This is a genomic window from Salinisphaera sp. T5B8 (assembly GCF_040361255.1).
Classification (GTDB): Bacteria; Pseudomonadota; Gammaproteobacteria; order Nevskiales; family Salinisphaeraceae; genus Salinisphaera.
The window spans coordinates 230686-275372 of the sequence record NZ_APNG01000004.1 but is presented as its reverse complement, the minus strand read 5'-3'; the positions used below and the strand labels follow the sequence as shown (position 1 = coordinate 275372).

Annotated in this window: 39 protein-coding genes and 1 CRISPR repeat array (1 of these 40 running past the window's edge); of the genes, 28 read left to right on the top strand and 11 right to left on the bottom strand. The window is 63.4% G+C overall.

Going from position 1 to position 44687, the window contains the following annotated elements; all coding sequences use genetic code 11:
• Nucleotides 1-221 precede the first annotated feature (221 nt).
• Complete coding sequence (locus T5B8_RS05705; protein WP_293627772.1) at nt 222-851, bottom strand: phosphoadenosine phosphosulfate reductase domain-containing protein; 630 nt, start codon at nt 849-851, stop codon at nt 222-224.
• Nucleotides 852-1094: 243 nt separating this feature from the next.
• Here T5B8_RS05705 and ettA point away from each other — a divergent pair, with 243 nt between their 5' ends.
• A complete protein-coding gene (gene ettA, locus T5B8_RS05700) occupies nt 1095-2756 on the top strand; it encodes an energy-dependent translational throttle protein EttA (protein WP_293627770.1) in 1662 nt (553 codons plus the stop codon).
• 101 nt (nt 2757-2857) lie between these two features.
• On the opposite strand, the gene T5B8_RS05695 is transcribed toward ettA, so the two are convergent.
• On the bottom strand, nt 2858-3067 hold the full coding sequence (locus T5B8_RS05695) for a hypothetical protein (RefSeq protein WP_293627768.1): 210 nt from the start codon (nt 3065-3067) through the stop codon (nt 2858-2860).
• Nucleotides 3068-3298: 231 nt separating this feature from the next.
• Between T5B8_RS05695 and T5B8_RS05690 the strand changes: the two genes are divergently transcribed.
• From T5B8_RS05690 to T5B8_RS05635, 12 genes are all read left to right on the top strand, one after another.
• Nucleotides 3299-4054: an SRPBCC family protein gene (locus T5B8_RS05690; protein WP_353176976.1), complete on the top strand. Its 756-nt coding sequence runs from the start codon at nt 3299-3301 to the stop codon at nt 4052-4054.
• Nucleotides 4051-5232, top strand: coding sequence for a zinc-dependent alcohol dehydrogenase (locus tag T5B8_RS05685; RefSeq protein WP_353176974.1), 1182 nt, complete (start codon nt 4051-4053; stop codon nt 5230-5232). Before T5B8_RS05690 ends, T5B8_RS05685 begins: the two co-directional genes overlap by 4 nt.
• A 437-nt stretch (nt 5233-5669) precedes the next feature.
• Nucleotides 5670-5855, top strand: coding sequence for a hypothetical protein (locus T5B8_RS05680; protein WP_006915305.1), 186 nt, complete (start codon nt 5670-5672; stop codon nt 5853-5855).
• Nucleotides 5843-6154, top strand: coding sequence for a type II toxin-antitoxin system RelE/ParE family toxin (locus tag T5B8_RS05675; protein ID WP_353176972.1), 312 nt, complete (start codon nt 5843-5845; stop codon nt 6152-6154). The genes T5B8_RS05680 and T5B8_RS05675 overlap by 13 nt, the downstream gene beginning before the upstream one ends.
• Nucleotides 6155-6259: 105 nt before the next feature.
• Nucleotides 6260-8527, top strand: a complete 2268-nt coding sequence (locus tag T5B8_RS05670; RefSeq protein ID WP_353176971.1) for a CRISPR-associated endonuclease Cas3'' — start codon at nt 6260-6262, stop codon at nt 8525-8527.
• A gap of 28 nt (nt 8528-8555) precedes the next feature.
• Nucleotides 8556-9224 carry a type I-C CRISPR-associated protein Cas5c gene (cas5c, locus tag T5B8_RS05665; RefSeq protein WP_353176969.1) on the top strand — a complete coding sequence of 223 codons (669 nt, stop codon included), beginning with the start codon at nt 8556-8558 and terminating at the stop codon, nt 9222-9224.
• Nucleotides 9221-11029, top strand: a complete 1809-nt coding sequence (gene cas8c / locus T5B8_RS05660) for a type I-C CRISPR-associated protein Cas8c/Csd1 (protein WP_353176967.1) — start codon at nt 9221-9223, stop codon at nt 11027-11029. Before cas5c ends, cas8c begins: the two co-directional genes overlap by 4 nt.
• Nucleotides 11026-11895 (top strand): type I-C CRISPR-associated protein Cas7/Csd2, encoded by an 870-nt coding sequence (cas7c, locus tag T5B8_RS05655; RefSeq protein ID WP_353176965.1) that lies wholly within the window; start codon nt 11026-11028, stop codon nt 11893-11895. Before cas8c ends, cas7c begins: the two co-directional genes overlap by 4 nt.
• Before the next feature lie 7 nt (nt 11896-11902).
• Nucleotides 11903-12538, top strand: a complete 636-nt coding sequence (gene cas4, locus T5B8_RS05650; RefSeq protein WP_353176963.1) for a CRISPR-associated protein Cas4 — start codon at nt 11903-11905, stop codon at nt 12536-12538.
• Entirely contained in the window at nt 12535-13575 is a 1041-nt protein-coding gene (gene cas1c, locus T5B8_RS05645; protein WP_353176961.1) for a type I-C CRISPR-associated endonuclease Cas1c, read from the top strand. The genes cas4 and cas1c overlap by 4 nt, the downstream gene beginning before the upstream one ends.
• A gap of 15 nt (nt 13576-13590) precedes the next feature.
• Nucleotides 13591-13881 (top strand): CRISPR-associated endonuclease Cas2, encoded by a 291-nt coding sequence (gene cas2 / locus T5B8_RS05640; protein ID WP_006915296.1) that lies wholly within the window; start codon nt 13591-13593, stop codon nt 13879-13881.
• 194 nt (nt 13882-14075) lie between these two features.
• A CRISPR array of direct repeats spans nt 14076-16842; the repeat unit is 34 nt; unit sequence GTCGCGGCCCCGCGCGGGCCGCGCGGATAGAAAC.
• A gap of 182 nt (nt 16843-17024) precedes the next feature.
• Entirely contained in the window at nt 17025-17918 is an 894-nt protein-coding gene (locus tag T5B8_RS05635; RefSeq protein ID WP_353176959.1) for an ATP-binding protein, read from the top strand.
• Nucleotides 17919-18249: 331 nt separating this feature from the next.
• Here the strand turns inward: T5B8_RS05635 and T5B8_RS05630 are convergent, their stop codons facing one another.
• The 4 genes from T5B8_RS05630 to T5B8_RS05615 form a co-directional block, all read right to left on the bottom strand.
• Complete coding sequence (locus T5B8_RS05630) at nt 18250-18807, bottom strand: SprT family zinc-dependent metalloprotease (protein ID WP_353176957.1); 558 nt, start codon at nt 18805-18807, stop codon at nt 18250-18252.
• 33 nt (nt 18808-18840) lie between these two features.
• Nucleotides 18841-19518, bottom strand: a complete 678-nt coding sequence (locus T5B8_RS05625) for a hypothetical protein (protein WP_353176955.1) — start codon at nt 19516-19518, stop codon at nt 18841-18843.
• A 94-nt stretch (nt 19519-19612) separates the two neighbouring features.
• Nucleotides 19613-20599 carry a helix-turn-helix transcriptional regulator gene (locus T5B8_RS05620; protein ID WP_353176953.1) on the bottom strand — a complete coding sequence of 329 codons (987 nt, stop codon included), beginning with the start codon at nt 20597-20599 and terminating at the stop codon, nt 19613-19615.
• Nucleotides 20600-20981: 382 nt separating this feature from the next.
• Nucleotides 20982-23144, bottom strand: coding sequence for a bifunctional metallophosphatase/5'-nucleotidase (locus T5B8_RS05615; protein WP_353176951.1), 2163 nt, complete (start codon nt 23142-23144; stop codon nt 20982-20984).
• Nucleotides 23145-23303: 159 nt separating this feature from the next.
• Between T5B8_RS05615 and T5B8_RS05610 the strand changes: the two genes are divergently transcribed.
• The 8 genes from T5B8_RS05610 (at nt 23304) to T5B8_RS05575 (ending at nt 31063) form a co-directional block, all read left to right on the top strand.
• Complete coding sequence (locus tag T5B8_RS05610; RefSeq protein WP_353176949.1) at nt 23304-24719, top strand: SDR family NAD(P)-dependent oxidoreductase; 1416 nt, start codon at nt 23304-23306, stop codon at nt 24717-24719.
• Nucleotides 24709-25998, top strand: a complete 1290-nt coding sequence (locus T5B8_RS05605) for an ABC1 kinase family protein (protein ID WP_353176947.1) — start codon at nt 24709-24711, stop codon at nt 25996-25998. The genes T5B8_RS05610 and T5B8_RS05605 overlap by 11 nt, the downstream gene beginning before the upstream one ends.
• Nucleotides 25999-26063: 65 nt before the next feature.
• Nucleotides 26064-26765, top strand: coding sequence for a 7-cyano-7-deazaguanine/7-aminomethyl-7-deazaguanine transporter (locus tag T5B8_RS05600; RefSeq protein ID WP_353176945.1), 702 nt, complete (start codon nt 26064-26066; stop codon nt 26763-26765).
• Between the two features lie 103 nt (nt 26766-26868).
• Nucleotides 26869-27312 (top strand): hypothetical protein, encoded by a 444-nt coding sequence (locus tag T5B8_RS05595; RefSeq protein WP_353176943.1) that lies wholly within the window; start codon nt 26869-26871, stop codon nt 27310-27312.
• Nucleotides 27313-27487: 175 nt separating this feature from the next.
• The gene (locus tag T5B8_RS05590) at nt 27488-28819 is read left to right on the top strand and encodes an arylsulfotransferase family protein (protein ID WP_293623924.1); all 1332 of its coding nucleotides are present in this window, start codon (nt 27488-27490) and stop codon (nt 28817-28819) included.
• Between the two features lie 10 nt (nt 28820-28829).
• Nucleotides 28830-29129 (top strand): hypothetical protein, encoded by a 300-nt coding sequence (locus tag T5B8_RS05585; RefSeq protein WP_293623923.1) that lies wholly within the window; start codon nt 28830-28832, stop codon nt 29127-29129.
• Between the two features lie 60 nt (nt 29130-29189).
• Complete coding sequence (locus T5B8_RS05580; protein ID WP_293623922.1) at nt 29190-29906, top strand: hypothetical protein; 717 nt, start codon at nt 29190-29192, stop codon at nt 29904-29906.
• Nucleotides 29903-31063 carry a sulfotransferase gene (locus T5B8_RS05575; protein ID WP_293623921.1) on the top strand — a complete coding sequence of 387 codons (1161 nt, stop codon included), beginning with the start codon at nt 29903-29905 and terminating at the stop codon, nt 31061-31063. The genes T5B8_RS05580 and T5B8_RS05575 overlap by 4 nt, the downstream gene beginning before the upstream one ends.
• Nucleotides 31064-31142: 79 nt before the next feature.
• Here T5B8_RS05575 and T5B8_RS05570 read toward each other — a convergent pair whose 3' ends face one another.
• A complete protein-coding gene (locus tag T5B8_RS05570; protein ID WP_293623920.1) occupies nt 31143-31550 on the bottom strand; it encodes a GlcG/HbpS family heme-binding protein in 408 nt (135 codons plus the stop codon).
• A 133-nt stretch (nt 31551-31683) separates the two neighbouring features.
• Nucleotides 31684-33378 (bottom strand): L-lactate permease, encoded by a 1695-nt coding sequence (locus T5B8_RS05565; protein WP_293623919.1) that lies wholly within the window; start codon nt 33376-33378, stop codon nt 31684-31686.
• A gap of 433 nt (nt 33379-33811) precedes the next feature.
• Here T5B8_RS05565 and T5B8_RS05560 point away from each other — a divergent pair, with 433 nt between their 5' ends.
• From T5B8_RS05560 to T5B8_RS05540, 5 genes are all read left to right on the top strand, one after another.
• Nucleotides 33812-35020 carry a cyclic di-GMP phosphodiesterase gene (locus T5B8_RS05560; RefSeq protein ID WP_293623918.1) on the top strand — a complete coding sequence of 403 codons (1209 nt, stop codon included), beginning with the start codon at nt 33812-33814 and terminating at the stop codon, nt 35018-35020.
• Nucleotides 35021-35134: 114 nt separating this feature from the next.
• Nucleotides 35135-35935: an IclR family transcriptional regulator domain-containing protein gene (locus tag T5B8_RS05555; RefSeq protein WP_293623917.1), complete on the top strand. Its 801-nt coding sequence runs from the start codon at nt 35135-35137 to the stop codon at nt 35933-35935.
• A 520-nt stretch (nt 35936-36455) separates the two neighbouring features.
• Entirely contained in the window at nt 36456-37664 is a 1209-nt protein-coding gene (pcaF, locus tag T5B8_RS05550; RefSeq protein WP_293623916.1) for a 3-oxoadipyl-CoA thiolase, read from the top strand.
• A 17-nt stretch (nt 37665-37681) separates the two neighbouring features.
• Nucleotides 37682-38533 carry an alpha/beta fold hydrolase gene (locus tag T5B8_RS05545; protein WP_293623915.1) on the top strand — a complete coding sequence of 284 codons (852 nt, stop codon included), beginning with the start codon at nt 37682-37684 and terminating at the stop codon, nt 38531-38533.
• 42 nt (nt 38534-38575) lie between these two features.
• A complete protein-coding gene (locus tag T5B8_RS05540) occupies nt 38576-39511 on the top strand; it encodes a LysR substrate-binding domain-containing protein (RefSeq protein WP_293623914.1) in 936 nt (311 codons plus the stop codon).
• Nucleotides 39512-39567: 56 nt separating this feature from the next.
• Here T5B8_RS05540 and T5B8_RS05535 read toward each other — a convergent pair whose 3' ends face one another.
• From T5B8_RS05535 to T5B8_RS05525, 3 genes are all read right to left on the bottom strand, one after another.
• Nucleotides 39568-40572, bottom strand: a complete 1005-nt coding sequence (locus T5B8_RS05535; RefSeq protein WP_293623913.1) for an Ldh family oxidoreductase — start codon at nt 40570-40572, stop codon at nt 39568-39570.
• Between the two features lie 134 nt (nt 40573-40706).
• Nucleotides 40707-41534 carry an NAD(+) synthase gene (gene nadE, locus T5B8_RS05530; protein ID WP_293623912.1) on the bottom strand — a complete coding sequence of 276 codons (828 nt, stop codon included), beginning with the start codon at nt 41532-41534 and terminating at the stop codon, nt 40707-40709.
• A gap of 22 nt (nt 41535-41556) precedes the next feature.
• A complete protein-coding gene (locus T5B8_RS05525; protein WP_293623911.1) occupies nt 41557-42069 on the bottom strand; it encodes a CinA family protein in 513 nt (170 codons plus the stop codon).
• A 349-nt stretch (nt 42070-42418) separates the two neighbouring features.
• Here T5B8_RS05525 and T5B8_RS05520 point away from each other — a divergent pair, with 349 nt between their 5' ends.
• Together T5B8_RS05520 and T5B8_RS05515 are read left to right on the top strand one after the other, a co-directional pair.
• Nucleotides 42419-43723, top strand: a complete 1305-nt coding sequence (locus T5B8_RS05520) for an ATP-grasp domain-containing protein (protein WP_293623910.1) — start codon at nt 42419-42421, stop codon at nt 43721-43723.
• Nucleotides 43724-43751: 28 nt separating this feature from the next.
• On the top strand, nt 43752-44687 hold the 5' portion of the coding sequence (locus tag T5B8_RS05515; RefSeq protein ID WP_353176937.1) for a CocE/NonD family hydrolase. It continues 1080 nt past the right edge of the window; the window shows 936 of its 2016 coding nt (coding positions 1-936); its start codon is at nt 43752-43754; its stop codon lies off the right edge, out of view.

Here is a 44687-nt window from a genome sequence, read left to right as displayed (position 1 = left end):
AGCTGATGGGGAAAAGTACGCTAACTCACGCGTTTTCACACAGCCTGGGACGCGACGAAACGCGTAGACGCACGAAAGACGGATTAGCTGACGGAATCGGCGCGTCAACACACGTGCCGGTTCGTATCCCTGATCGAGTGCGCACAAAAAAGGCCGCAGGCGAAACGCCTGCGACCTTTTTCGTTGTACGCCGCTAGTACAGCGGCGCTTTAAAGACCCGACTATGCCGTAAAGCGGTTATGCAGGCCGCATTCGCGGTTACCCAGCACCTTGGTCGGATCGTAGTAGTTGGTTTCGTTGGGCAGGCCGTGCTTCTCGCGATAGGCCGCCATGTCGTCGGCGGTCCATTCAAGCACCGGCGCGACCTTGACCACGCCGCCCGGCTTGTCCTGGGAGACGATATCCATGTTCTTGCGGAATTCCGTCTGGTCGCGACGTACGGCGGTCAGCCACACGTCCGGCGCCATCGCTTCCATGGCCCGACCGAACGGCTCCAGCTTGACCTGACGGGTGAACTCTTCGTGCTGCGGATCGTCCACGTCCGGAATGCCCATGAGCGCATCGCGACGGGCCGCCGAGGACAGCGGGTTGAACACGTGAATGTTCAGCTTGAGGTCTTCGATGAGCTTTTCGGCGAACAGGTAGGTCTTGCGCGTGGCATAGCCGGAATCGATCCAGACTACGTCCATATCCGGCTGGACCTGGGTCGCCAGATGCAGGATCACCGCCTCGTCCGGGCCGAAGTTGGTGGTGACGATGGTCTTGCCACCGAGGCCCACCGCCCATTCGACGATTTCCTTGGGATGCTTGCCGGCGAGTTCGGCATTGGCTTTGGCGACATCGACTTGCATGCTGCTACCTCGTTTGAATTGGTTCGCGCGACTCACGCCACGAGCGACGCATCGCAGCGCGCGACTACGTATGGCGCTTATGATAAGCGTGATTGCGTTATTTTAAAGACGCTTTCTTAGACTGATCCGGAATAAGGATATTTGCCCGGACACATAATCCCCGCGCGATTGCGCTGATTCGGCATTCAGTCGCACCGCGTGTTGGCTTACACTGACGACCCTTTGACACAGGCCCGCGAAACCATGGCTCAGTACATCTACACGATGAACGGCGTCGGCAAGGTCGTGCCGCCGAAAAAACATATCCTTCGGGATATCTATCTGTCCTTCTACCCGGGCGCCAAGATCGGCGTGCTCGGCTACAACGGCGCCGGCAAGTCCACCCTGCTGCGCATCATGGCCGGTATCGATACCGAGATCGAAGGCGAGGCACGGCCGATGCCCGGCATCAATATCGGCTATCTGCCGCAGGAGCCGCAGCTGGACGAATCCAAGGACGTGCGCGGCAACGTCATGGAAGGCCTGGGCGATATCGCCGACAAGCTGGCCCGCTTCAACGAAATCAGCGAAGCCTTTGCCGACCCGGACGCCGACTTCGATGCCCTGCTGACCGAACAGGCCGAGCTCCAGGAAGCCATCGATGCCGCCGACGGCTGGGAAATCAACAACACGCTGGATCGTGCCGGCGAAGCGCTGAACCTGCCGCCGTGGGACGCCGACGTCTCCAAGCTCTCCGGCGGCGAGCGCCGTCGCGTGGCCCTGTGCCGGCTGTTGCTGTCCAAGCCGGACATGCTGTTGCTCGACGAGCCGACCAACCATCTGGACGCCGAATCCGTCGCCTGGCTGGAACGCTTTCTCAAGGATTTCTCCGGCACGGTCGTCGCGGTCACCCATGATCGCTACTTCCTCGACAACGTCGCCGGCTGGATTCTGGAACTCGACCGCGGCCACGGCATTCCCTACGAGGGCAACTATTCCTCCTGGCTGGAGCAGAAGGAAAAACGCCTCGAACAGGAACAGAAATCCGAGGACGCCCACCAGAAGGCCATCAAGGCCGAGCTGGAATGGGTACGCTCGAACGCCAAGGGCCGCCAGTCCAAGTCCAAGGCGCGCCTGAAGCAGTTCGAGGAATTGCAGTCCAAGGAATACCAGAAGCGCTCCGAGACCAACGAGATCTATATCCCGCCGGGCCCGCGCCTGGGCGATCTCGTGTTCGAAATGAACAACGTCACCAAATCTTATGGTGACCGCACGCTCTACGAAGACGTATCGCTCAAGGTGCCGCAGGGCGCGATCGTGGGCATCATCGGCCCCAACGGCGCCGGCAAGACCACGCTGTTTCGCATGCTCAACGGCGAGGAACAGCCGGACTCCGGCGAAATCCGCGTCGGCGATACCGTTGACCTGGCCTATGTGACCCAGTCGCGCGAAGAGCTGGATTCGTCCAAGACCGTGTGGGAAGAAGTCTCCAACGGTCAGGACATCCTGCAGATCGGCAACTACGAAATCCCGTCGCGTGCCTATATCGGGCGCTTCAACTTCAAGGGTTCCGATCAGCAGAAGCGTGTGTCGGAGCTCTCCGGCGGTGAACGCAATCGCCTGCAGCTGGCCAAGCTGTTGCAAAAAGGCGGCAACACCCTGCTGCTCGACGAACCCACCAACGATCTGGACGTGGAAACCCTGCGTGCGCTCGAAGAAGCGCTATTGCAGTTCCCGGGTGCTGTGCTGGTGATCTCGCATGATCGCTGGTTCCTCGACCGTATCGCCACGCATATTCTGGCGTTCGAGGACGACGACGTGGTGTTCCTGGAAGGCAACTATCAGGACTACGAAGCCGACCGCAAACGCCGTCTCGGCAATGCATCCGAAGGCTCGGCCAAGGCCAAGCACCGCAAGCTGGCCTGATTGCCCACTGCCTCAACGGCACGAAAAAGCCCCGGTCGATTATTCGGCCGGGGCTTTTTCGTTCTCGGCTTCAGCCGGACAGCACGAGCGGATCGCGTCAGTCAGTCGAACAGCGAGCGCAGCGAGGCGCGAACCCGGTCGAAAAGCGAGCGCCGTCTGCGCGGCGCCGGACCATAGTGCAGCAGCGCGCCGAGTACGACCGCCGTACCCACAACAGCCGCGCCGGTAATCACCGGATGCCGACAGACTTCATCCACGACACGCGATGCAGTCAGCGGCCGGCCGTTGCGGCGTTCGAGTCCCGTATCCATAACCTCTCCCAGAGCTCTACAGAGCCATTGCAAAATCGGCGGGCCCACCCGCCAGCCAGCGCCCGGCAAGCCGTGACCGCCCGTATTCGAGTGATTCGACCGACGCGTGAGCCAGTCGAACCCTAGCCGAGTGTAACCCCGGCCACGCCGAAATCATGTCAGGACTTCCACCGACGCGTTCTCACGCGCGGCGCGCTACATTGAGGCTCGCCAATCGCATGGAGCGCGCGCATGACCTCACAACGGCCGATCGACTATCGCAGCGACGACGATTCACATCTGGACAGTGCCAGAGAGCGCGAAAAACAGCGCGCACTGGCGCTTGCCGCAAGCGTGGGTTCGCTCATGGTGGGCATGCGTCGCGGCGGCCTTTCCGGGCTGGCGCTGGGCGCGTTCAGCGGCTATCTGGCCTATCGCGCCTCGACCGGGCGCGGGCTCAAGGGCACCGGCCGCTCGCTCATGCAAGGCGCCGAGCGCACGCTGACCGGCCATCGAGCCGGCCCGCTCGAACTTTCGGCGGCCGTCACTATCGCCCGCCCGGGCGAAGAGTTATATGCCTTCTGGCGCGACTTCACGCGCTTGCCTGCCATCATGAACTCGATTACCGCAGTCGAGAATCTGGCTGACGGCCGGTCGCGCTGGCAGGCGGAAACACCCTTGGGCGGCGCCTACGAATGGGAGGCGGAAATCGTCGAGGACGTGCCGGGCGAAAGGATCGTCTGGCGCAGCCTCGAAGGCTCGGACGTGCCCCAGACCGGCGAGATCCGGTTCGTCCCGGCGCCGGGCGGACGCGGCACCCAGGTCGAACTCAAGCTGCGCTACGAGCTGCCGCACGGCCTGCTGGCCGCCGCCCCGCTGGGTTTCGTCAACGCTCTGTCGCGTGAGGCGGTGCGCGAGGATCTGCGTCATTTCAAACAGGTGATGGAGGCCGGCGAAGTACCGACCGCCGCCATTCATACCACGCCGCGCGAAGGAGTCATCCGATGAAAGCGGTATGCTGGCATGGCGCGCAGGACATGCGCGTCGACAACGTGGCCGATCCGCAGATACTCAATCCGCGCGACGCCATCATCAAGGTGACCTCGACCGCCATCTGCGGTTCCGATCTGCATCTCTACGGTGGCTTCATGCCCGGCATGCAGGCCGGCGACATCGTCGGCCACGAGTTCATGGGCGAAGTCGTCGAACTCGGCTCGGCGGTCACCAACCTCACCGTCGGCAATCGTGTGGTCGTACCGTTCACGATCGCCTGCGGTCAGTGTTTCTTGTGCGACAGCGGCTATCACTCGCTGTGCGACAACTCCAACCCGAACGCCGGCGTGGCCGAGAAGATGTGGGGCCAGTCGCCTTCCGGGCTGTTCGGATATACCCATATCCTCGGCGGCTATGCGGGCGGCCAGGCGGAGTATGTGCGCGTGCCCTATGCCGATGTCGGCCCGATGGTCGTGCCGGAATCGGTGTCCGACGAACAGGCACTGTTTCTCACCGATATCTTTCCCACCGGCTATCAGGCCATCGCCCAGTGCGATATGCAGCCCGGGGATACCGTCGCCATCTGGGGCTGCGGGCCGGTGGGCCAGTTCGCCATCGCCAGTGCCAAAATGCTCGGCGCGGCCCGTGTGATCGCGATCGATACCGTCAACGAACGCCTCGACATGGCCGCCAGGCAACACGGGGCGGAAACGCTCAACCCACGCGACGTCGGCAACACGCTACAAATCGTCGAAGCCCTGCGGGACATGACCGCCGGGCGCGGCCCGGACATCTGCGTGGACGCGGTCGGCCTGGAAGCCCACGGCGTGGGCCTCGAATACTGGTACGACAACGTCAAGCAGAGCCTGCAGATGGAGACCGCGCGCCCGATCGTGCTGCGCCAGGCGATCATGGCCTGTCGCAAGGCCGGTACGGTATCCATTCCCGGCGTTTATGGCGGCATCGCCGACAAGATCCCGGTCGGCGCGCTGATGAACAAGGCGCTCACCATCAAGACCGGTCAGACCCATGTGCAGCACTATCTGCAGCCGTTGATGGATCACGTCGAACGCGGCGATATCGACCCGAGCTTCGTGATTACCCACCGCATGCGCCTGGACGAGGCACCCGAGGCCTACGACATGTTCCAGGCCCGGCGCGACAACTGCATCAAGGTGGTCATGCAGCCTTGAGCCCGATCAGCGGTCGCGGGCTCTGGTCGAGCGGCGACGCGGACTTTAATTTGGACGCCGCTTCGACAAAACCGGCCCGGCCACGTGATTTCACCCCATCAGTACGCGTTATGTTATCCGTTGCTAAGGCCTGTTGAGGTTTCATACGAGTCCGCGCCAAGCGCTGTTTTGCGCCAAGACGAGGCGTAGCGCGCGCCGCGCAGTGATTCTGCGCAAGCGTGCTAGAACGCTGGATTGCCGCAAAACAGCGCTTGTCCCGTAGGGTTGGGCCGCAAATCGCGCCCTGCGGCGTTGCGAGTCTTGATCGTGGCACGCCACGATGCTTCGACTCGCGCCTTGCAGGACACGATTTGTGGACACCAACGCGGCGCTCGTATGAAACCTCAACAGGCCCTAGGAGTTAAACTGCTCGTCGAGATTCAATACCGGAGTGTGCAATGGCCACCGCTAAAGAAGACCTAGAGCAATTCCTTGCAGCGCAACCGGCCGATACGTCTAAGGAAGAGCTGATACGCGAGCTTGCTTTCGAGTTGATGGTGCAGCGGGGAATAGCCGATTCCGATGACGGCAAAACGATATCGAACGATGAAATGCAGCATCGGATCAAGTTTTGGCAACAATAAACTGGACGCGCGAAGCCGGGCTTTGGCTACGTGATATCTACGACTACATATCGCAAGATAACCCATCGGCCGCAGCGTCGGTCGTCAATGGGATATATGAACGAGCGCAAGTGCTGATATCGCACCCAGAAATTGGGCATAGATACGAAAGAGTAGAAAACCGAGATATTCGGATTCTGCTGTACGGTCACTATCGAATCGTTTATTTGATCAAGCACAATGGCGATATCGACATATTAGGCGTCTTTCATGGCGCCATGCAGACCAGCCGGTATTTATTCGATGGGAATAGAACATAACGAGGCGCTGCAGTTGACCGCCCAAAGCGCTGCCGCGCTTCGGGTTCTCTGCGCGGCCTTCGGCTGCTCCGGCGGCAACTGAGCGTTGGCGATAAGGGGGCTGGCGTGTTCTATGCGCATTCCACGGAGTGCAGCGATGCCCGCGACTGGCAGAGACTGGCGGACCATCTACAGGCCGTAGCCGATCTGGCAGCCAAGCGCGCAGCACGCTTTGGCTGGGAGAATGCCGGGCGCGCGGCCGGACTTCTGCACGATCTAGGCAAATACAGCCCGGCTTTCCAGCGACGCCTGAGCGGCAGTGGCGAACGCGTCGACCATTCCACGGCCGGCGCACTCGAAGCAAAGACACGTTTCCCCGACGGCCTCGGTCATCTGCTGGCTTATGCGGTTGCAGGCCATCATGCGGGCCTGGCCAACGGCCGGGACGCGGGCACGCGCACCCCGCTGTCCGATCGCCTGGTCGCCGATCTACCCATCTTGAGTAGGCGTTGGCGCGAAGAACTCGTGCTACCAGACTCGTTACATCCAGACGGCGCCTTTCATCAACGGCGTGACCGCCCCTTTTTCCAGATGGCGTTTCTCACGCGCATGTTGTTTTCCTGCCTCGTGGACGCCGATTTCATCGAAACCGAGACGTTCTATACCGTCGTGGCGGGCGATGCACCGCCCGAACGCGGCAACCCGACGTCCTTGTCCACGTTGCGCGACGCTCTGAATACCCATCTGGACGAACTGGCGGTCAAAGCACGTAAAAGCCCGGTCAACGAGCGACGGGCCGACATCCTCCACCACGTACGCGCGGCGGCCCCCGAGCCGCCCGGCCACTTCAGCCTTACCGTACCCACGGGCGGTGGCAAAACACTGGCATCACTGGCCTTCGCTCTCGACCATGCCATCGCCCACGGCATGGATCGCGTGATCTATGTGATTCCGTTCACCAGCATCGTCGAACAGAACGCAGCCGTTTTTCGCGACGCCCTCGGCGCATTCGGCGAGGACGCCGTGCTCGAACACCATAGCGCCTTCGACGACGACAGCCGCCGCGGCCGCCAAGATCGCCACAGCCGGGACAAACTCAAGCGCGCCAGCGAGAACTGGGATGCGCCAATCGTTGTAACCACGGCGGTGCAATTCTTCGAAAGCCTGTTCGCCGCGAAAACATCGAAAGCACGCAAATTGCACAACATCGCAAACAGCGTCGTCATTCTCGATGAAGCACAGACGATGCCGCTTGCCTTGCTGCGGCCCAGCGTGGCCGCACTCGACGAGCTGGCGCTCAACTACCGCACCAGCATCGTACTGTGTACGGCCACCCAACCGGCGCTGGAAGAAACCGACAGCCCCGCACACAGTTTTACCGGCGGGCTACGTGATGTGCGCGAGCTGGCACCCGATCCCCACAGCCTCGCCCAGCAGTTCGAGCGCGTGACGGTTCGCCATATCGGTACGCTCGACGATGATGGCTTGACCGAAGAATTGCTCGATTGCGAACAAGCACTGTGTATCGTCAATAACCGTCGGCACGCGCGTGCGCTGTACGAATCCATCGGCGACTCCCCTGGCGCCTATCACCTGACCACGGCGATGTGTGCCGTACATCGACGCCAGATCCTGGCCGAAATCCGCGAGGTGCTTGCCTCCGGCTCGCCCTGTCGCGTGGTATCGACCTCGCTCATCGAAGCCGGTGTCGACATCGATTTTCCGCGTGTGCTGCGTGCCGAGGCCGGTCTGGACTCGATCGCCCAGGCCGCCGGTCGTTGCAACCGCGAAGGCCGATACAAACGTGACATAAGCGAAGTCCGTATTTTTGCGACGTCCAACGAAGACTGGGCGCCGCCGCCGGAACTCAAACAGTTCGCCCAGGCCACGCGCGAAGTCCTACGCGCCCATGGCGAAGCCCCGCTCGCGCCGGCCGCTATCACTGCCTATTTCCGGCTGCTCTACTGGCAGAAAGGCCCACAAGAACTCGACAAGCACGACCTACTCGGCCAGATCGAAACCGCCCAGCTGGACGGTTTGCCGTTCGACATGCTGGAACAGAAATACCGACTGATCGAAAACACGCAACGGTCGGTGATCATCCCCTACGACGACCGGGCCCGCCGCGCGATCGCTGGTCTGTCGCACGCCGAGCGCGTTGGCGGCATTGCGCGCGCGCTACAGCCCTACACGGTGCAGGTGCCGATCAAGGGCTTTCACGCACTCGAACAGGCCGGCGTTATCGCAGCCATCGAGCCGGACCGGTTCGGCGATCAATTCGTCGTACTGATTGACGAGCACCCGGGCGAACTCAACACAAATAGCTATGACCCGAATGTGGGCCTGAACTGGTCCGATCCGACCTATCGCTCGGCGGAGTCAAATCTCTGGTAGGGTCGATAAAAATGCTCGGGGGAGCACGATGAGCTTTGGAATACGGCTACATGTCTGGGGCGAGCGGGCCTGTTTCACCCGCCCGGAACTCAAGACCGAGCGTTTTTCCTATGACGTAATTACGCCCTCGGCGGCTCGCGGCATTCTGGAAGCGATTCACTGGAAACCGGCGATTCGCTGGTGCATCGACCGTATCCATGTGCTGAAGCCGATCCGCTTCGAGTCCATAAGACGCAACGAAGTCGCCGGCAAGACCCCGAAAGGTCATATCAGCAAGGCCATGAAAAATGGCCGCACCGACGAACTGCGCTACTACGTTGATACCAACCGCCAGCAGCGCGCCTCGACGATTCTGCGTGACGTCGGCTACGTCATCGAAGCGCACTTCGAATTCACGGCCCGCGCCGATAATAGCGACAGCGCCGGCAAGCATCTGGATATCTTCAACCGCCGCGCGCGGCAGGGCCAGTGCTTTCATATGCCGTGTCTCGGCACACGGGAATTTCCGGCCGCCTTCGAGTTGATCGAATCGGACGACGCCATGCCCGAAGTCGATGCTGCGCTGGCCGGCGAACGGCAATTCGGCCTCATGCTCCACGATATCGATTTTGCCAACGGCAAGACACCGCGCTTTTTTCGCGCAAGCATGGTCGATGGGGTGATCGAGGTGCCGCCGTTCGCCGAGGCGCTCGCATGATCCTGACCGCCCTCAACGACTATTACCAACGGCTGGCTGCACAGCAGCAGGTGCCTCAGCCGGGTTTCTCGGCTGAAAACATCAGCTTCGCACTGGTCTTTTCGGCCGCAGGTGAACCACTGCAAATCGACGACCTGCGCATCCAGGACGACAAAGGCAAGTTCCGCCCACGCCCGCTATACGTGCCAGTCGATAAACGGCGCACCTCCGGCATACATGCCTATGTCGGATGGGACAAGACAGCCTATGCCCTCGGCGTCACCGCCGGCGACGGCAAACGTCTTGCGGACGAACACGAAGCCTTTAAACAACGTCAGCGCAATCTGTTTGCTGACAGCGACGATCCGGAACTCCGCGCATTTCTTGCATTGCTCGACGCCTGGCAACCGCCCCGGTTTCATACGTTGCCCGGCTATCACGAGGACCTTTTGGACAAGAACCTCGTTTTCAGACTCGACGGCAAACAGCACTTTGTGCACGAGCATCCGCCCATGCGTGCGTCATGGAACGAAACATTTACCGTGCAAGACAGCGACCACGGCCCCTGTCTGGTCACCGGCGAACACGCACCGCTGGGCCTCGACCACCCGGCGATTCGCAACGTCAACGGTGCCCAGAGTTCGGGGGCTTCCCTTATCTCTTTCAACGCCGGCGCGTATGAATCCTACGGCCACAAGGGTCAGGCCAACGCCTCCATCTCGAAGCAAGCCATATTCGGCTATAGCACCGCACTCAACCATCTACTGCGTCGCGACAACGACAATCATCAGCGCCTGACCATCGGCGATGCGACGGTCGTATTCTGGGCCCAGGCCGCCGACACCTCCCGGGCCGAGGCAGCCGAAATGTTTTTCAAGGCGCTCAACGAGCCGCCGACCGACGCACAAGAAGCCGCGCGACTGGGTTCCGCGCTCGCGCAGGTTGCCAATGGGACGGCGCTGTCCGAAACCGATCTGGGTCTGGCCGGCGACACCCAGTTCTTTGTGCTCGGCCTGGCGCCCAATGCCGCGCGGTTGTCGGTGCGCTTCTGGTGCGTGAACACGTTGGAACAACTAACCCGTCACTTCGCTCGCCATCGCCAGGACCTCATGTTGGATCCGCTGCCCTGGAAAGGCGCCCTACCGCCGATCTGGCGTCTGCTGTATGCCGTTGCCCCCAGCCGTGAGGGGCGTGCCAAAGCCGAGGACATTCCACCGCATCTGGCTGGCGAGATCGCCCGGGCCATATTCACCGGACAGCGCTATCCGCAGTCGCTATTGTCCAATCTCGTCATGCGTTTTCGAAACGACGGCGATATCAGCGGCATCCGGATCGCACTATGCAAGGCCGTGCTCACACGAAACACGCGCCTGGCCGCCGGACAACAATCATCAATCGAGGAGATCCCCGTGAGTCTCGACCCGCATTCCACCCACCCCGGCTACCTGCTGGGACGGCTGTTCGCCGAACTGGAAAATGCCCAGGCACGGGCGGTCCCGAACACCAACGCCACAATTGCCGACCGCTACTACGGTGCAGCCTCGGCAACGCCGGCCAGCGTATTCCCGCTGCTATTGCGCAACGTCAAGAATCATCTGGCCAAGCTGCGCAAGGGCAATGAAAAAGACCAGGCGATCGCCGGCGCCATCTCGCGCAGTATCCGCGAGATCGTCGATGGTCTCGACGAGCGACTACCAAAGAGCCTGAAGATCGAGGATCAAGGCCGGTTCGCCATCGGCTACTACCATCAGACCCAGGCACGCTTTAACAAGAAGAAACAGGGCGAAAATACTGAGACGCCAGAGGACCAGGGAGACGCACAATGACCGCCATCGCCAACCGCTATGAATTCGTGCTGCTGTTCGACGTCACTAACGGCAATCCCAACGGCGACCCCGACGCCGGCAACATGCCGCGGCTCGACCCCGAAACCAATCAAGGGCTGGTCACCGACGTCTGCCTCAAACGCAAGATCCGTAACTACGTGGAGCTCGAGCAGGAGGACGCGCCCGGTTACGCGATCTATATGCAGGAAAAATCGGTCCTCAACGACCAGCACAAGAAGGCCTACAACGCGCTCGACATCAAACCTGAGCCGAAGAAGCTCCCAAAGGACGTTGCCAAGGCGCGCGAACTGACGGCCTGGATGTGTGGCAATTTCTTCGACGTGCGGACATTCGGTGCCGTCATGACCACCGAGGTCAACTCGGGCCAGGTCCGCGGGCCCGTGCAGATGGCCTTTGCCAATTCCATTGACCCGGTCGTACCTATGGAAGTGTCAATCACCCGAATGGCCGTCACGAATGAAAAGGATCTCGAGAAAGAACGCACCATGGGCCGTAAACATATCGTGCCCTATGGCCTCTATCGCGCGCATGGCTATGTATCGGCCAAGCTAGCCGAGCGTACCGGGTTTTCCGAGGACGACCTGCGCCTGCTCTGGCGTGCGCTGATCAACATGTTCGAGCATGATCGTTCGGCCGCCCGAGGCGAAATGTCGGCACGCAAACTCATCGTGTTCAAGCACGACAATGCCCTCGGTAACGCCCCCGCGCATACGCTCTTTGATCGCGTTCACGTCGGTCGCGTTGAAGGCGAGGCCAATACGCCGGCTCGTCACTACGCCGATTACACCGTGACAATCGATCGCGACAATCTGCCCGAAGGCGTTACAGTCGAGGAAATGCTCTAGGTGATCCATGAGCGAAACGGGCATCACGGTGCCGATCTCGGCGCTGCAGCACTATCTGTACTGTGACCGCCAGTGTGCGCTCATCCATATCGAGCGCATCTGGCAGGAAAACCGTCATACCGCCGAGGGCCGGCTACTGCATGAACGCGCAGATCGCTACGGCCACGAACAACGCCGCGGCGTGCATACCGCCATGGCGTTGCCGCTGGCGCACGAAACATTGGGCCTGATCGGCTATGCCGATGTCGTCGAGTTCGATGACACGAGCGAACAGCCTATCGTCCGACCGATCGAGTACAAACGCGGTCGGCCCAAGGCCCACCGCGCCGACGAAGTACAGTTGTGCGCCCAGGCACTCTGTCTGGAAGAAATGCTCGGGGTCACGATCGAAAACGGCGCGCTTTTCTATGGCCAGACCAAGCGCCGCAAGGACATCGTCTTCGACTCCGCGCTACGCACGCTTACCGAAAACACTGCCCACGAAACGGCCCAATTGCTTGCCCAAGGCAAAACACCTCGCGCGATCTACGACGCAAAAAAATGCGATCGCTGCTCGCTGATCGACGATTGCCGGCCAAGGGCCATGTCGGCCCACCAAAGCGTCGCACATTGGCTATCCGAGCAGATAACGCCGCGCCCATGAGAAAGCTACTCAACACGCTGTACGTAACGAGCGAAGGCGCCTGGCTCAAGAAGGACGGCGCCAATATCGTCATGATGATCGAAGGCCAAGAGCGCGGCCGCCTGCCCGCCCATATGCTCGAATCCCTGGTCTGTTTTGGGCGCACGCTGGTGTCCCCGCCGCTCATGGCGTACTGCTGCGAACAAGGCATCGCGATCAGCTACTTCACGCCGAACGGTCGATTCCAGGCACGTGTCGAAGGTCCGGTCTCCGGTAACGTGCTGTTGCGACGCGCCCAGTATCGCGCAACCGATGACCCAGCCACCTGCGTTCCCGTCATCCGCAATCTGTTGATAGGCAAGATTCACAACCAGCGTGCCGTCGCGCACCGACAACGACGCGACCGAGCCAAACAATTGGGCGACGATCATCGCAGGGCGCTCGACACAACGATCCGTACGCTTGAGCGCATCAGAGACAAACTGCTCGATACCCACGATGCCGACGTATTGCGGGGATTCGAAGGTGAAGCCGCCCAGCGCTACTTCGCCAGCTTTCCAGCGCTAATCAATCGCGACGATCCCGCGTTCGAATTTTCCGGGCGCAATCGGCGACCGCCGCGTGATCGGGTGAATGCCGCGCTCTCGTTCGTCTACACCCTACTCACGCACGACTGTCGCTCCGCACTGGAACAGACCGGCCTGGATACGGCAGTCGGCTTTCTGCACCGCGACCGACCCGGCCGTCCCAGCCTGGCGCTCGATCTCGCCGAAGAGTTTCGCCCGCTGATTGCCGACCGCCTCGTGCTCACGCTGATCAACCGGCGCCAACTCAAGGCGCGCGACTTCTCCGTTTCGGAAAGCGGCGCGGTGCTACTGACTGAGGACGGACGTAAAACCGTGCTCACGGCCTACCAGGAACGCAAACGCGAAGAACTCGTCCATCCGTTTCTAGACGAGCGCGTACCGCTCGGACTCGTACCCAGCATCCAGGCGCAGTTGCTCGCACGCCACCTACGCGGCGACCTCGACGCCTACCCTCCCTTCATCCGCGGGTAAAGGAGCAATCTTCAGATGATGGTACTCGTGAGCTACGACGTCGCCGTAACCAGCAGCGACGGCCCGCGGCGATTGCGCCGCGTCGGCAAAGCCTGCCTGGATTACGGCCAGCGCGTACAGTACTCAGTGTTCGAAATTGAAGTCGAACCCGATCAATGGGTCAAACTCAAAAGCCGTCTGTGCGATATCATCGACGAAGAGACAGACAGCCTGCGCTTCTACTTCCTGGGGCGCGAATGGCAGCGCCGTGTCGAACATGTCGGCGCCAAACCGGTACGCGATCTTAACGCGCCCCTCATCCTCTGATCCTGCACCTGAATCGTGCGCGCGAACCCCAAGCGTACCCAGTAACCCCGGCAGGTTCGCCGATCTTTAACAAGCTGGAAAACAATTCGTTATGCGACCAGCTGTCGCATAACCGGCGAAATTCGTTCAATATCGCCGCGGTTCGCACCAAGGCAGGTTCTAACGTATTAGAAACAGTCGATTGGACGGACCGAGTCGCGGCCCCGCGCGGGCCGCGCGGATAGAAACACCCCGTCGCGTCTGCGCGATATGGGCCTGTTCGTCGCGGCCCCGCGCGGGCCGCGCGGATAGAAACCAGCTATCCACCGAACTGGATCAGCAGGGCAAGGTCGCGGCCCCGCGCGGGCCGCGCGGATAGAAACCCGGCTTTCGTCAGGCCGTGGAGGATGGCCACTGGGTCGCGGCCCCGCGCGGGCCGCGCGGATAGAAACCAAACCGTCAACAGCGATATCGCCAGCCGCGCGAGTCGCGGCCCCGCGCGGGCCGCGCGGATAGAAACCTGTGCATCGTGTCAGCCGTCTCGATGCAGCCTAGTCGCGGCCCCGCGCGGGCCGCGCGGATAGAAACCCCAATTGGCGGGACGATGATGCATGTCAAGCGCGTCGCGGCCCCGCGCGGGCCGCGCGGATAGAAACAGTCACGCGGAAAGCCGGGTCAGAGCGCAGCTCGTGTCGCGGCCCCGCGCGGGCCGCGCGGATAGAAACGACACGACCGGCAATGATGTCGTCGAGCGCCCGCGTCGCGGCCCCGCGCGGGCCGCGCGGATAGAAACCAGCCACGGTGGGCAGGCGCGTCTGGCGCTGAGCGTCGCGGCCCCGCGCGGGCCGCGCGGATAGAAACCCAGGCGGTGGCGTCGTCGATCTGGTCGATACGAGGTCGCGGCCCCGCGCGGGCCGCGCGGATAGAAACCACGCCAACACCGGCTCGCCGGCGCCTTCGGCCGGTCGCGGCCCCGCGCGGGCCGCGCGGATAGAAACCGGGTCTGGGTCCGCGCCATCGTCGAGATGCTTGCGTCGCGGCCCCGCGCGGGCCGCGCGGATAGAAACACTACAAAGGCGGGTCGTGGCGCAGTCCGGATACGTCGCGGCCCCGCGCGGGCCGCGCGGATAGAAACGTGATCATGGCGGCCGTGGGCGAGGCGACGCCCGGCGGTCGCGGCCCCGCGCGGGCCGCGCGGATAGAAACAAGATGGATCGTAAAATGAAGTGGGTGCTGGGGGTCGCGGCCCCGCGCGGGCCGCGCGGATAGAAACCAGATGACTACGCGCAAACCGTCAACCGCGTATCCGTCGCGGCCCCGCGCGGGCCGCGCGGATAGAAACAAAATCATGAGGCAAGCTGTCTGGAGCAAATCAGGTCGCGGCCCCGCGCGGGCCGCGCGGATAGAAACATCGCGCGCCGTTGGCGGAACGCGGTACGCCGGCGTCGCGGCCCCGCGCGGGCCGCGCGGATAGAAACTTCTCGTCCGTCACAGGTCCGCTCAGGCTAGGCGGTCGCGGCCCCGCGCGGGCCGCGCGGATAGAAACGCCTCTGATGGCGCGATTGGCCTGGACGGCGTTACACGTCGCGGCCCCGCGCGGGCCGCGCGGATAGAAACGCCTGCGGCACTTGTCGCTTGCCGCCTTTCGGCGTCGCGGCCCCGCGCGGGCCGCGCGGATAGAAACGTTAGCGGTCGGTATCACAAATACTGGTTCGACGGTCGCGGCCCCGCGCGGGCCGCGCGGATAGAAACGGCTTTACGGGCAACGTCCGTACTGGCAGACGGGTCGCGGCCCCGCGCGGGCCGCGCGGATAGAAACTACAAATGGCTGATATCGAAATAATCGAATGTCGTCGCGGCCCCGCGCGGGCCGCGCGGATAGAAACGTTTACGACCATTTTTGAGTCCGAAGGCGGCACGTCGCGGCCCCGCGCGGGCCGCGCGGATAGAAACTGGTGCAGGCACGGCTGGCGCCACTGGCGTGTATTTGTCGCGGCCCCGCGCGGGCCGCGCGGATAGAAACCTCGCAGCCGACGTTCGCCTCCCACTGCAAACGCGTCGCGGCCCCGCGCGGGCCGCGCGGATAGAAACGCGAGTTTGCCAACACGCTAATGGATGAAGACGTGTCGCGGCCCCGCGCGGGCCGCGCGGATAGAAACTCCCCGAATCCGTTGAGCCGCATGGCCTCGTTGCTGGTCGCGGCCCCGCGCGGGCCGCGCGGATAGAAACGCCGTGGTGGGTGTGCGCAACAACGCGCCCGGCGGTCGCGGCCCCGCGCGGGCCGCGCGGATAGAAACCGGCACGGGCATGATGTCGGCCGGCAGCTGCAGCGTGTCGCGGCCCCGCGCGGGCCGCGCGGATAGAAACGCCATGAGCCGCGCCGGCCGGAACACTTCCCAGGCGTCGCGGCCCCGCGCGGGCCGCGCGGATAGAAACGTTCAACCATTCTTGGCGCTGGATGCGCTCGGCGTCGCGGCCCCGCGCGGGCCGCGCGGATAGAAACTCCCATGAGCTGCTGACGCATGAAGTCGCCGTAGTCGCGGCCCCGCGCGGGCCGCGCGGATAGAAACGAGATCGCCTACGCCCCGGCGGACTACATCGCCAGTCGCGGCCCCGCGCGGGCCGCGCGGATAGAAACCGCATCGAATGGCCGAGGATCAAGGAGAGCTGCCGTCGCGGCCCCGCGCGGGCCGCGCGGATAGAAACACGATGACCGGCTACTACAACCACCCGACCAACCGTCGCGGCCCCGCGCGGGCCGCGCGGATAGAAACGACGGCATCAGCACCGACTTGCAGACTGACGAAGAGTCGCGGCCCCGCGCGGGCCGCGCGGATAGAAACCGGATGTCCGCTGTATCGCCCACTGGAATACCTCAGGTCGCGGCCCCGCGCGGGCCGCGCGGATAGAAACACGTCCAGGTGGACCTGCTTAGTCGAGCTCTCCGAGTCGTGGCCCCGCGCGGGCCGCGCGGATAGAAACTGCGCCAGCGTCGCGGACGTGTTTGACAACGACGTGTCGCGGGCCGGGGCGGACAGAAACGTCGTCAGCGGCTCGTCTATTGCGTAGTCACGGCCCCGTGTGGGTCGTGCGGATAGAAACCTGTCGCGCCCCTTTCGCGTCGATGCTTCACGAAACCCGGCTGCTTGCATAAACTCCTGCGCATGCCAGATACAGACACCCTCGGCCGGATCGCGGCCCAGCTCGAACGTATTGCCGATGTTCAGGAAGCGCGGCTTGCCGATGCGCGCCGTGCCGTCGGTGCCGAGATCGACTGGACGGCGAGCGCGTTTCGCTGGCGTGACGATGGTCGCCTGCAGGCCATCGACGCACCGCAGGCACTGCCGCTGGAGCTTCTGCACGGAATCGAGACCCAGAAACAGCGGCTGCTCGCCAACACCCGCCAGTTCGTGGCCGGCCTGTCGGCCAACAACGCCCTGCTCTGGGGGTCGCGCGGTTCGGGCAAGTCGTCGCTGGTCAAGGCATTGTTGCCCGCCTTCGTGGACGACGGCCTGCGTATTGTCGAAGTGCCGGCGCACCGTCTGGTCGACCTGCCCGATCTGGTGGCCACGCTGGCCGAGCGGCCGGAGAAATTCATCGTCTTCTCGGACGATCTGTCGTTCGAAGCCGGTGACGGCAGCTACAAGGCGCTCAAGGCCGTGCTCGACGGTTCGCTCGCCGCCGCGCCGGATAACGTGCTGATCTATGCCACGTCGAACCGGCGCCATCTGCTGCCCGAATTCCAGTCCGAGAATCAGGCCGCCCAGCACGTGGATGGCGAGATTCATCACGGTGAAGCCGTCGAGGAGAAAATCTCGCTGTCGGAACGCTTTGGCCTCTGGCTGTCGTTCTACCCGTTCGATCAGGCGAATTATCTGGCCATCGCGGTCAAGCATCTGGCCGCGCACGGCATCGATGCCGAAATCGGCGTGGACGCGCCCTGGGAACGCGCGGCTCTGCAGTGGGCGCTGGCGCGTGGCACCCGTAGCGGGCGTACCGCCGAGCAGTTCGCCCGCGACTGGGCGGGGCGCCAGTCCTTGGCGCAGGCGGGCGATTAACCACAGACGCGACCTTGAGCGAGCGCAGCGAGCTTGTGTGTATTCGGGTCCCTTGGGCGTAGCGCCGAGCAGCACGAATCGTGAGCGGAATAAGACGGCCGGATGTTTGAGCGCAGCGAGTTTCCGGCCGTCCCGCTCGCGATTCGTGATGGGAGGGAACCGATGCGCAGCATCGGCGCAACACAGGGTGTCCTTTGCTTTGGTTACTTACCTGGACAAGCAAATGAAAGTCACTTGCACATCAGTGCGAAACCCCAAGCCGCAAGTACCCGCGTCGTTGATTCAGAAAACGAAAGGTTCGAGTTAAAGCCTACGCGCAATCCACCAACCGCTACGAACCCGCCCCCTCGTCGGCAAACCGCAATTTCTCCCCACAAACACGACAGACATAATCGGTGCCCTTCTGGGCACGCTTGTGGCGGATGCTGGTGAGATACGCGGGTTCTTCGCAGCCGCATGCATAGCGAAAGCGTTTGAGCTGGCGTACGGGTTCGGTGGGCAGCGTATGACACGGTGCCGGATCGACGCCGAAGGCGCGCATCAGCGCTTTCCATTCCTTGCCGTGCGGACGGGCACGGCGGCCGTAGAGCCGGTAGATCACCACGTGGGCCACTTCGTGGGGCACGGTTTCGGCGATCATTTCTTGCGGATGCGAGGCTAACAACGCGGCGTTGATCCGAATGCGGCAGTCGCGGCTGCGACGGGCGAAGATCGCCTGGCCGGCGGCCCGGCCCCGCAGATCGAAGGCGACGGCGGGTACCGGCAGCCGCCGCGCGCTGGCGCCGGTGATCTCGCGTGCACGCTCGATCCAGTACACCGTATCTTCGACAACGCGGGTTTGCAGGTCTTCGCCGTCGAGATCGAGACGATGCTGTTGGGCCTGGGCCATACGGCCACCCTCGATGACTGTTGCGAAAGCGGCTCAGGATACCTGTTGGCGGTCGCCCTGCGCAGAACGGCGGCGTGGCGGCGCCACGAATTCGAGCACCTGGCGCAGCCCCAGACGCTGGCGGCGTACCCAGTCGGCGTCGTCGAGTCGATCGCGCAGATTGAAGGGAAAGCTCTGGCTCAGTTCGGCCAGACGGCGATCCACCGCCGCGCGTGCGCCGACCAGGCGATCATGTTCGCTTCGAAGCGCGACGATGCCGTCCGGTAGCCGCGCCGCTGCGGCGTTGGGCTGTGCCCGCGCCAGCAGCTCGCGCAGACGCGCCGCGTCGCCACCCCGATAGGCCCGCACCGCAAGCGACCAAAGCCCCTCGGTATCCGCCGCCGCGGCACGCGGGGCCACTTGGGGATGCAAGGCGGCCAGCAGGGCCCGAAAAATGGCTCGAGCCTGGTCGGATTCCACCGGCGCCAGCGGCGACCAGCCACTGCGGGGCGCCAGCGCGGCGCCCAGGCGCAGTTCCGGCGCACTGTCCACGTCGCGACGCAGATCACCGAAAGCAGCCCAGTAGCGCGCCGCCCATTCGGGGCCGTCGTGGAAACGCCAGTCGGCTTCGATGGCCAGTGCCCGTACGAGCGCACGGCGCTCGGCGCGTGCAGCCTGCACCAGCTGGGCATGGGCCGGATGAATCAGTCGTTGGGCCATTGTTTCGCTCATGGGTCGCTCCCCTTGTCCACGTGATGTCGTCAACGTGGGAGAGCTTGCCGGTGGCGGTGGGTCAAACAACGACCCTGGGCTGTATGAATTTACATTAAATATATTCGGCGTAGTGCGCTGCCGCCGCACGCAGGCGCTCGGCAGCGGCCCGGCGCAGAGATTCCGGGGCGATGATTTCGGCCTCCGGCCCGTAGGCGAGCACGTCGGCCAACAATTCGGCGCTGGCCGAATACGGCACCTGCAGCTCGTAGCCGCCGTCGTCGAGCGCATGGCCCTGTTGATCGGGATGCCATTGCTCGTCGGCTACCCAGCGTGCGGCCTGGGGCGAAAAACGAATCACGGCGGTGTGCGCCGCCGCCCCCGAGAAGATGCCGTAGCCACTGCCCAGCTCGGCCTCAAGGGCGTCGCTGTCCATATCGAGCGCTTCGTCGTCGAGTGTTTCGGCAGCGCGAATCCGGTCGAGCGAAAAGCTGCGCAACCCGTTAGCGTCGTGACACCAGCCGTCGAGATACCAATTGTCGCGGTAATAGACCAGCCGCTGCGGCGAGATGGTACGCTGGCTTTCGGTATCGCGGGCACGCCCGTGATAGCGAATCCGCAGCCGTCGACGCATGGCCATGGCCCCGGCGACCTCGGCAAAGGCCGGGCCCGGCCGGCGCGCGCTGGCGCGCAGGATACGCGTGCGCCGGGCCAGCTCACCGGTGCCCATCGCCCGACTCTCCAGGATGCGTTCCAGGCGTTTGCGTACCGGCGCGAGGTCCACCGCCAACAGGCCCGGTTGGACTGTTTCCAGTAGCTGATCCATGGCCAGCAGCGAGATCAGCTCCGAGGCGTTGAACCAGAGTCCGGGCAATTCGAACTGGGCGTCGGGCGTGCTGCCATCGGCGCTGGCGTAGTAGTAGCCGTTGTATTCGCGGTCGTATTCGATGGGCGCATCGAGATAGAGCCGCATATCGCGAATGATGCGCTTGACCGTCGCCGGTGAGCATTCCAGTCGTGCTTCCAGCGTGGCCTTGGGAATGGGCCGGCGCGCGCCAGCCAGCTGCTTGTGCAGGGCGTAGATTCGGTCGAAGACGTTCATGCGACGAGTTTAGGAAGCTCCGCACAACCTGTCACGGTCGCGCCGGGTCCTTTGCGTGCGATTGACAGACAAGTGAGCGGGTAGCGTGTCCAAGCCATTACAAGTTGCACGGTCGCGAACACTGACGCCGATCAAACGCGCGCAAAGCCCCGGCCCGCAGGGGATTCGGCCTCACAGACGCCGCGGCCCCGTTGCCAGGCTTGACCTGCCAAAAAGGCAGGCGCTGCGTCTGCACGCCTTGCCGCGCCGTCTGTGAGGACTCGAACACGATCCGCGAGCGGTTATGCAGAGCATCCCTGGCGCCTCGTTTCAAACCCGCCCACGAAAAAGGCCGCGCTGAACCCCAGCGCGGCCCCCTTTCCTGCATGTTGCGATCAGTGAATCAACGCGCGGCGCGGCGTGCCTCGAGATTGACGATACGCGTGTCCTGCGCGGCCGGTGTTTCGGCGATATCGAATGCCGTGCCCCCGTTGTCGGGGTTGTAGCGCGATTGCAGATATTCGGCAAAGGCATCCTGCTCGGTGCCGGTGGCTGCGAACATCGCCAGGCCCGGATCGTAGTCGGTGCCGATCTGCGAAGCATCGATCACGCCGTCGGTGGTCGGGTCGATATCGACACGCTGCGGATCGGCCAGATTCTTCAACGGATAGGCATCGCCGCAATCATTGTTGCCGGCATCGTAGTTGTCGCCCGGCACACAGGCGGCAGTGAAGGCGAGCAGCACCATACGAATCTCGCGACTGGCGTCGCCCTGGAGGACGCCGTTGGTCACCAGCGTATCGCTGGTATCGCCGTTAGCATCGATGAGCTCGAGGCTGCGGATACGGTTACCGGTGGTGGCCGTACCCAGATTCATCTGCCCGCCGGTACGCGCGGTTTCGTCCACATCGAAGGCGATACGCATGCCGCCAATCTGCGGAAACTGGCCGGGCGTGGCCCCATCGGTGGTGGCGGCCACGGCATGTTCCATGATGTCGCGCAGCTCGGCCGCGGTCACGCTGATGATCGTCAGGCTGTTGTTGAAACGCAGCGCGCCGGCGATATCGAACTGCGACACGCCCCCTTCCGGCTTGCCGATGGATTCATTGGCCTGCGGCGGGCGCAGTTCGGCCTCACCGGTACCGCCCGGCGGGACAACCGACTGGCCGATGGCGTCGCGGATACCGCCGCCATTCTTGAGCGACACCTGCACGCCCGGCTCGACGAGGCGCGCGTAGTACAAATTGGCATCGGCGGTGAGGTCGCCAAGGTTCGTCTCCTCGGTACGCACCTGGGTGCGGCGCCCGTCGAGATAGACATCGGTAATGCCCTGGACATTGCCGTCCTGCTCGGCGAGTACGTTCTGCAGCGCGGACTGTACGGCCAGTACATCCGAGTCGGCCTCGGTATTCAGGCCCCGGGTGGCCAGTTGCTCGACGATGGCATCGGTGCTGGCCCAGGCGCCGTTGGCGACCGGGTCCAGCGAATCGGTCAACAGCACGCCATTGGCATCGAAATCGACCACGAGACGGCCGAGATATTTGTAATCGCCGTCGACGTTGACCACCAGCGTGGGCGTCTCATCCGGGTCCTCGAAGGCCAGCGGATAGGTGTCGGCCGCGCTGTCGCCGTCGCGCAAGACGTCGTTGCTGTCGGCCAGCAGCGTGTTCGAGCCGCCGGCGATGATGATATCGACATCGTTCAAACGGGTGGCCAGGGCTTTTTCGATTGCGATCTGCTGCATATGGGAAACCAGCACGATCTTGTCGATGCCCTGGGCGACGAGCGCGTCCACGCCGGGCTGAATCGCTGCCGCCAACGCGTCGTAGCCGGCATCGTCCATGGCAAACCCGTCCGGCGACATATCGATTCCGCCGGTCGAGGTGATGCTCGCCAGAAGCGGCGTGGTCGCACCGACCACGCCGATAGTTTCGCCGCCGACCTTCACCGTGGTCGAGCCAGCTACGCGGCCAGCCACCTCGGCTGACGGCCGGCCATTCTCGGCCACCAGAGCCGACAGATTGCTGTCGCCCGAAAAATCGGCATTGAAGGACAGATACGGGAAGGCGGCGCCGGCATAGCCATCGCTGTCGCCGTCACCCGCGATCAAACCGGCAAAGGCCGACGTGCCGGCGTCCAGATCATGATTGCCCAGTGCCGAGGCGGACGTGCCGAAACGATTCACGAACACGATATCCGCGCGGCCGTTGCCGGCGGCGCCGAGCGCTTCGGGCACATCGTCGTCGGCCAGCGCGCCGGCGGCGAAAAACCGCGGTCCGGGGATGAAATTGTCGCCCGAGGAGAGCACGAGCGTATTGTTCGACAGCGTATCGACGCTGGCGAACGCGTTGACCAGGCTGGAAAAGTTGGAGACGTAATCCAGCGCCGCGGTGGAGCCGTCCATATCCGCGAAATGCAGTAGCTGAAGACGATAGGCGGCCGTTTGCTGCCCATCGCCGTTATTGTCGTCGTTATCGCTGGAATCGCTGTCGGAACAGCCGGCCATCGCCGCGGTCAGACAGAGTGTCAGCAGCAGTCGTCGCCAGACGGATCGCGTCTTGTTCATGGGTCCCCCGGAAGTGTCGGTTAAAGTCGACGCGCAGGCTAGCGGGGGCATAAGGCGGCACGATGACAATTCACTGACAGACCCGTGACGGTTGCAACGCCTCAACCGCCACGGCCAGACTGGCGTATAACTCGACTTTGGTCGCAGCTTAAAGATTCCATGATCCGACTCCATGAAACCGTCCGTGTCGCGCGCAGCCCCGCCGACTGCTATCGCTACCTGGCTGATTTCTCGACCTGCGAGCAGTGGGACCCGGGTGTCTATCGCGCCCGCAAACGCACGCCCGGCGCGCCCGCCGTGGGCAGCGAATTCGACGTGACCGTGCAGATGTTCGGCCGGCGTACCACGCTGACCTACCGGATAACCGAACTCGCCCCCGACCAACATATCGCGCTGGAAATGCGGGGCCCGGGTATTACCTCGGTCGAATCCATTCGTTTCGAAGAGAGCCCCGTCGGCGATACGACGATCGATTATCGCGCGGATTTTTCGCTCTCGGGCGTGCTCCGGGCCAGCGAACTCGCGCTCAAGCCCGTGTTCAAGCGCATGGGGCGCAAGGCGGTTGCCGGGCTGGCCAGTGCGCTGACGATTGATACCGAAGCCCCGCGCCAGGGCTGGGTGAGCTATGCGGCCGATCGCAGCCTGTTACTGGCCGCTCCGGCGTTTACCGAACGCGGTTATCTCGCGCTCGACGACAAGGCCCATAGCGAATTCATGGACGAACGCGTGGCCGTGGTCACCGGTGCGACCAGCGGCATCGGCGAAGCGATCGCTGCCGAATATGCACGCCTGGGCGCGACGGTGGTACTGGTCGGGCGCGATACCGGCAAGCTCGCGGCGTCGCGCAAGCACGTACACGACTTCGCCGGCCAGACGATGGAACGTATTCATACCGAACAGGCCGACCTGCTCGATGTCGACGCCACGCGCGCGCTCGGCGAGCGGCTCATCGCGCGTTTTCCGAAAATCGATGTCCTGGTCAATAACGCCGGCGCCCTATTCCACGAACATGCACTAACCGGCGACGGCTTCGAGCGCAGCCTGGCGATCAACCTGGTCGCCCCGTTTGTGCTGACCGAAACGCTGTTGCCCGCGCTGGCCGCGGCCAAGGCGCGGGTGATCAATATGTCCAGCGGTGGCATGTATCTGCAGCCGCTGGTACTCGACGACCTGAACTTTGAAAACGAATCGTTCAGCGGTAACAAGGCCTATGCCCGCGCCAAACGCGGCCTCGTCGCCCTGACCCGCCACTGGGCACGCCGCTACGGCGATGCCGGCCTGCACTTCAATGCGATGCACCCGGGCTGGGTAGCCACGCCCGGGGTGACCGAATCCCTGCCGGGCTTCGACAAGGTCATGCGGCGCGTGCTGCGCGATGCGCGCATGGGCGCCGATACCGCCGTCTGGCTGGGCTCGGCCCGGGCGGCGCGCAATTGCCAGGGCCAGTTCTTTCTCGATCGCACACCTCATCCCACCGCTGTGCTGCCGAATACGGCCGTACGCCCGAGCGATGCGCAAACGCTTTACGGCTGGCTGCGCAACGAAACGGGCATCGAGGTTCACGGTGTCGGATAAGCGCGAACAACGTACCCGGCGTCGGCGCATTCTCGGCGCCGGCATGCGCAGCCTGGGTCGTGGCGTGCTCCAGACCATGCCCGGCTACGATCGCGCCAAGAGCTGGCAGAAGACCGGCCAGGACTGGTTCGACACCCTCGGCGGGCTCAAGGGCGCGGCCATGAAACTGGGTCAGATCGCGTCCCAATACCGCGATTTTCTGCCCGAGCCGCTGGTCGAACAGCTTTCGCGCCTGCAACGCAACGCCGAACCCTGGGCGTTCGAACGGCTCGAACCCGTGCTCGATGAAGCCTGGAACGACGAACAACGCGCGCTGATCGCCGACATCGATGAACAAGCCATGGCTGCGGCCTCCATCGGCCAGGTGCATCGCGCACGACTGGTGGACGGGCGCGACGTGGTGGTCAAGATTCGCTACCCCGGCGTGGCGGATGCGGTGGACGCGGATATCGACAACCTTGGCCGCCTGCTCAAGCTGTCGCGTTTTCTGCCGATCCGCGGCAGCGATATCGATGCGGTGCTCGATGAACTGCGTGAGCGCTTTATCGAGGAAACCAACTACGTACAGGAGCTGGCCCACCTGCAGACGTTACGGGCAATCGAGCTGCCCGGCTTCGTACTGCCCGAGCCGGTGCCCGAGCTATGTACCGATGCGGTATTGGTGACGACCTATGTCGATGCACGCCCCGTCGACGAGGCCGCGCCCGAACGCGGTCATGCCATCGTTCAGGCGATCAACCTGCAGGTATTCACCCACGGCATTCTGCATGCCGATCCGCACCCCGGTAATTTCGGGGTGACCGAGGACGGCTCGATTGCCCTGTTCGATTTTGGCTGTACAAAAACGCTCGATATCGAAACCCGTCACGGGTTGCGGGATGTGGTGGCCGCCGCCCTCGACGGCCGCTGGCAGGATCTGCATCACGCGCTGGAACGCCTGGGCGTGGTGCCGCCCGACAGCTGGGCACAGCACGGCGAAACCTATGCCCAGATCTATGCCAGCCACGCCACGGCTTCGCTGGAACCCATTCGCCATCAATCGCCCTATGTGTTTACCGACGACGGGTTGATCGAATCCATACGCGGCGAAGTGCGCGCATCGCTGCGCCACTGGAAGCTGTTCAATGCCGCCCCGCAGCTGGTGTTCTTGATGCGCACGCTCAGCGGGCTGTACTGGATATTGCGTAATATCCGCGCAGAAGCCGATCTGCATGCCGAGTTGCAAAAGATCGCGGCGGGCGACTACGATCCGCCGCCTGTCAACGAGCCGCCGGCCTGAGCCATTCAGGCGGTTCGATCACGCCACGGGTTCCCTCACCCCGTCACGAAAAAGGAAAAGCAGGCATGTCGTTATCGTTATCAGCGGCGCAGTGGCGCCGGATCGTGATCGTACTCGCGGGGCTGCATGTGCTGGTCATCGCCGCGAGCAACTATCTGGTGCAGTTGCCGTTCACCCTGCTGGGCTGGCATACGACCTGGGGCGCGTTCAGTTTTCCGTTCATCTTCCTGGCCAGCGATCTGACCGTACGTTTGCTCGGCGCGGCCACCGCGCGGCGCGTGGTGGCCGCGGCCATGGGCCCGGCGCTGGTCGTGTCGTATCTGTTGTCCGTGCTCTATGTCGACGGGCGATTTGCCGGTGTCAACGCGCTCGGCGAATTCAATACGCTGGTCGCGCGCATCGCACTGGCGAGCTTTTGTGCCTATCTGTTCGGCCAGTTGCTGGATATCGGCGTGTTTCAGCGCCTGCGGGCGCTACGGCAATGGTGGGTCGCACCCGCGGCCTCGACCGTATTCGGCAACGCGCTGGATACGCTGCTGTTTTTCTCGATTGCCTTTGCTGGTTCGTCGAATGCGTTCATGGCCGAGCACTGGCTGGAGATCGCCTGTGTGGATTATGCGTTCAAGCTGCTGATCAGCCTGTGTCTGTTTCTGCCGCTCTACGGCGCATTACTGGCCGTGCTGTCACGTTATCTGCTCACGGCAACGGCCGACGCCACGCCGGGGCGTATCGATTCTCGCGCTGACAGACCCGGTTATAGCCGGTAATGCCGCGCTGCGTGCCCGGCACGCGGCGTGCTATAACTCGAGCTGATGCCAATAAGCCCGGCAGCGGGCACACAACAACACGATTTAGCGAGGGAGATACGCCATGGTCAATCGCAACTTGGCGCTCTGGCTGTATATGTTTGCGGGGGCACTATTGCTGGCTGGTGTTGCCGTCGCCGCCCGTGCCCAGTCGGCGATCGTGAACACGCACAAACCGTTCACGCTCAAACTTCGCTACGGCAATAACGCCGATCCGGCCGCCACCGCCACGGCTGGATCCAAGCCACGACGTATCGAGACCACCGTGGCCGAACTCGATAGCGGGCATATCGAAACCCGCGACGCCGTGCTCGAATACTGGTTCGACGCGACCGGCGATTCGGGTGATATGGCCCTGTCGGTCGACTTCACCTATGCCATCGCCCAGGGCCAGCTTCATGCCCAGACACGACTGCTCATGCGCGCGGGCGAGTGGAAGCGCGTCGCCGTGAATACCGACTCGGCGACCGGCACCGACGCCGTATTCGTACGCGTGGATCGCAATTAATCGAACCGGTCAGGGCCTGCGCGTTCAGAGACTTAGTGCCCCGCCTGCGAAAATGAAAATAATTTAATACCGTCCTGACGGAAACTTCAGGAAAGTGCTACGGTCTTAGTCAGGCCGAGGGCGGATGCTTCGAGGGTCGAAGCGTTCGTATGGGACCCTTAGCTAGGGTTCAACAATGGATAAAGCGGATCGCGTCGGTTTTGCGGCGTTTTTCGTGGCCTGTCTCTTTCTCGCCTTTCTCGGCGGTACGCTGGTCGTGCTCGCCAAGGTGTTTCCGTACGAATGGCTCAATGACGCCTACAAGGCCGGTCATGCGCTCATCGTTCAGGACTCGATCCACGACCGGTACACACAGACCGACCAGTGGCGTAGCGCACGCACCGACAAGCGCGGCGTCACCATCAACGACCCCGCGCGTGCCTATAACGGCTATACGCTGTATACCTCGGGCGGCGCGCCCTATGCGTCGCTGGTGGATATGGACGGCAACGAAGTCCATCGCTGGCAGCTGGACTACAGCAAGCTCTGGGACACCGCGCCGGACGGGCGCGGCGCGCGCGACGACGCGCTCATGTACTGGCGCAAGGCCATCATGTACCCCAATGGCGATCTGCTGGCGATCTATATCGCTGCCGGCGATACGCCCTGGGGCTATGGCCTGGTCAAGCTCGATGCCGATTCCAATGTCCTGTGGAAATACCACGGCGCCACCCATCACGATATCGATATCGCCCCGGACGGGCGTGTGCTCGTGCTCACCCACGCCTTCAGCGAAAAGCGCTTCGAGAATTTCCCGGCGCTCGCAAAGCCGTTTCTCGACGATTACGTGGTGGTGCTCGACGGCAATACGGGCGAAGAACAGGCCAAGATCCCGCTGTTCGAGGCCTTTTACGAGTCGCGCTATCAGCCGCTGCTGACCAATATCGCCCATTTCGCCCTCGAAGACCCGCTGCATACCAATAGCGTGCAGTTCATCGATGACGAACTGGCGAAGAACTTCGCCCCGGCCAAGGGCCGTGGCAATCAAGTGCTGGTGTCGTTTCGACACCCCGGCACGCCGGCGCTCATCGACCTGAATACCGGGCAGATGACCTGGGCGATGGCCGGCTCCTGGCTGGGTCAGCATTTCGCCCGCGCACTGCCCAACGGCCACTTCACCCTGTTCGACAACTACGGTCATTTCCAGGCCGACAACATGACCCGCGCGCTCGAAGTCGATCCGGAAAACGAACAGATCGTATGGCGCTACGAGGGCAGCGCCGAGCATCCCTTCGCCAGCCGCCTGCGCGGTGCGATGACGACCCTGCCCAACGGCAATCGTCTGATCACCGAGTCCGACGGCGGCCGACTGTTCGAAGTCGCGCCCAACGGCGACATCGTGTGGGAGTTCATCAATCCGGTACGCGGGGGCGACCAGAACCAGTACATCCCGGTCGTCTCCTCCGGTCAGCGGCTGCGCGCCGAAGATCTGGAGCCGGCTTTTCGCGAAAGCATCCAAACGCCCTAGGAGGTCTGTCATGGATAAGCACGAAACCCGTACCCCAACCGCACCGCTGCTGCGCTCGAGCCTGGCGATCGCACTCATGCTCGCCCCGTTCGCCGCCGCCCAGGCCTATGTCGGGCCCGGCGCGGGCCTGAGTCTACTGGGCGCGCTCTGGGGCGTGGTGGCCGCCATCGGTGCCGCGTTGCTGTTCGTCGTGTTGTGGCCAATACGGCGCATGCGCCGTCGCAAGAAAGCCGAGGCCGCGGCCCGCAGCGAACAACCCACCGCGTCGACGCACGGCAACGAAGCCGGCAACGGCCCGAGCCGCTCTTAGCCATCGCGATGGCCCGGCCGCGCGAAGGCGGTCGGGCCACGACGAAAAGGACAGCACAGGATGGGTCTATTCGATCTACCGGCACCGTTGTTCAACGGCCTGGATGCCGCCATGGCGAGCTTTATGCCCGCCGCCCTGCGTCTGGCGGTCTGGGCCGTTCTGGGCTCGGTGCTGACCATGTTTTTATACAAGCTGTGTTCGCCGCAGGCACGTATCGGCCAGGCCAAGCGCGATGCCAAGGCCGCACGCCAGCGCCTGAACGCATTCGATGGTGATTTCGCCGATGCCGGGCCGTTGATCAAGAAGCAGTTCACGACCGCGTTCCGCCATGTCGGGCTCGTCGTGCCGGGCACGCTACTGGCGATTCTGCCGTTACTGGCCCTGTTGCTCTGGGCCGAAACCCATTACGGCCATACGCTGCCCGCGCCTGGCCAGGCACCGGCGATCACGACCGTTCCCGAAGGCGTGGCCACGCACTGGGACGATCGGACCCAGCCGGCAAAAATCAGCGTCGGCGACGCGGGCGCGCCGATCGCGCAATTCGATATGACCGCGCCGGTGGGCATCGTCACCAAACAGCCCTGGTGGCACTGGCTGGCCGAGAACCCGCTTGGCTATCTGCCCGAGGACGCGCCGGTCGAACAGATTCGTATCGATCTGCCCGTATTGGAGGTCATCCCCTTCGGCCCGGCCTGGATGCATTCCTGGCTGTTCGTATTCATTCCGGTGATGTTCATCGTCTCACTCGCGATCTACAAATGGGCGAAAATCGAATGAGCACGATCCCACAGACAAACGACACGGCGCGCACCGCGCGCTCGCAGCCCAGCGAAGCCGCCATTGCCGGCTTTGCCGTGCCCACCTGGATGCACCGCGTGGGCGGCTGGCAGCATCGGCATCCGCGTGCTGCCATCAAGCTGGGCAATTTCGATACCCGCATGGCCGCCGAGGCGATCGAGGACATCTCGATCGTGGCCCCGATCTATGTCGCCGGGCTCGCGCGTTCGGGTACGACCATCCTGCTCGAACTGCTGGCCGAGCACCCGCAGGTGGCGACCCACCGCTATCGGGATTTTCCGCCGGTTTTCACGCCCTGGCTGTGGGATCGCTGGCTGGCGCGGGTACCGCAGAACGCCGAAACCGCCACCGAACGCGCGCATGGCGACGGCATCGCGGTGACCTCACAAAGCCCGGAAGCCTTCGAGGAAGTGCTTTGGATGGCGTTTTTCGAGCATATCCACGATAGCGCGCATAGCAGCGTGCTCGATGCCGATACCCGCAATCCCGAGTTCGAACAGTTCTATCGCGACCATATTCGCAAGCTGCTGGCGATTCGCGGGCGTGCGCGTTATGCCGCCAAGGGCAATTACAACCTGATGCGGCTGCAATATCTGCAATCGATTTTTGCCGATGCACGGTTTGTGCTGCCGGTACGCGATCCGGTCTGGCATATCGCCTCGCTGATGAAACAGCAGACCCTGTTCGAAGCCGGCGAGACCGCGCATCCGCGTGCGCTGGAACATATGCGCCGTGTCGGCCATTTCGAGTTCGGCCTCGACCGACGCCCGATCCATACCGGCGACGACGACACGATCGACCATATCCGTCAGCTCTGGGCCGACGGTGAGGAAGTCGAGGGCTGGGCGCGCTACTGGGCGATGATCTATGCCGATGTCGATGCACGCCTTGCCCGCGATCCACAACTCGCAGACGCGGCGCTGATCATTCGCTATGAAGATTTATGTGGCGATTCGCGCGCCGTGCTCGAACGCTTCTATGCGCATTGCGGGCTGAATATCGACGCCCACGCCCTCGAACGCGCGGCCGAGCGCCTGCGCCTGCCGGGCTATTACAAACCGGCCTTCAGCGATGCCGAATTACGCCTGATCCACGATATAACCGGGCCGGTGGCGGCACGGTATGGCTATCGCTGACCCGCGCGGGCACCAACCGCGGGCATAAAAAAGGCGCGGGCCGCAGCCCACGCCTTGTATCGTAGCGCGTCCCGCGTGATCAGCCGGTGACCGAGGCCACACCCGCCTTGGCGGTCTGTGCGTCCTGATCGGGCTTGACGCCGGATACGCCGACCGCGCCAGCAAGCTGGCCGTCGACCATGACCGGCACGCCGCCCGTCATCGTCGCCTTGAGTTCCGGCACCGATAGAAACGCCGCACGGCCGCCGTTGATCATGTCTTCGAATGCCTGGGTTTCCTTGCCACCCAGTGCCGCGCTGCGCGCTTTTTCGGTCGCCACATAGCTGCCCATCGGCGCACAGCCATCAAGGCGGCGCAGTGCCACAAGATGGCCGCCGTCGTCGACGACCGCGATCGCCACGTTCCAGCCCTGGCTCTCGGCTTCCTTCTGAGCCGCATCGAGAATGGCGTGGGCATCGTCGAGGGTGATAACGGATTTCTGTTTCATGGGCATATCCCGATAATTAAATGGATGTTGTTACGGCCACTACTATAAACGCTGTATTCAAGCGCTCGGCGAACGGCGTGACAAACGAAAACGGCCCGCCGGAGCGGGCCGTTCTCTCTCGCCGGTCGACGATCTAGTTCATCAAGCCGTCGACCACGCCGATGCCATAGAACGCGATCAGACCGATCACGCCACTGAGCAGGCAGTAGTAGAGCGTGGGCAACAGCGTCTTGCGCAGGGTCGTGCCTTCACGCCCGAGCAGCCCGACCGTAGCCGAAGCCGCGACCACGTTGTGGATCGCGATCATGTTGCCGGCAGCCGCACCGACGGCCTGCAGCGCCACCATCATCGCGGTCGACAGTCCCAGCGTGGCGGCCACGTTGAACTGGAAGTCGCTAAGCATGAGGTTCGACACCGTATTCGAACCGGCGATGAAGGCACCCAGGGCACCCACGGCCGGCGCGAACAACGGATAGATATGACCCACGCCGTCGGCCACCAGTTGGGCCATGGCCACCGGCATCGACACCAGATCCGAACCGTTCACGCCCGAGTTGATGAGAATACGCACCATCGGAATCGTGAAGATGAGCACGAAACCAGCGCCGAGAATCGTGTTGGTGGATTCCTTGAACGCCGCGCCCATGGCGCCACCACGCATGCGGTGCAGGAAGAATGTGATCAGCACGGCCATACAGATGATGCCACCGGGCAGATACAACGGCTGAATCGAACCCGAAATACCCGCCTGACCGAGGATATCGCTCCAGCTGATCGCCACGGCCTTGAGCGCGTTGGTGATCGGCTCCACGGTGCGCGAAATCACCAGCAGAATCGCCAGCAATACATACGGCGCCCAGCCCATCGTGGGCGTGAGCGGCGTGCGCCCGGCCACGTGATCGGCCTTGATCTCCATGTTGCCGACCCATTCGGCCGGCCACTGGCTCTCATTCGGAAAATCCCAGGGCTGGGACGGAATCAGAAAACCGCGGCGGGCCGCCGGTACCACGATCGCCAGGCCCACCATGGCACCGATCATGGACGGAAACTCAGGTCCCAGAAAGATGCCGGCCAGCGCATAGGGCACGACGAAGCTCACCCCGGCGAATAGCGCGAACGGCGCGACTTCCAGACCGTCGCTCCAGGACTTGCGCTCACCGAAGAAACGGGCCATGACCGTCACCATGATCAACGGCATGAGAATGCCGCAGATCGCATGGGTGATGGACACTTCGGAGGTAATCAGCTGGAAATAGCTGGCCCAGTCCGAGCCGTTGGCCGTCAGCTGCTCGGAAATCTGATCCTTGTGCAGCCCGCCAGCCACGCCGACGATGATCGGCGTGCCCACCGCGCCAAAGGAGACCGGCGTGGACTGAATCATCATGCCCACAACCACCGCCGCCAGCGCCGGGAAACCCAACGCCACCATCAGCGGCGCGGCGACCGCGGCCGGGGTACCAAAACCCGAAGCGCCTTCGATAAAGCAGCCGAACAGCCAGGCGACGATGATCGCCTGAATACGCCGATCCGGACTGATGCCGGAAAAGCCATTACGAATCGCCGCGATACCGCCGGAATGCTTGAGCGTATTGAGCAGCAGGATCGCGCCGAAGATGATCCACAGAATTGAGATCGTGAGCATCAGCCCCTGCAGGCTGGAGGCCACCACCCGGGTGACACTCATATCCCAGGCCAGCAAGGCGATGAGCACGGTCACGATGAACACCACCGGCATCGCGGTGCGCGCCTGAAACCTGAAACCAATCAACAACACGCCGGCCAGCACCAGCGGGACGAACGCGAGCAGCGACATCGTCAAAGAAACCATGCACCTATCCCCTGCAAAAGTAATACGAGATGCACGCGCCGGCCGACTGTTCACCCCCGGCGCGAGACAGCTGCCAAGCTAATCATGTTGTTCGTGAAACGACAATTCATTATCGCCGAGCACCGCCATCGCATAGCCCGCCCCGCGAGCGGCTTGGGATCGTCATGCCCGCCGGGCCGCTTTCCGGCTGGGCTTTTGGCGTGTTCGGCCGCAACACGCAGACCGCACAATCGTTCGGCACATAAGACCAATTGACGATTCAGCCTCGCCCTGTCGCGAGCCAAACCTGCGCAGACCAGCCGGATACCCGGCCAAGCTGCCGGGTCACCGGCGCAAAGTGCTTTCACCACGGCAAGATAGGCCGATACAGCGTCGCAAGAAGGCTTGCGAGCGCCTAGAATGGCGTGATCGCCGATCGAGGTTTCGTCCCTGCATGCTGCGTTATGCCAAAAAGATACCGGTCACGGAGCTGGAACCCGGCATGTACGTGGAGGCACTGGATCGTCCCTGGCTGGAAACGGACTATCCGCTCGAAGGTGTGCATATCAAATCGCGCGCCGATATCGAACGCCTGAGCCGTCAGGTCGAATATGTCTATATCTCGGCGCCACCGAAGCCCAATCGCATCCCGCTGCCGGCACGCCCTGAGCCGGCCGGCTTCTCCCGGCGCGGGCTCGCGCCGGCCGCGGTCTACAGCCGGTCGCCCCAGAGTTTCAGCGCCGAGCTCGCCCAGGCACGACTCATTCGCGAACAGGCCCGGGATTTCGTGCGCTCGATCCAGGCCGATGCCCGCGCCGGTCATGCCGTGGACGAAGGCGATGCACGCGAACTCGTGGTGCAGATGATGGCCAGCGTATCGCGCAATCCGGATGCATTGGTGTGGTTCACCAATCTCAAGAATCGCGACGAGTACACGGCGCTGCACAGCATGAACGTGTGCATGCTCTCGGTTGCGCTGGCCACGACCATGGGCGAGCCCGAAACCGAGGTCGAGGAAATGGGCGTGGGCGCTCTCTTGCACGATATCGGCAAGATGAAGGTGCCGATGGACATCCTCCATAAGCCCGCGCGTCTGTCGACCGCGGAATTCGAGGTGATCAAGCAGCACCCGCAATATGGTGTGCAACTGCTCGAACAGGGCTCACAGCTGTCGCGCGATAGCCTGCGCATCGTACTCGAGCACCACGAGCGCATGAACGGTCGTGGCTATCCCGGCGGTCTGAAAGGCGACGAGATTTCGTACTACGCCCAGATCGTGGCGATCGCCGATGTGTACGACGCCATGACCAGCGACCGTGTCTATCAGCAAAGCCGTTCGCCCGGCGAAGTGATGAAGCTCATGAGCCGCAGCCAGGGTGACTTCAACCCGGCGCTGCTGGACCGATTCGTACACACGCTCGGCGCCTATCCGGTCGGCAGCCTGATCGAACTCAACACCGGCGAAGTCGGCTTTGTCGTGCCCGGCGATCCCGGCCAGAAACGGCCGCTGATGCTGGTGGTGCTCGACCACCGAAAGCGCCGTTATTTCCCACAGCGCGTGCGCGATCTCAATCGCTTCCCCAATTTCCGTATCGTGCGCACGCTGGCCAATGGCGCGTACGGTGTGGATATCGACGACTACGCCTCGGCCTGGAGCGGATAAGCCCCGACCCGTACCTGCGCCAAATAATTGACACAATAGGCCATGTTCGCGATGCGAACAGGTGTTTTCGTTGCTACACTCGGATCATCTATTCCCGAGCGACCGACCTGACACGTGCCAGCCGATTCCAGTGACGACAACCCGACCGGGCTCGCCCCCGACCACCGCGACTTCGTAACCGCGCTGGCCACCGGCCTGGAGGTGATTCGCGCATTCGATACCGATCACCCGCGCATGACGCTCAGCGAAGTCGCCACGCGCACCGGCATGAACCGCGCCAAAGCACGCCGCTTTCTGCTCACCTTGCATGGGCTTGGCTATGTCCGACGCCAGGCGCGTTATTTCGAGCTGGCGCCGAAAACGCTCGAACTCGGCTATGCGTTTCTTTCGGCCAATAATTACCAGCACGTGATCCGCCAGCACCTGGAACACGTCACGCAAGAAACGGGCGAATCCTCGTCGATGGGCGTGCTCCAGGGCGCGAACGTGATCTATGTTGCCCGTTCGGCGGCCCCGCATCGGTTGATGACGATCGCCCTTGCGGTAGGCACCCAGCTCCCGGCCGCCGCAACCTCCATGGGGCGCATGCTGCTGGCGACACTCGATCGCCCGCAACTGGAGGCCGTGCTCGCCGATCTCGAACTCACCGCCTATACGCCGTGTACGATCACCGATATCGACGCGCTACGCGTCGAAGTCGACACGGCACGGGAACAGGGGTTCTGTATCGTCGATCAAGAGCTCGAATCCGGGCTGCGTTCGCTGGCCGTGCCGGTCTACAACATGCACGGCCTGTTACTGGGCGCGATCAATATCAGCACCAATGCAGCGCGCGTGGAACGCAAGACGCTCGAGGAACGCTTTCTGCCGTTACTCCAGCACACCTGCGAGCAAATCGCCCGCCAGGTCAGCTAGCCCACCGAAAACGGCGCAATCAGCGCCGCGGCGTTCGAAGCCGCGGCGCTCGCGATAGGTTCGATCGGGCGCGGCACTGCCGCTGACACCGGCAAGCGGGCTGTCCCTTTCCTCACCCAGGCGCGCCAACGACCGCCGCGCCTTATCAGACATCCATGTTGGCACGCCCGCGCTTGCCGCCGACAAGGCGCGTCACAGCCAAGCATGCTCGGGGCGAACACTTACGCCCCTCAGCCGGACGCGATGTGAACATAGGGCGCGTGCCGCCTGAACGGGCGGCGAAGCTCTCCCGCGTTGACGCCGGCACAGCACAACGATTAGGTTATTCGCAATGCAAACGCACGTTCGCAAAGCGAACCACAGGTCTGATTGAGCCTGCGGTCGCGCGAGCGCCCTCGTGCGCGTGGCACGTCGACAGCCTGCCGTTGCGCCTGGATGCGGCGCGGGCCGGCGTACCACTGCCCGCGCGGTGCTTGCGCGCGTACGTCTTTATTCGAATAGATCACAACGAGAATCGAACATGTCCAACGCCGTCTATCTCTGTCATCCCGCGCGTACCGCCGTCGGCCGCTTTGGCGGCACCCTGGCCAGCGTACGTCCGGACGATATGCTCGCGCATATCATCAAGGCCGTGATCGCCCAGACGCCGAGTCTCGACCCGGCCGCGATCGACGATGTTCTCATCGGCTGCGCCAACCAGGCCGGCGAAGACAACCGCAATGTCGCGCGCATGAGCAGCCTGCTGGCCGGGCTACCCACCAGCGTGCCCGGTTCGACCATCAATCGTCTGTGTGGCTCGAGCATGGATGCGATCGGCACCGCGGCCCGCGCCATCCGTGCCGGCGAAACGAAACTGATGCTCGCCGGCGGCGTGGAATCCATGTCGCGCGCGCCGTACGTGCTGGCCAAGGCCGAATCCGCCTACAGCCGTCAGCAGATTCTCGAAGACACCACCATCGGCTGGCGCTTCGTCAATCCGCTCATGAAGCAGTGGTACGGCATCGACTCGATGCCCGAAACCGGCGAGAACGTCTCCGAGCAGTACAAGGTCTCCCGCGAGGATCAGGACGCCTTTGCCCTGCGTTCACAGCAAAAAGCCGAAGCCGCGCGCCAGGCGGGGCGTCTGGCCGAGGAAATCACGCCGATCGAGATCCCGCAGCGCAAGGCCGACCCGATCGTGTTCGATACCGACGAACACCCGCGTGCCAGCACCACCCTGGAAAAACTGGCCAAGCTGCCGACCCCGTTTCGTAACAACGGCACCGTAACCGCAGGCAACGCTTCGGGCGTGAACGACGGCGCCGGCGCACTGCTGGTGGCCGGCGAGGATGCGATCAAGCAGTTCGACCTGCAGCCCAAGGCCCGTATTCTGGGCATGGCCACGGCCGGGGTTGAGCCACGCATCATGGGCATGGGCCCCGTCCATGCCTCGCGCAAGCTTCTCGATCGTCTCGGTCTGTCGATCGACCAAATGGACATCATCGAGCTCAACGAAGCCTTTGCCAGCCAATCGCTGGCCTGCCTGCGCGAACTGGGCGTACCCGACGATGCCCCGCATGTGAACCCCAACGGCGGCGCGATCGCCATCGGCCATCCGCTGGGCATGTCCGGCGTACGTATCGTCAGTGCCGCGCTGCATGAAATGGCGCGTACCGATGCCCGCTATGCGTTGTGCACGATGTGTATCGGTGTCGGTCAGGGCATCGCCACCGTCATCGAACGGGTATAACCATAGCGAGGCCCGACATGGCATTTGTCGAATGCAACGGCCGCACCATCGGCTACGACGATAGCGGCGAAGCCGACCTGCCGGCGATGCTGTTTGCCCACCCGCTGGGCATGTCGCGTCAGGTCTGGACCGAGGTGACGACACGGCTACGCGGTCGCTGGCGCTGTATCGCCTGGGATCTGCCCGGTCACGGCAATAGCGCGCCCGTTGCCCACGCGCTCAGCGCGCATGATCTGGCCGCCGATGCACAGGCCGTGCTGGCGCATCTGCACATCGAGCGCTGTACCTTCGTGGGCACTTCGATTGGCGGGGTGATCGGCCAAGCCCTGCTGCTCGATGCCCCGACGCTATTGTCTTGCATGGTGCTTACCAACACCGGTGCGATCATCGGCCAGCCCGAGGCCTGGCATACACGCGCTGCGCGCGTTCGCGACGAAGGGCTCGCACAGATCGCGCCCGAACTCTCGCAGCGCTGGTTCGCCGACACCTACAAGCAGGCCCGACCCGCCGGTCTGGCGGGCTGGACCATCCAGCTCGCACGTACCGACAATGAAAGCTATGCACGGCTATGCGAACTACTCGCGGAAACCGATTTTCGCGGCCAACTCGCGGGCGTCGAGGCCCCGGTACAACTCATCGCCGGCGCCGAAGACCCCGCCACCCCGGTTACCACCCTGCGGGCACTGGCCGAAGAACTGGACGGCGCGCCCCTGATCACACTCGATCACGTCGCCCATGTGCCGTCGATCGAAGATGGCGCGGCGTTTACCGAGGCTCTGTACAGCGCCTGTCAGGGCGAGGCATTCCCTACGCCGCCGCGATCCAAGCGGGCCCGCGAAACCGGCTCGGGCGTGGCCGACCCGCGCTAAGCGTATCGTGTATCGATAACCGCCGATCGAGGGCAAGCCATCATGATTCATTCACCGATCAAGCTGCGTCACCTGGTAACGTTTCAGCAGGTCGCACGGCTTGGACGAATCAAGGCCGCAGCCGAAGCCCTGTCGATCACCCAACCCGGCATCTCGAAAACGATACGCGAGCTCGAAGACAGCCTGGGCGTCAAGCTGTTCGAACGACTGCCACGCGGCGTTCGCCTGACCCCGGCCGGTCGTACCCTGCTGCGCCATGCCGCACCCGCGCTGCGCTCGCTGGAAGAAGGCATCGATGCCATCCGCGAGGACAATGCCGAGAGCGTGATACGCCTGGGCGCGCTGTCCAATGTCGAAGGCGGCCTGCTCCCCGAGGTCCTGCAGGCACTGCACCAGCGCCACCCGCATCTGTGCGTGCAAGTGGATACCGGCACCGGTGCCGGACTGCTGGCGCGACTGCGGCTGGGCGAGCTGGATCTGGTGCTGGGCCGGCTCAGCGAAGCCGAAGAAATTCGCGACCTGGCGTTCGAGCACCTCTATCACGAACCGATGATCGCGGTGGTGCGTCGCGATCATCCCTTGCTCCAGTCGAGCGCCGACCCGCCGCGCGCCGGCAACGCCATCATGGACTATCCCTGGGTGGTCCCGCCGCGTGGCACGACCCTGCGCGAACAGCTCGAACGTTACTGGGTCGAGCGCGCGGCCACCCCGGCCCGTCTGGTCATCGAAACCCTGTCCCTGGCCTTGTGCAGCCGCTATGTACTGCGCTCGGACGCCGTCTGGATCACGCCACTGGATACCGTGCGCGAACCGCTTGCCGCCGGCACCATGGTGCGGCTTGCCGAGGCGATCGAAGCACGCGGCGGCTCGGTTGGCTATGCGGTGAACACCAGCCAGCCCATGCCGCGCGCAATCCAGTGTTTTCGGGCCTGTCTGCGCGAGATCGCCGCCGGCTACGGTATCCCCGCTCCGACGTAACAGGCGACGACTTGTTGCGGGTCGTGAGCGTCACCGTCACGCCAGATGACCGACCGTCAGGCCAGCGCCCGCAATTCCTGCACCAACGCCGCGTTCAGGGTGACATAGCCGTTGGCGTAGCTGCGTTCGCGTGCCGCGCGACGACGCTGTGACGGTAGCCGCGCGCCCTGTTCGATAAACCCTGCGAACAGGCGCTCGGCACCCTCGGCATCGATGGCGCCGCCAAACACCCGGGCATCCAGGGCGAGCACGAGTTCGCCGTGATACGGCGGCGCGCCGCGGCCCGCGTCCCAGGCCTGCGACTGGGCGCTGGTGAGATCACCGATCAACGGCCCGGCCAACAGTTCGATCATCGTCGCCAGCGCCGAGCCCTTGTGGCCGCCGAAGGTCTGCATCGCGCCGGCGAGCGCGGCCTCGGCATCGCGCGTCGGCTGGCCTTGGCCGTCCAGCGCCCAGCCCGGCTCCAGCGGCTCGTGGCTGCGATGACGCAGTTCGATTTCGCCGCGCGCGACGGCACTGGTGGCGAAATCGAAGACATAGGCCGGTGCATTGGCACGCGGCCAGGCAAACGCCAGCGGGTTGGTGCCCAGCAGGCCACGAATGCCGCCATGCGGCGCCACCCAGCTGTGGCTGGGCGTCATCGCCAGACCGACCAGCCCCTGTTCGGCGATACGTTCGACCTCCGGCCAGAGCGCAGTGAAGTGAAAGCAGTGATTGATCGCCATCGCGGCCAGGCCGTTCTGGCGCGCTTTCGCAACCAGGCTCGGCAGCCCCCGTTCGAAGGCCAATGGCGAAAAACCGCCGTGGGCATCCACCTTGACGATCGCCGGCGCCTGATCGTGAACCGTGGGCAGGGTATCGCCGGCCACCACGCCCTGTTCGCGCGCCGCGACCATGCCCAGCAGCCGATACAAGCCGTGCGACTGACATTCGTCGTACTGGGCACGTACAAGCAGATCGGCTATCGCCGCGACATGCGCGGGCGCAAAGCCATTGCCCTCGAGCACCTGCCGGGCCAGGGTGTCGACCTCGTCAAGGCCCAGTTCGACCGTATCGGACATCGTGTTTTCGTACAGGGATTCGGGACGCGGAGTCTAGCGCGTCAGGCGCGCCGCGGCGACGCGTGCCGAGGCCCGAACCGGCGATCGCCGGCTGCGGGGCCTTTGGCCGGAGATCATCGAAACGCGCTACGCCATCAGGGGGCAGCGGGCAGCGCGCGTTTGTGCGCCGTGGCCTCGTAGGCTTCGACGATGGTACGAAACGCCTGCTCGCTGACGTCGCCGCCCTCGAGAAAGGTGTCGATCTCATCGTAACTCACGCCAAAGACCTCTTCATCCGGGCGCTGTGGCTGGAGCGACTCGAGGTCCGCGGTCGGCTGTTTGTGTACCAACGCATTGGGCGCATCCAGGATTTCGCCCAATGCGCGCACCTGGCGCTTATTCAGACCAAACAACGGCGTGACATCGGCCGCGCCGTCGCCGAATTTGGTGAAAAAGCCCATCACAGCTTCGGCGGCCTGATCGGTGCCCACCACCAGGCCCTGATGTCGGCTGGCGATCGCGTACTGAACGACCATGCGCTGACGTGCCTTGACGTTACCCAGCACGAAGTCCTCCTGATGCGCGTCGTCGAAGTTCAGTTCGCTATTTTCGAGCGCTTGGCGCATACCGCGCGTGGGCGCTTCGATATTGACGTCGAGCACTTCGTCGGGCCGGATGAAATCGATCGCCGTCTGCGCGTCGTCGGCATCGTCCTGCTCACCGTGCGGCAGGCGCACTGCATAAAAACGCGCATCGGCACCCGCTGCCCGGGCGCGTTCGACGGCCAACTGGCTCAGACGCCCACCGATGGTGGAATCGACCCCGCCACTGATGCCAAGCACGAGGGCCTTCAACCCGTTATCGCGCAGATAGCTGGCAAGAAAATCGATACGGCGTTCGACTTCCTGTTCGCCGTCGATGCGAGGGGAGACATCCAGCGCCTCGATGATGTCGCGTTGGGTCGTTCGCGTGTGCGTATCCATGGGCTACTCCTTGGTTGTCCGGCTATGCCGCCGAGGGGTTGTGTCCGGAAAAGACTTCGTCGAAATAAAACACCAGCCGCTGCAACCCGTAGTGCGCTGCGCCGCGCCGTACATCGTTGCGTTCGCCTTCGAAATAGCGGGTCTCGGTAAAGCGGTGAATGGTATCGCCGCGACGAATCGCCCAGGCCATGCAGACAGTGCCCGGCGGCAGCCCGTTCGGCCCGGGGGCCGGCCCGGCAATACCCGTATTGGCGACGGCCGCATTCGCGTCATTGTTATCGATCGCGCCCGCGACCATGGCATCGGCCACCGCTTCGCTGGTGAGTCCGTGTTCGTCGATCAATTCATAATCGACGTCCAGATACCGATTTTTGGCCTGCGGCGAATAGACCGCCAGGCCACAGTCGATCGCCTGGCCGCTGCCGGGCACGCGGGCGAGTTCCGACACGATCAGCCCGGCGGTACAGGATTCGGCGCTCGCGAGCTTGATCTCGTTGCGCAGCAAAAAGTTGGCAATGTCCTCGATACGGTCCATGGCGAGACTCCGAGTCGGGCCGCTTTCAAATAGAGCGATACACGCTATACGCCGGCCGGGCCTGTCGTCCGTCCGTGCTTTTGACTAGATACGGAGTCCATGACGATGAGCCCTGGCCTGATGACGCACCGCCCGACCGAGGACCCGACCACGCGATCTTGGCTCGGGCCCAGGTCTGTTAAGGGCTGTTACGGGTGAAATTACGGATAGTTCTACCCCGGTTATGACTCCTAGGGTCGCGCTCCTTGTCCAGTTTTCACAGCGACGGTGATCGTTGGCGCGCCCTCGAAATCGTGCGCTCGAGCACCGCGCTGTCCTCAGATTCGACTACTCGGAGACCTGCCGAACCATGGACGACGAACAAAACATCGCAGTCATCGGTCTGGATGACTTCAACCTCGACATGCTGCGCACGGTGCGCGACGCCGAGCGCTACAACTTTTCCGGCCTGATCGACTACGACCAGATCGTGAATCCGGAAAAATATCCGGTCGAGGATTTCATTCATGACGCGCAGAACGGCATGGACGAGGTTCCTGGCGGCTTGCAGGCCATCGTCGGCCACTGGGATTTCCCCACCACCAGCCTGCTGCCGATCCTGCGCGACCGCGCCGGGCATGCCACGCCCTCGCTCAAGGCGGCGCTGATGTGCGAGAACAAATACGGCACGCGCCTGGCCACATCGGAAGTCGCGCCCGAGCTCACGCCGCCCTTCGCCCTGGTCGATCCCGAGGACGATGCGCTGCTCGACGATCCGCCACTGCCGTATCCGTTCTGGCTCAAGCCGGTGGTCGCGTTTTCGAGCACGCTGGGCTTTCGTATCGATAGCCGCGAAGATCTGCGCCACGCGCTGCGCGAAATCCGCCAGGGCATCGGCAAGTTCGCCGAGCCCTTCGAGGCCTTCAGCCAGCGCGCCACACTGGGCGATCAGCGTGCACTGTTGCGCGGGCGCTATTGCGTAGCCGAAGGCATCATCGCCGGGCGTGGCTGCACCGTCGAAGGCTATGTGCAGAACGGCGAGGCCCATGTCTACGGCGTGATCGATTCGTTGCGTGCCCCGGGCGGTTCGAGCTTCACGGGCTATGTGTATCCGTCGAACCTGCCGGATGACGTGCTCGATCACATGCGCCAGAAGTCCTGCGAGCTGGCCGCCCATATCGGCCTGGACAATACGCCGTTCAATATCGAGTTCCTGTGGGACGAAGAGCGCGACGATCTCAAGCTGCTCGAGGTCAACGCACGGATCTCGAAGTCGCACTCGCCGCTGTTCTATCTGGTCGAGGGCGCATCGCACCACGAAGTGGCTATCGACGTGGCCATGGGCAAGCAGCCCAACTTCCCGAACGGCGGCGGCCCGTACAACTATTCGGCCAAGTTCATGCCGCGTGTCTACGACAGCGCACGTGTTACCCGTGTCCCCAGCCAGAAGGATATCGAGCGTCTGCGCGAGCGCTTTCCGCATGCGATGTTCAAAAGCCATGTCAGCGAAGGCATGCAGCTCGAGGATCTGCCCAACCAGGACAGTTACAGCTTCGAGTTGGGCGACCTGTTCCTGGGCGCGGACAAGTACGACGACTTGAACACGTATTTCCACGAGGCCATGCATATCCTCGGATATCGGTTCTCGCGTAAGGTCGAGACCAACTACGACTGACATTCACGACGTCGAACAAGCGAACTACATGAGCGATCTAGCGGCACACGAGGCCCATCACCGCGTCATCGAGCACACCACTATTCCGATGAGCGACGGCACCCATCTGGCAGCCCGTATCTGGCTGCCCGACGACGCCGAAAGCCAACCGGTGCCGGCGATCCTCGAGTACATCCCGTATCGCAAGCGTGACTTCACCCGTTCGCGCGATGAAACCATGCACCCGGTATTTGCCGACAACGGCTATGCCGGCGTGCGCGTGGACCTGCGCGGCAGCGGCGACTCGGAAGGCGTGCTCGAAGACGAATATCTCGAGCTCGAACTCCAGGACGGCGTGGAGGTCATCGAATGGCTGGCCAAACAGCCGTGGTGTGACGGCAGCGTCGCGATGATCGGGATCTCCTGGGGCGGCTTCAACGGGCTGCAGGTCGCGGCCCGCCAGCCCGAGGCGTTGAAGGCCGTCATCAGCGTGTGCTCGACCGACGATCGCTATGCCGACGACGTCCATTACATGGGCGGCTGTCTGCTCGGCGACAACCTGTCCTGGGCGTCGGTGATGTTCGCTTTCAACTCTCTGCCGCCGGACCCGCAGCTGGTCGGCGAGCAGTGGCGCGACCTGTGGTTCAAGCGCCTGGAAGGCAGTGGCCTGTGGCTGGAGAAGTGGCTGGCCCACCAGACGCGTGACGACTATTGGCGCCACGGCTCGATCTGCGAGGATTTTTCCTCGGTCCAGTGCCCGGTGCTGGCGGTAAGCGGCTGGGCGGACGGCTACACCAATTCCGTATTCCGCCTGCTCGACAATCTGGATGTACCCACCCAGGGGCTGGTCGGCCCCTGGAGTCACAAGTATCCGCACCAGGGCGTGCCCGGGCCGGCCATCGATTTTCAGGGCGAAGTGCTGCGCTGGTGCGATCGCTGGATAAAGCATATCGACAACGGCGTGGAAAACCAGCCGGCCCTGCGG

What these genes read in the sequence shown, in the direction of transcription:
- T5B8_RS05600 (WP_353176945.1), top strand. Translation starts at nt 26,064, where the DNA reads ATGTCGTTATCGTTATCAGCGGCGCAGTGGCGCCGGATCGTGATCGTA.
- T5B8_RS05615 (WP_353176951.1), bottom strand. Translation starts at nt 23,144, where the DNA reads ATGAACAAGACGCGATCCGTCTGGCGACGACTGCTGCTGACACTCTGT.
- cas4 (WP_353176963.1), top strand. Translation starts at nt 11,903, where the DNA reads ATGAGCGAAACGGGCATCACGGTGCCGATCTCGGCGCTGCAGCACTAT.
- T5B8_RS05705 (WP_293627772.1), bottom strand. Translation starts at nt 851, where the DNA reads ATGCAAGTCGATGTCGCCAAAGCCAATGCCGAACTCGCCGGCAAGCAT.
- T5B8_RS05695 (WP_293627768.1), bottom strand. Translation starts at nt 3,067, where the DNA reads ATGGATACGGGACTCGAACGCCGCAACGGCCGGCCGCTGACTGCATCG.
- T5B8_RS05545 (WP_293623915.1), top strand. Translation starts at nt 37,682, where the DNA reads ATGGCATTTGTCGAATGCAACGGCCGCACCATCGGCTACGACGATAGC.
- T5B8_RS05690 (WP_353176976.1), top strand. Translation starts at nt 3,299, where the DNA reads ATGACCTCACAACGGCCGATCGACTATCGCAGCGACGACGATTCACAT.
- cas2 (WP_006915296.1), top strand. Translation starts at nt 13,591, where the DNA reads ATGATGGTACTCGTGAGCTACGACGTCGCCGTAACCAGCAGCGACGGC.
- T5B8_RS05620 (WP_353176953.1), bottom strand. Translation starts at nt 20,599, where the DNA reads ATGAACGTCTTCGACCGAATCTACGCCCTGCACAAGCAGCTGGCTGGC.
- T5B8_RS05540 (WP_293623914.1), top strand. Translation starts at nt 38,576, where the DNA reads ATGATTCATTCACCGATCAAGCTGCGTCACCTGGTAACGTTTCAGCAG.
- T5B8_RS05595 (WP_353176943.1), top strand. Translation starts at nt 26,869, where the DNA reads ATGGTCAATCGCAACTTGGCGCTCTGGCTGTATATGTTTGCGGGGGCA.
- ettA (WP_293627770.1), top strand. Translation starts at nt 1,095, where the DNA reads ATGGCTCAGTACATCTACACGATGAACGGCGTCGGCAAGGTCGTGCCG.
- T5B8_RS05680 (WP_006915305.1), top strand. Translation starts at nt 5,670, where the DNA reads ATGGCCACCGCTAAAGAAGACCTAGAGCAATTCCTTGCAGCGCAACCG.
- T5B8_RS05685 (WP_353176974.1), top strand. Translation starts at nt 4,051, where the DNA reads ATGAAAGCGGTATGCTGGCATGGCGCGCAGGACATGCGCGTCGACAAC.
- cas5c (WP_353176969.1), top strand. Translation starts at nt 8,556, where the DNA reads ATGAGCTTTGGAATACGGCTACATGTCTGGGGCGAGCGGGCCTGTTTC.
- cas7c (WP_353176965.1), top strand. Translation starts at nt 11,026, where the DNA reads ATGACCGCCATCGCCAACCGCTATGAATTCGTGCTGCTGTTCGACGTC.
- nadE (WP_293623912.1), bottom strand. Translation starts at nt 41,534, where the DNA reads ATGGATACGCACACGCGAACGACCCAACGCGACATCATCGAGGCGCTG.
- T5B8_RS05535 (WP_293623913.1), bottom strand. Translation starts at nt 40,572, where the DNA reads ATGTCCGATACGGTCGAACTGGGCCTTGACGAGGTCGACACCCTGGCC.
- T5B8_RS05570 (WP_293623920.1), bottom strand. Translation starts at nt 31,550, where the DNA reads ATGAAACAGAAATCCGTTATCACCCTCGACGATGCCCACGCCATTCTC.
- T5B8_RS05630 (WP_353176957.1), bottom strand. Translation starts at nt 18,807, where the DNA reads ATGGCCCAGGCCCAACAGCATCGTCTCGATCTCGACGGCGAAGACCTG.
- T5B8_RS05590 (WP_293623924.1), top strand. Translation starts at nt 27,488, where the DNA reads ATGGATAAAGCGGATCGCGTCGGTTTTGCGGCGTTTTTCGTGGCCTGT.
- cas1c (WP_353176961.1), top strand. Translation starts at nt 12,535, where the DNA reads ATGAGAAAGCTACTCAACACGCTGTACGTAACGAGCGAAGGCGCCTGG.
- T5B8_RS05625 (WP_353176955.1), bottom strand. Translation starts at nt 19,518, where the DNA reads ATGAGCGAAACAATGGCCCAACGACTGATTCATCCGGCCCATGCCCAG.
- cas8c (WP_353176967.1), top strand. Translation starts at nt 9,221, where the DNA reads ATGATCCTGACCGCCCTCAACGACTATTACCAACGGCTGGCTGCACAG.
- T5B8_RS05585 (WP_293623923.1), top strand. Translation starts at nt 28,830, where the DNA reads ATGGATAAGCACGAAACCCGTACCCCAACCGCACCGCTGCTGCGCTCG.
- T5B8_RS05520 (WP_293623910.1), top strand. Translation starts at nt 42,419, where the DNA reads ATGGACGACGAACAAAACATCGCAGTCATCGGTCTGGATGACTTCAAC.
- T5B8_RS05565 (WP_293623919.1), bottom strand. Translation starts at nt 33,378, where the DNA reads ATGGTTTCTTTGACGATGTCGCTGCTCGCGTTCGTCCCGCTGGTGCTG.
- T5B8_RS05580 (WP_293623922.1), top strand. Translation starts at nt 29,190, where the DNA reads ATGGGTCTATTCGATCTACCGGCACCGTTGTTCAACGGCCTGGATGCC.
- T5B8_RS05525 (WP_293623911.1), bottom strand. Translation starts at nt 42,069, where the DNA reads ATGGACCGTATCGAGGACATTGCCAACTTTTTGCTGCGCAACGAGATC.
- T5B8_RS05560 (WP_293623918.1), top strand. Translation starts at nt 33,812, where the DNA reads ATGCTGCGTTATGCCAAAAAGATACCGGTCACGGAGCTGGAACCCGGC.
- pcaF (WP_293623916.1), top strand. Translation starts at nt 36,456, where the DNA reads ATGTCCAACGCCGTCTATCTCTGTCATCCCGCGCGTACCGCCGTCGGC.
- T5B8_RS05575 (WP_293623921.1), top strand. Translation starts at nt 29,903, where the DNA reads ATGAGCACGATCCCACAGACAAACGACACGGCGCGCACCGCGCGCTCG.
- T5B8_RS05635 (WP_353176959.1), top strand. Translation starts at nt 17,025, where the DNA reads ATGCCAGATACAGACACCCTCGGCCGGATCGCGGCCCAGCTCGAACGT.
- T5B8_RS05610 (WP_353176949.1), top strand. Translation starts at nt 23,304, where the DNA reads ATGATCCGACTCCATGAAACCGTCCGTGTCGCGCGCAGCCCCGCCGAC.